The 52,374-nt window shown below is 67.4% G+C and carries 66 protein-coding genes and 2 pseudogenes (2 of these 68 cut by a window edge); 22 read left to right on the forward strand and 46 right to left on the reverse strand.

What is annotated here, in order from left to right:
• Positions 1-987 carry the 5' portion of a sensor histidine kinase gene (locus tag ACFVXC_RS05345; RefSeq protein ID WP_389901666.1) on the reverse strand. The gene continues 216 nt to the left of window position 1, outside the view, so 987 of the gene's 1,203 nt are visible here — the first part of the coding sequence; its start codon is at positions 985-987; its stop codon lies beyond the left edge, outside the window.
• A 161-nt stretch (positions 988-1,148) separates the two neighbouring features.
• On the opposite strand from ACFVXC_RS05345, the gene ACFVXC_RS05350 reads away from it, so the two are divergent.
• The gene (locus ACFVXC_RS05350) at positions 1,149-2,117 is read left to right on the forward strand and encodes an SAM-dependent methyltransferase (RefSeq protein ID WP_389902979.1); all 969 of its coding nucleotides are present in this window, start codon (positions 1,149-1,151) and stop codon (positions 2,115-2,117) included.
• Between the two features lie 4 nt (positions 2,118-2,121).
• Here ACFVXC_RS05350 and ACFVXC_RS05355 read toward each other — a convergent pair whose 3' ends face one another.
• On the reverse strand, positions 2,122-3,273 hold the full coding sequence (locus tag ACFVXC_RS05355; RefSeq protein ID WP_389901669.1) for an NADH-quinone oxidoreductase subunit D: 1,152 nt from the start codon (positions 3,271-3,273) through the stop codon (positions 2,122-2,124).
• A gap of 63 nt (positions 3,274-3,336) precedes the next feature.
• Between ACFVXC_RS05355 and ACFVXC_RS05360 the strand changes: the two genes are divergently transcribed.
• Positions 3,337-3,900, forward strand: a complete 564-nt coding sequence (locus ACFVXC_RS05360) for a PH domain-containing protein (RefSeq protein WP_389901670.1) — start codon at positions 3,337-3,339, stop codon at positions 3,898-3,900.
• Positions 3,897-5,240, forward strand: coding sequence for a PH domain-containing protein (locus tag ACFVXC_RS05365; RefSeq protein WP_389901672.1), 1,344 nt, complete (start codon positions 3,897-3,899; stop codon positions 5,238-5,240). Before ACFVXC_RS05360 ends, ACFVXC_RS05365 begins: the two co-directional genes overlap by 4 nt.
• 448 nt (positions 5,241-5,688) lie before the next feature.
• Here the strand turns inward: ACFVXC_RS05365 and ACFVXC_RS05370 are convergent, their stop codons facing one another.
• The 4 genes from ACFVXC_RS05370 to ACFVXC_RS05385 form a co-directional block, all read right to left on the reverse strand.
• Entirely contained in the window at positions 5,689-6,708 is a 1,020-nt protein-coding gene (locus ACFVXC_RS05370; protein ID WP_389901673.1) for a hypothetical protein, read from the reverse strand.
• 152 nt (positions 6,709-6,860) lie between these two features.
• On the reverse strand, positions 6,861-7,841 hold the full coding sequence (locus ACFVXC_RS05375; protein ID WP_389901674.1) for an ABC transporter substrate-binding protein: 981 nt from the start codon (positions 7,839-7,841) through the stop codon (positions 6,861-6,863).
• A 65-nt stretch (positions 7,842-7,906) separates the two neighbouring features.
• Positions 7,907-8,587, reverse strand: a complete 681-nt coding sequence (locus tag ACFVXC_RS05380; protein WP_389901676.1) for an ABC transporter permease — start codon at positions 8,585-8,587, stop codon at positions 7,907-7,909.
• Positions 8,584-9,312 (reverse strand): ABC transporter permease, encoded by a 729-nt coding sequence (locus ACFVXC_RS05385; protein ID WP_389901679.1) that lies wholly within the window; start codon positions 9,310-9,312, stop codon positions 8,584-8,586. The genes ACFVXC_RS05380 and ACFVXC_RS05385 overlap by 4 nt, the downstream gene beginning before the upstream one ends.
• Positions 9,313-9,444: 132 nt before the next feature.
• Between ACFVXC_RS05385 and ACFVXC_RS05390 the strand changes: the two genes are divergently transcribed.
• Positions 9,445-10,602 carry an ABC transporter ATP-binding protein gene (locus ACFVXC_RS05390; protein WP_389901681.1) on the forward strand — a complete coding sequence of 386 codons (1,158 nt, stop codon included), beginning with the start codon at positions 9,445-9,447 and terminating at the stop codon, positions 10,600-10,602.
• A 63-nt stretch (positions 10,603-10,665) separates the two neighbouring features.
• On the opposite strand, the gene ACFVXC_RS05395 is transcribed toward ACFVXC_RS05390, so the two are convergent.
• Positions 10,666-11,784 (reverse strand): alpha/beta hydrolase, encoded by a 1,119-nt coding sequence (locus tag ACFVXC_RS05395; protein WP_389901683.1) that lies wholly within the window; start codon positions 11,782-11,784, stop codon positions 10,666-10,668.
• Between the two features lie 187 nt (positions 11,785-11,971).
• Here ACFVXC_RS05395 and ACFVXC_RS05400 point away from each other — a divergent pair, with 187 nt between their 5' ends.
• The 4 genes and pseudogenes from ACFVXC_RS05400 (at position 11,972) to ACFVXC_RS05415 (ending at position 16,898) form a co-directional block, all read left to right on the forward strand.
• Positions 11,972-13,876, forward strand: a complete 1,905-nt coding sequence (locus ACFVXC_RS05400; RefSeq protein WP_389901686.1) for a phosphatidylglycerol lysyltransferase domain-containing protein — start codon at positions 11,972-11,974, stop codon at positions 13,874-13,876.
• A gap of 30 nt (positions 13,877-13,906) precedes the next feature.
• Positions 13,907-14,779 (forward strand): dihydropteroate synthase, encoded by an 873-nt coding sequence (gene folP, locus ACFVXC_RS05405; protein WP_389901687.1) that lies wholly within the window; start codon positions 13,907-13,909, stop codon positions 14,777-14,779.
• A pseudogene (locus ACFVXC_RS05410) lies at positions 14,776-15,069 on the forward strand (nuclear transport factor 2 family protein); the annotation flags it as partial. The gene folP and the pseudogene ACFVXC_RS05410, both read left to right, overlap by 4 nt.
• A gap of 110 nt (positions 15,070-15,179) precedes the next feature.
• Complete coding sequence (locus tag ACFVXC_RS05415; protein ID WP_389901689.1) at positions 15,180-16,898, forward strand: recombinase family protein; 1,719 nt, start codon at positions 15,180-15,182, stop codon at positions 16,896-16,898.
• A gap of 333 nt (positions 16,899-17,231) precedes the next feature.
• Here ACFVXC_RS05415 and ACFVXC_RS05420 read toward each other — a convergent pair whose 3' ends face one another.
• The 30 genes and pseudogenes from ACFVXC_RS05420 to ACFVXC_RS05565 all read right to left on the reverse strand — a co-directional run bounded on the left by ACFVXC_RS05420 (position 17,232) and on the right by ACFVXC_RS05565 (position 36,679).
• Positions 17,232-17,912 (reverse strand): hypothetical protein, encoded by a 681-nt coding sequence (locus ACFVXC_RS05420; RefSeq protein WP_389901692.1) that lies wholly within the window; start codon positions 17,910-17,912, stop codon positions 17,232-17,234.
• Entirely contained in the window at positions 17,912-18,346 is a 435-nt protein-coding gene (locus tag ACFVXC_RS05425; protein WP_389901693.1) for a hypothetical protein, read from the reverse strand. The genes ACFVXC_RS05420 and ACFVXC_RS05425 overlap by 1 nt, the downstream gene beginning before the upstream one ends.
• Before the next feature lie 759 nt (positions 18,347-19,105).
• Positions 19,106-19,453: pseudogene (locus ACFVXC_RS05430) on the reverse strand (Lsr2 family protein); the annotation flags it as partial.
• Between the two features lie 117 nt (positions 19,454-19,570).
• The gene (locus tag ACFVXC_RS05435; protein WP_389901695.1) at positions 19,571-20,293 is read right to left on the reverse strand and encodes an Lsr2 family protein; all 723 of its coding nucleotides are present in this window, start codon (positions 20,291-20,293) and stop codon (positions 19,571-19,573) included.
• Positions 20,294-20,675: 382 nt separating this feature from the next.
• Positions 20,676-21,575 carry a hypothetical protein gene (locus tag ACFVXC_RS05440; RefSeq protein ID WP_389901697.1) on the reverse strand — a complete coding sequence of 300 codons (900 nt, stop codon included), beginning with the start codon at positions 21,573-21,575 and terminating at the stop codon, positions 20,676-20,678.
• Position 21,576: 1 nt separating this feature from the next.
• Positions 21,577-21,873 (reverse strand): hypothetical protein, encoded by a 297-nt coding sequence (locus ACFVXC_RS05445; RefSeq protein WP_389901699.1) that lies wholly within the window; start codon positions 21,871-21,873, stop codon positions 21,577-21,579.
• Positions 21,874-22,163: 290 nt separating this feature from the next.
• Positions 22,164-22,889 carry a hypothetical protein gene (locus tag ACFVXC_RS05450; RefSeq protein ID WP_389901701.1) on the reverse strand — a complete coding sequence of 242 codons (726 nt, stop codon included), beginning with the start codon at positions 22,887-22,889 and terminating at the stop codon, positions 22,164-22,166.
• A 5-nt stretch (positions 22,890-22,894) separates the two neighbouring features.
• The gene (locus tag ACFVXC_RS05455) at positions 22,895-23,380 is read right to left on the reverse strand and encodes a hypothetical protein (protein ID WP_389901704.1); all 486 of its coding nucleotides are present in this window, start codon (positions 23,378-23,380) and stop codon (positions 22,895-22,897) included.
• A gap of 8 nt (positions 23,381-23,388) precedes the next feature.
• Positions 23,389-24,156: a hypothetical protein gene (locus ACFVXC_RS05460; RefSeq protein WP_389901706.1), complete on the reverse strand. Its 768-nt coding sequence runs from the start codon at positions 24,154-24,156 to the stop codon at positions 23,389-23,391.
• Complete coding sequence (locus tag ACFVXC_RS05465; RefSeq protein ID WP_389901708.1) at positions 24,153-24,479, reverse strand: hypothetical protein; 327 nt, start codon at positions 24,477-24,479, stop codon at positions 24,153-24,155. Before ACFVXC_RS05465 ends, ACFVXC_RS05460 begins: the two co-directional genes overlap by 4 nt.
• 27 nt (positions 24,480-24,506) lie before the next feature.
• Complete coding sequence (locus ACFVXC_RS05470; protein WP_389901711.1) at positions 24,507-24,953, reverse strand: hypothetical protein; 447 nt, start codon at positions 24,951-24,953, stop codon at positions 24,507-24,509.
• Positions 24,954-25,090: 137 nt separating this feature from the next.
• Positions 25,091-26,437 carry a hypothetical protein gene (locus ACFVXC_RS05475; RefSeq protein WP_389901714.1) on the reverse strand — a complete coding sequence of 449 codons (1,347 nt, stop codon included), beginning with the start codon at positions 26,435-26,437 and terminating at the stop codon, positions 25,091-25,093.
• Positions 26,438-26,470: 33 nt separating this feature from the next.
• Entirely contained in the window at positions 26,471-27,031 is a 561-nt protein-coding gene (locus ACFVXC_RS05480) for a hypothetical protein (protein WP_389901717.1), read from the reverse strand.
• 77 nt (positions 27,032-27,108) lie between these two features.
• Positions 27,109-27,537, reverse strand: coding sequence for a hypothetical protein (locus ACFVXC_RS05485; protein ID WP_389901719.1), 429 nt, complete (start codon positions 27,535-27,537; stop codon positions 27,109-27,111).
• Positions 27,534-27,833, reverse strand: a complete 300-nt coding sequence (locus ACFVXC_RS05490) for a hypothetical protein (protein ID WP_389901720.1) — start codon at positions 27,831-27,833, stop codon at positions 27,534-27,536. The genes ACFVXC_RS05485 and ACFVXC_RS05490 overlap by 4 nt, the downstream gene beginning before the upstream one ends.
• Positions 27,830-28,519 carry a hypothetical protein gene (locus ACFVXC_RS05495; protein WP_389901722.1) on the reverse strand — a complete coding sequence of 230 codons (690 nt, stop codon included), beginning with the start codon at positions 28,517-28,519 and terminating at the stop codon, positions 27,830-27,832. The genes ACFVXC_RS05490 and ACFVXC_RS05495 overlap by 4 nt, the downstream gene beginning before the upstream one ends.
• Before the next feature lie 10 nt (positions 28,520-28,529).
• On the reverse strand, positions 28,530-29,402 hold the full coding sequence (locus ACFVXC_RS05500; RefSeq protein ID WP_389901723.1) for a hypothetical protein: 873 nt from the start codon (positions 29,400-29,402) through the stop codon (positions 28,530-28,532).
• A gap of 257 nt (positions 29,403-29,659) precedes the next feature.
• Positions 29,660-30,286 carry a hypothetical protein gene (locus ACFVXC_RS05505; protein WP_389901725.1) on the reverse strand — a complete coding sequence of 209 codons (627 nt, stop codon included), beginning with the start codon at positions 30,284-30,286 and terminating at the stop codon, positions 29,660-29,662.
• A 40-nt stretch (positions 30,287-30,326) separates the two neighbouring features.
• A complete protein-coding gene (locus ACFVXC_RS05510) occupies positions 30,327-31,076 on the reverse strand; it encodes a hypothetical protein (protein WP_389901726.1) in 750 nt (249 codons plus the stop codon).
• Between the two features lie 130 nt (positions 31,077-31,206).
• Positions 31,207-31,899 carry a hypothetical protein gene (locus ACFVXC_RS05515; protein WP_389901729.1) on the reverse strand — a complete coding sequence of 231 codons (693 nt, stop codon included), beginning with the start codon at positions 31,897-31,899 and terminating at the stop codon, positions 31,207-31,209.
• Entirely contained in the window at positions 31,899-32,411 is a 513-nt protein-coding gene (locus ACFVXC_RS05520; RefSeq protein ID WP_389901730.1) for a hypothetical protein, read from the reverse strand. The genes ACFVXC_RS05515 and ACFVXC_RS05520 overlap by 1 nt, the downstream gene beginning before the upstream one ends.
• 62 nt (positions 32,412-32,473) lie before the next feature.
• Entirely contained in the window at positions 32,474-33,286 is an 813-nt protein-coding gene (locus ACFVXC_RS05525; protein ID WP_389901732.1) for a hypothetical protein, read from the reverse strand.
• On the reverse strand, positions 33,286-33,585 hold the full coding sequence (locus ACFVXC_RS05530) for a hypothetical protein (RefSeq protein ID WP_389901733.1): 300 nt from the start codon (positions 33,583-33,585) through the stop codon (positions 33,286-33,288). Before ACFVXC_RS05530 ends, ACFVXC_RS05525 begins: the two co-directional genes overlap by 1 nt.
• A 152-nt stretch (positions 33,586-33,737) precedes the next feature.
• Positions 33,738-34,247 carry a hypothetical protein gene (locus ACFVXC_RS05535; protein ID WP_389901735.1) on the reverse strand — a complete coding sequence of 170 codons (510 nt, stop codon included), beginning with the start codon at positions 34,245-34,247 and terminating at the stop codon, positions 33,738-33,740.
• Positions 34,248-34,335: 88 nt separating this feature from the next.
• Positions 34,336-34,596 carry a hypothetical protein gene (locus tag ACFVXC_RS05540; RefSeq protein WP_389901737.1) on the reverse strand — a complete coding sequence of 87 codons (261 nt, stop codon included), beginning with the start codon at positions 34,594-34,596 and terminating at the stop codon, positions 34,336-34,338.
• Positions 34,597-34,740: 144 nt separating this feature from the next.
• Positions 34,741-35,115, reverse strand: coding sequence for a hypothetical protein (locus tag ACFVXC_RS05545; protein WP_389901739.1), 375 nt, complete (start codon positions 35,113-35,115; stop codon positions 34,741-34,743).
• Positions 35,112-35,366, reverse strand: coding sequence for a hypothetical protein (locus tag ACFVXC_RS05550; protein WP_389901740.1), 255 nt, complete (start codon positions 35,364-35,366; stop codon positions 35,112-35,114). The genes ACFVXC_RS05545 and ACFVXC_RS05550 overlap by 4 nt, the downstream gene beginning before the upstream one ends.
• A 14-nt stretch (positions 35,367-35,380) precedes the next feature.
• Positions 35,381-35,635, reverse strand: coding sequence for a hypothetical protein (locus ACFVXC_RS05555; protein WP_389901742.1), 255 nt, complete (start codon positions 35,633-35,635; stop codon positions 35,381-35,383).
• 127 nt (positions 35,636-35,762) lie between these two features.
• Positions 35,763-36,263, reverse strand: a complete 501-nt coding sequence (locus tag ACFVXC_RS05560) for a hypothetical protein (protein ID WP_389901744.1) — start codon at positions 36,261-36,263, stop codon at positions 35,763-35,765.
• Entirely contained in the window at positions 36,260-36,679 is a 420-nt protein-coding gene (locus ACFVXC_RS05565) for a hypothetical protein (RefSeq protein WP_389901746.1), read from the reverse strand. The genes ACFVXC_RS05560 and ACFVXC_RS05565 overlap by 4 nt, the downstream gene beginning before the upstream one ends.
• A gap of 2,535 nt (positions 36,680-39,214) precedes the next feature.
• On the opposite strand from ACFVXC_RS05565, the gene ACFVXC_RS05570 reads away from it, so the two are divergent.
• Positions 39,215-39,535, forward strand: coding sequence for a hypothetical protein (locus ACFVXC_RS05570; protein ID WP_389901749.1), 321 nt, complete (start codon positions 39,215-39,217; stop codon positions 39,533-39,535).
• Between the two features lie 40 nt (positions 39,536-39,575).
• On the opposite strand, the gene ACFVXC_RS05575 is transcribed toward ACFVXC_RS05570, so the two are convergent.
• Positions 39,576-39,896 carry a hypothetical protein gene (locus ACFVXC_RS05575; protein WP_389901751.1) on the reverse strand — a complete coding sequence of 107 codons (321 nt, stop codon included), beginning with the start codon at positions 39,894-39,896 and terminating at the stop codon, positions 39,576-39,578.
• Positions 39,897-40,155: 259 nt separating this feature from the next.
• Here ACFVXC_RS05575 and ACFVXC_RS05580 point away from each other — a divergent pair, with 259 nt between their 5' ends.
• A complete protein-coding gene (locus ACFVXC_RS05580) occupies positions 40,156-40,368 on the forward strand; it encodes a hypothetical protein (protein WP_389901753.1) in 213 nt (70 codons plus the stop codon).
• Between the two features lie 67 nt (positions 40,369-40,435).
• On the opposite strand, the gene ACFVXC_RS05585 is transcribed toward ACFVXC_RS05580, so the two are convergent.
• From ACFVXC_RS05585 to ACFVXC_RS05605, 5 genes are all read right to left on the reverse strand, one after another.
• A complete protein-coding gene (locus ACFVXC_RS05585) occupies positions 40,436-40,810 on the reverse strand; it encodes a hypothetical protein (protein ID WP_389901756.1) in 375 nt (124 codons plus the stop codon).
• 897 nt (positions 40,811-41,707) lie between these two features.
• On the reverse strand, positions 41,708-42,445 hold the full coding sequence (locus ACFVXC_RS05590; RefSeq protein WP_389901758.1) for a hypothetical protein: 738 nt from the start codon (positions 42,443-42,445) through the stop codon (positions 41,708-41,710).
• A 161-nt stretch (positions 42,446-42,606) separates the two neighbouring features.
• Positions 42,607-43,608 (reverse strand): hypothetical protein, encoded by a 1,002-nt coding sequence (locus ACFVXC_RS05595; RefSeq protein WP_389901759.1) that lies wholly within the window; start codon positions 43,606-43,608, stop codon positions 42,607-42,609.
• Entirely contained in the window at positions 43,605-43,892 is a 288-nt protein-coding gene (locus ACFVXC_RS05600; protein ID WP_389901760.1) for a helix-turn-helix domain-containing protein, read from the reverse strand. Before ACFVXC_RS05600 ends, ACFVXC_RS05595 begins: the two co-directional genes overlap by 4 nt.
• A gap of 387 nt (positions 43,893-44,279) precedes the next feature.
• Positions 44,280-44,408, reverse strand: a complete 129-nt coding sequence (locus ACFVXC_RS05605) for a hypothetical protein (RefSeq protein ID WP_389901762.1) — start codon at positions 44,406-44,408, stop codon at positions 44,280-44,282.
• Positions 44,409-44,434: 26 nt separating this feature from the next.
• On the opposite strand from ACFVXC_RS05605, the gene ACFVXC_RS05610 reads away from it, so the two are divergent.
• The 5 genes from ACFVXC_RS05610 (at position 44,435) to ACFVXC_RS05630 (ending at position 47,475) form a co-directional block, all read left to right on the forward strand.
• Positions 44,435-44,758 (forward strand): hypothetical protein, encoded by a 324-nt coding sequence (locus ACFVXC_RS05610; protein ID WP_389901763.1) that lies wholly within the window; start codon positions 44,435-44,437, stop codon positions 44,756-44,758.
• Positions 44,759-44,883: 125 nt separating this feature from the next.
• Complete coding sequence (locus ACFVXC_RS05615) at positions 44,884-45,813, forward strand: fibronectin type III domain-containing protein (RefSeq protein WP_389901765.1); 930 nt, start codon at positions 44,884-44,886, stop codon at positions 45,811-45,813.
• A 609-nt stretch (positions 45,814-46,422) separates the two neighbouring features.
• Entirely contained in the window at positions 46,423-46,860 is a 438-nt protein-coding gene (locus ACFVXC_RS05620) for a hypothetical protein (protein WP_389901766.1), read from the forward strand.
• Complete coding sequence (locus ACFVXC_RS05625) at positions 46,857-47,129, forward strand: hypothetical protein (protein ID WP_389901768.1); 273 nt, start codon at positions 46,857-46,859, stop codon at positions 47,127-47,129. Before ACFVXC_RS05620 ends, ACFVXC_RS05625 begins: the two co-directional genes overlap by 4 nt.
• A gap of 13 nt (positions 47,130-47,142) precedes the next feature.
• Complete coding sequence (locus tag ACFVXC_RS05630; RefSeq protein ID WP_389901770.1) at positions 47,143-47,475, forward strand: hypothetical protein; 333 nt, start codon at positions 47,143-47,145, stop codon at positions 47,473-47,475.
• 247 nt (positions 47,476-47,722) lie between these two features.
• Here the strand turns inward: ACFVXC_RS05630 and ACFVXC_RS05635 are convergent, their stop codons facing one another.
• Complete coding sequence (locus tag ACFVXC_RS05635) at positions 47,723-48,025, reverse strand: hypothetical protein (RefSeq protein WP_389901773.1); 303 nt, start codon at positions 48,023-48,025, stop codon at positions 47,723-47,725.
• 81 nt (positions 48,026-48,106) lie between these two features.
• Here ACFVXC_RS05635 and ACFVXC_RS05640 point away from each other — a divergent pair, with 81 nt between their 5' ends.
• The 5 genes from ACFVXC_RS05640 (at position 48,107) to ACFVXC_RS05660 (ending at position 50,350) form a co-directional block, all read left to right on the forward strand.
• Positions 48,107-48,589 (forward strand): hypothetical protein, encoded by a 483-nt coding sequence (locus ACFVXC_RS05640; RefSeq protein ID WP_389901776.1) that lies wholly within the window; start codon positions 48,107-48,109, stop codon positions 48,587-48,589.
• Positions 48,590-48,763: 174 nt separating this feature from the next.
• Positions 48,764-49,006: a hypothetical protein gene (locus ACFVXC_RS05645; RefSeq protein ID WP_389901777.1), complete on the forward strand. Its 243-nt coding sequence runs from the start codon at positions 48,764-48,766 to the stop codon at positions 49,004-49,006.
• Positions 48,999-49,421 (forward strand): hypothetical protein, encoded by a 423-nt coding sequence (locus ACFVXC_RS05650; protein WP_389901780.1) that lies wholly within the window; start codon positions 48,999-49,001, stop codon positions 49,419-49,421. The genes ACFVXC_RS05645 and ACFVXC_RS05650 overlap by 8 nt, the downstream gene beginning before the upstream one ends.
• Before the next feature lie 162 nt (positions 49,422-49,583).
• A complete protein-coding gene (locus ACFVXC_RS05655) occupies positions 49,584-49,913 on the forward strand; it encodes a hypothetical protein (protein ID WP_389901783.1) in 330 nt (109 codons plus the stop codon).
• A 134-nt stretch (positions 49,914-50,047) separates the two neighbouring features.
• Entirely contained in the window at positions 50,048-50,350 is a 303-nt protein-coding gene (locus ACFVXC_RS05660) for a hypothetical protein (protein ID WP_389901785.1), read from the forward strand.
• Positions 50,351-50,507: 157 nt separating this feature from the next.
• Here the strand turns inward: ACFVXC_RS05660 and ACFVXC_RS05665 are convergent, their stop codons facing one another.
• Together ACFVXC_RS05665 and ACFVXC_RS05670 are read right to left on the reverse strand one after the other, a co-directional pair.
• Positions 50,508-50,771 carry a DUF397 domain-containing protein gene (locus tag ACFVXC_RS05665; RefSeq protein ID WP_389901788.1) on the reverse strand — a complete coding sequence of 88 codons (264 nt, stop codon included), beginning with the start codon at positions 50,769-50,771 and terminating at the stop codon, positions 50,508-50,510.
• Entirely contained in the window at positions 50,764-51,651 is an 888-nt protein-coding gene (locus ACFVXC_RS05670) for a helix-turn-helix domain-containing protein (protein ID WP_389901790.1), read from the reverse strand. The genes ACFVXC_RS05665 and ACFVXC_RS05670 overlap by 8 nt, the downstream gene beginning before the upstream one ends.
• Positions 51,652-51,859: 208 nt before the next feature.
• Here ACFVXC_RS05670 and ACFVXC_RS05675 point away from each other — a divergent pair, with 208 nt between their 5' ends.
• Positions 51,860-52,264 (forward strand): ATP-binding protein, encoded by a 405-nt coding sequence (locus ACFVXC_RS05675; protein WP_389901792.1) that lies wholly within the window; start codon positions 51,860-51,862, stop codon positions 52,262-52,264.
• Positions 52,261-52,374: the 5' end (the start) of a hypothetical protein gene (locus ACFVXC_RS05680; protein WP_389901794.1), read on the forward strand. It continues 396 nt past the right edge of the window; only the first 114 of its 510 coding nucleotides appear in the window; the start codon lies at positions 52,261-52,263; the stop codon falls past the right edge of the window. The genes ACFVXC_RS05675 and ACFVXC_RS05680 overlap by 4 nt, the downstream gene beginning before the upstream one ends.

Raw genomic sequence — 52,374 nt, forward strand, 5'->3', positions numbered from 1 at the left:
GAGGCGCACGCTCGCGCCGGTGTTCTCGCCGCCGTGCTTGCGGGTGTTGGTGAGCGCCTCCTGCACGATGCGGTACGCCGTGAGCTCCACGCCGCTCGGCAGCGGGCGCGGGGTGCCCTCGACCTTGAAGTCGACCGGGAGACCGGCCGTGCGCACCTGCTCGATGAGCTCGTCGAGCTGCTCGACGTCGGGCTGCGGAACGTACTCACCGCTCTCCTCGTGCTCGCCGGTGCGCAGCACGCCGAGCAGCCTGCGCATCTCGGCCAGCGCCTGGCGGCCGGTGCCCGAGATGGTCTCCAGGGCCTGCTTGGCCTGCTCGGGGGCCGCGTCGAGGACGTACGCGGCGCCGTCGGCCTGGACGACCATCACCGAGACGTTGTGCGCGACCACGTCGTGCAGCTCGCGGGCGATCCTGGCCCGCTCGGCCGCCACCGCGACCTTGGACTGCGCGGCCCGCTCCTTCTCCAGGCGGTCGGCGCGCTCCTCGAGCTGGGCGAAGTAGGCGCGACGGGTGCGGATGGAGTCGCCGAGCACCCAGGCGAGTGCGAAGGGCACCATCTGGAAGACCGTGAAGAGGATGTTGCCGAAGACGCTTATGCTCCCCTCCGGCCAGCGCATCGACGAAAGCGGAGCCGCGCACAGACCGCCGATCAGGGCGAACCGCGAGGCCCACTTCGCGCCGTCGGCAGACGCCGTATAGATGATCACCAGCATCGCGAAGTCGGCGGGCATCGTCTTGACGTCGAAGATCAGCTGGACGACACCGAGGACGACGGCGAGCACCAGCATCTTCTCGGTGTACTTGCGGCGCAGCGCCACCACGACGGACATGCCGACGGCGACCAGAGCGGCCACGACCACCGGGCCATGGCCTGCCCCCTCGCCATTGGAGACCAGACCGATGCCGGAGATCCCGAGCAGGACGACGGCCCAGAAGCCATCGACCCCGGTCGGGTGTCTGCGGAGGAAGTCATAGACGCGTTGCACGTCACCCAGCGTAGGCAGCGGTTCGGCCCTCCGGGGTCAACCGGAGGGCCGATCCGTATCGCTCGCATGTACTCCCCAAGGTGGAGGCCGCTTAGCCTTCTCGCGTGACGAACGAGGTCCGGGGCGAACGGAAAGACACGCGGCGCGGCTGGCAGGAGGCCATGGAGGCCGCCCTCTACGGGCCTGACGGCTTCTATCTGCGCCCCGAAGGACCCGCGGGGCACTTCCGTACGTCGGTGCACGCGTCGCCGCTCTTCGCGGGCGCGGTGGCCCGGCTGCTGTGCCGCGTGGACGAGGCGCTCGGCCACCCGGTCGAGTTGGCCTTCGTCGATCTCGGCGCGGGCCGAGGCGAGTTGACCGCGGGCGTCCTGGCCGCGCTGCCCGCCGAGGTGGCGACGCGCGCGCGTGCCTTCGCGGTCGAGCGGGCCGAACGCCCGGAGGGGCTCGATCCGCGCGTCGAGTGGTGCGGCCGGGCGCCGGACGGCGTCATGGGCCTGCTGTTCGCCAACGAGTGGCTGGACAACGTCCCTCTGGATGTCGCCGAGGTGGCGCCGGACGGTGTCGTCCGGCGTGTTCTCGTACGCGACGACGGCACCGAGTCGCTGGGCGGCCCCGTCGAAGGGCCGGACGCCCAGTGGCTCGCGCGCTGGTGGCCACTCGCCCCGGAGCCGGGCCTGCGCGCGGAGATCGGCCGCCCCAGGGACGAGGCGTGGGCGAGCGCTTCGGGGGCGCTGACGCGGGGCCTTGCGGTCGCGGTCGACTACGCGCACGACCGCGCCGGACGGCCGCCCTTCGGCACCCTGGCCGGCTTTTGCGCGGGCCGCGGGACGGCGCCCGTGCCGGACGGCACGTGCGACATCACGGCCCATGTGGCACTGGACGCGTGCGCGCTGCCCGGAGCGGCCCGGCTGACCCAGCGTGCGGCCCTGAACGCCCTGGGGGTGAGCGGTGGCCGCCCGCCCCTCTCCTTGGCCTCCAGCGATCCGGTGGCGTACGTACAGGCCCTCACGCGCGCGGGAGAGGCCGCCGAGCTGACCGCTCCGGGCGGGCTCGGCGACTTCGGATGGCTGATCCAGCCGGTGGGGCTGAGCGACCCGCTGCTTGTTGAGCGACCGCTACTTGCTGAGTGACCCGCTACTTGTCGATGTCGCCGACCACGAAGAACAGTGATCCCAGGATCGCCACCATGTCGGCGACGAGCTGGCCGGGCAGCAGTTCGGCGAGGGCCTGGATGTTGTTGTACGACGCCGAGCGGAGCTTGAGGCGGTAAGGGGTCTTCTCGCCCTTGGAGACCAGGTAGTAGCCGTTGATGCCGAGGGGATTCTCGGTCCACGCGTACGTGTGGCCCTCGGGGGCCTTGAGCACCTTCGGGAGGCGCTGGTTGATCGGCCCCTGCGGCAGTTCGGCGAGCCGCTCCAGGCAGGCGTCGGCGAGGTCGAGGGCGACGTGGGTCTGCTCCAGGAGGCACTCGAAGCGGGCCAGGCAGTCGCCCTCCTGCCGCGTGACGACCTTCAGGGTGTCCTGGAGCTCCCCGTACGCGAGGTAGGGCTCGTCGCGGCGCAGGTCGAAGTCGACTCCGGAGGCGCGGGCGATGGGACCGCTCACTCCGTAGGCGTGCACGGCCTCCGGGGACAGCACTCCGACGCCGCGCGTACGACCGCGGAAGATCTCGTTCCCGAGGACCAGCTTGTCGTAGACGTCCATCCGGGAGCGGACCGACGCGACAGCGCCGCGCGCGCGTGCGGTCCACCCGGCGGGCAGGTCCTCCTTAAGGCCGCCCACCCGGTTGAACATGTAGTGCATGCGGCCGCCGGAGATCTCCTCCATCACGTTCTGGAGCTCCTCGCGCTCCCGGAACGCGTGGAACACCGGGGTGATTCCGCCCAGTTCGAGCGGGTACGAACCGAGGAACATCAGGTGGTTGAGGACGCGGTTCAGCTCGGCGAGGAGCGTGCGCATCCAGACGGCGCGCTCGGGCACCTCCATGCCGAGCATCCGCTCCACGGCAAGGACGACACCGAGTTCGTTCGAGAACGCGGAAAGCCAGTCGTGCCGGTTGGCGAGCACCACGATCTGCCGGTAGTCACGCGCCTCGAAGAGCTTCTCCGCGCCGCGGTGCATATAGCCGATGACTGGCTCCGCCTGCTCGATCCGCTCGCCGTCGAGGACGAGCCGCAGGCGCAGCACTCCGTGCGTGGAGGGGTGCTGGGGTCCGATGTTGAGCACCATGTCGGTGCTCTCCGCGGCGCCGCCGATGCCGAGCGTGGTCTCCGTCGTGGGGCTCATGCGCGCATTCTCTCGTACGCGCGCTCCTACGCGACTGTCACCTCGGCTACGTACGCTTGAGGCATGGACACGGGGACGGCACGGCCGGCACAGCCCGCGGAGTCGGCACAGCCGGGACAGCCGGGACAGCCGGGACAGTCGGGACAGCCGGGACAGTCGGAGGCGGAGCCGGTGTGGACCGGGCTGCCACGAGGGCTGCTGCGCATGCGGCGACTGCTCCTCGTGGTGTGGTTCGTGCCGCTCGCGGTGGCCGTCGGAGTGCTCCTGGGGATCTTCGCCGGGCCCGTGTGGGCGGCCTTCGCGGCCCTTCCGCTGGCCTTCGTGGCCTGGGGCTGGCCGATGCTGGGGCGCAACTGGCGCTCCTGGCGGTACGCGGAACGGGCCGACGACCTCCTGATCAGCCGGGGCGTGCTCTGGCGCGAGGAGACGATCGTCCCGTACGGCCGCATGCAGCTCGTCGAGGTGACATCGGGTCCCGTGGAGCGGCACTTCGGCCTGGCCAGCGTGCAGCTGCACACGGCGGCCGCCGCCACGGACGCCCGGATCCCCGGCCTCATCCCCGAGGAGGCCGAGCGCCTGCGCGACCGGCTCACCGAGCTGGGCGAGGCCCGCTCGGCGGGGCTGTGAGCGGCGTACAGGAGGTGACGGGGGAAGAGACAGCCCCGGGTGCCGAGCACGTACGAGAACGGCGTCTGCACCCCGTCACGCCCCTGCGCAGGGCCTGGGCGCCGGTGGCGGTCCTCGTGGGCCTCGCGGTGCACGACCCGAGCGGCACACAGCGCCGGGTGTCCGAGCTCCCCGTGACCCAGATCCTCGCCGGGATCGCCGTCGTGCTCCTGGGCGGCGCCCTCTACGGCTTCATGAGCTGGTGGTTCACGCACTTCGCCGTCACCGACACCGAACTGCGCATCCGCACGGGGCTGATCTTCCGGCGCACCGCGCACATCCGGCTCGACCGGCTCCAGGCCGTGGACGTGACGCAGCCGCTCGCGGCCCGCATAGCGGGCGTCGCCAAGCTCAAGCTGGATGTCGTCGGGGCGGAGAAGAAGGACGAACTGGCCTATCTGGGCCAGGAAGAGGCCTCCGTCCTGCGGGCCGAACTCCTCGCGCGAGCGGCCGGTTTCGCGCCCGAGGCGGCCCGTGAGGTCGGTGAGGCGCCGGTCGACAACCTGGTGCACGTACAGCCGCGCATGCTCGCGATCTCCCTGCTCCTGACCGGCACGACGTGGGGCATGCTCGTCGCCGCGCTGATCGTGCCGCCCTTCCTGTGGTTCGCCACCCACAATCTGTGGACGGTCGTCGCGACCGGACTTCCCATGCTGGGCGGCGCGTTCGCCAGCAGCGTGGGGCGGTTCATCGCGGAGTACGACTGGAAGGTGGGCGAGTCCCCCGACGGCCTGCGCATCGACCACGGGCTGCTCGACAAGGCGCACGAGACGGTGCCTCCGGGACGGGTGCAGACGGTGCGCGTCGTGGAGCCGTGGCTGTGGCGGCGGCGCGGATGGGTGCGGGTCGAACTGGATGTGGCGGGCTCGTCCAACGGCGTCCTGGTCCCTGTCGCGCCGCGGGAGGTCGCGGAATCCGTGATCGCGCGCATCCTGCCGGGCGTCCGGGTACCGGCCGCGTCCGAGCTCATCCGCCCTCCCGCGCGGGCCGCGTGGTGCCTTCCCGTGTGGTGGAAGGGGTACGGCCTCGCGGTGACGGACACGGTGTTCGCGGCGCGGCACGGCCTGTTGCGGCGGCGCCTGTCCCTGGTGCCGCACGCGAAGGTGCAGAGCGTTCGGCTCACGCAGGGGCCTTGGGAGCGCTTCAAGGGGGTGGCGGACGTACAGGTGGACACCGGGGCGAACAAGACGGTGACGGCGCGGTTGCGTCCCGCCGGGGAGGGGGCCGCGCTGCTGTCCGCGCAGGCGGAGAGGTCCCGTACGGGGCGCAGGACGGCGCGGCCCGACCGGTGGATGGCGTGACGGGAGGGGCTGCAGATTTCAGCCCGGCCGGCGTTTGAGGCCATCTTGTACGGGGTCTGGGGCGGAGGTCTGGTCTCGGGGGTCTGGGGCGGAGCCCCGGTCTCATGGGTCTGGGGCGGAGCCCCGGTCTCAGGGGTCTGGGGCGGAGCCCCGGTCTCAGGGGTCTGGGGCGGAGCCCCGGTCTCAGGGGTCTGGGGCGGAGCCCCGGTCTCATGGGTCTGGGGCGGAGCCCCGGTCTCATGGGTCTGGGGCAGAGCCCCGGTCTCATGGGTCTGGGGCAGAGCCCCGGTCTCATGGGTCTGGGGCGGAGCCCCGGTCTCGGGGGTCTGGGGCGGAGCCCCGGTCTCGGGGGTCTGGGGCGGAGCCCCGGTCTCGGGAAGCGGCGGGATCGGGGAGAGCCCCGGTTTCGGGAAGGGGGCGGGATCGGGGAAAGCCCCGCAGGGCCCGCTTACGCCCGCAGAGCGGTCCGCAGCTCCGCCACATCGATCTGCTCGGTCTCGTCATGTGCCGTCAGGTCGATGACCTGACCCACGCCCCGCTCGGCATCGCCTTCGGGCGCCCTCTTGAACTCCGCCTCGGCCTCCGCCTTGTGCACGGCGAGTGCCTCCTCGCCCACCACGTCGGCGAGGTCCACGTTCTGTACGGACTCAAGCGCACCGGCGCTCGCCTCGCTCTTCGTACCGAAGAAGTCGAAGCCTCCCTGGACGGACGGACGAAGCCTCTGCGCGGGCGGCGCGACGGCGACCGCGCGCTCATGCCCGCCGTACCCCTCGGCCGCCCCGGACTTCCCCCGCGCTTCGTCCCCGTCCGCACCGCGGCGGGAAGCCGCACCGTCGCGGGAAGGTTTCGGTGTCATGCGGTCGAGCGCCGTGTTCGCCCGCTCGTACAACGACGGAGGCGCGATCGCCCCCGGGCGCACGACGGGAGCCGGTGCCTCGGCACGGGCCTGGGTCCGCGCTGGAACCGGTGTCTGCTCCCTGACCGGCGCCGGAGGCAACGCCCGCACCGGAGCGGACGCCTCGATGGCGAGGAGGCGCCGCCCCTCAAGGGCGCTCGCCCGCTCGGTCTCCGCGGTCGCGTACCGCCGCAGCAGCGCCGCGTGTTCGTTGCGCAGGGCGGCCAGCTCGGCCCGCTTGGACCGCAGCTTCGTCTCCAGGCGGCCCCGCAGCTCGCGGGACTCGTCGAGATCGGACTCGCACTCGGCTATGCGTTCCTCGTAACGCCACTCGTCGCTCTTGCGGCCGCGCTCGAGCTCGGCGACGCGTCTGCCCGCCGCCAGGTCCCAGCGGCGCATGACGACCGAGCCCACGACGGTCGCCGCCGCCGCGGCGGCGACCAGGCCGCGGAGCACAACGGGTTCCGCGAACAGCCAGGCGCCACCGGCGCAGACAAGAGAGAGGCTTGCGACCGTCGAGGGAGGAAGCAGCCTGTGCAAGGGTGGGGAATGGCGGTGACGTCCACGTGGCATGGCCAGAAACTTACCGCGCGTGGGCGAACTCTGGTGCCCCGCCCGCCAAAATGACAACGCCACAGTGCCGACTCCTCCCTCTTGTCGCTCCTCTTCGGCCACTCAACTCCATTTTCGGCCGAGCCACTTCGAGGATGCCGCCTTCGGCCGCGCTACTTCTTGATCAATCCCTTCGACTCCAGATACTCCTTGGCGACATCGGCTTCCTTCTGCCGCTCCACATCGACCTTCCGGTCGAGTTCCGCGAGATCTTCCGTCGTCAGCGTCTTGGTCAGCTTCCCGAGCGCGTCGGCTATCGCCTTGCCGCCCGCGTCCTTGGCGTTCACCACCGGAAGGATGTTGTCGGCGTTCTGCAGCTTCTTGTCGTCCTCAAGGGCCACAAGGCCGAAGCTGTCGAGCGTCGCGTCGGTGGTCGTGGTCAGCACCAGCTGGTCCGTGCCGTTCTTGACGGCCTGCTTGGACTGCGTGGTGCCGACGCCCTTGGGATCGATTCCCGAGACGTCGATGCCGTACTTCTTCTTCAGCCCCGGAGCGCAGAACGGCCGCGACTCGCATTCGTCACTCGCGGCGATCTTGACCTTCTCGCCGGACTTACCAAGATCGGAAAGCGTCTTGAGGTTGTGCTCCTTCGCGTATTTCCTGCTCACCGCGAACGCGTTCTGGTCGACCGCCTCACCGACCGGAAGGATCTTCAGGCCGAGCGGTTCGGCGAGCTTCTTCAGCTCGGTCACCGTGGCGTCCACATCATTCGAGGCGACCGGCTTCGCCTTCGGGCCGTTCTTGCCGAGGTTGAGGAACTCCGCGAGCGTCGCCGCGTATTCGGGAGCGACATCGATCGCACCCTTCTTCAGCTCGGGTTCGTAGACCTCGCGGTTCTGGACGGTCTTGACCTCGGCGTCGTACCCGGCGTTCTCCAGCACTCCCACGTAGAGCTCGGCGAGCACCTTCTGCTCGGTGAAACGGGCGGAGCCGACCACGATCTTGCCCTTGCCGCCCGAATCGCCCGCGCTGTCACCGCCCTTGCCGCCCTTCTCCAGGCTGTCACCGCCGCACGCGGTGAGCCCCGCGCTCAGCGCCACGACGGCCACGGCCGCCCCTGCCATCCGTCGCGCGCGACGCGTTGTGCTGTTCATCGGTGAACCACCATTTCGAAAGCCTTTGGAAACACTGGAAACTGCCGCTCGATGCCGCTCGAAGATCACTGCGCGACCCCCGAGCGCCCGCGCATGGGATTGAAGACCTTCCCCACCACGACAAGCACCACCTCCACGAAGAGCGCGAGCAGCGCCACAAGGAGCGCTCCCGCCACCACCTGGGGCGTGTTCTGCAAGTTGAACCCGGCTGTGATGATCCGCCCGAGGCCCCCCTCGCCCGCCATGGCGGCCAGCGTCGCCGTGGCGACGACCTGCACGCCGGCGGACCGGACTCCGGTCATGATCAGTGGGTACGCGAGGGGCAGCTCGACCCGCGCGAACAGCTGGCGGCCGCTCATGCCCATGCCACGCGCGGCCTCCACCACCGACCGGTCGACCTCGCTCATCCCGATGTAGGCGTTGGTCAGGAGCGGCGGCACCGCGAAGAGCACGAGCGCGATCAGCGTCGGTATGTCCCCGTGCTCGCCGAGCGGGGTGAGCGTGAGCAGCACGAGCACCGCGAGCGTCGGCACCGCACGGCCGATGTTCGAGATGTTCACCGCGACGGCGCCGCCCTTGCCGATGTGACCGAGGTACAGGGCGATGGGCAGCGCGATCACACACGCGACGGCGAGGCAGACACCGCTGAAGTAGAGGTGCTCGGCGAGCCGGTGCCACACCCCCTTCTCGCCCTGCCAGTTGGCGTCCGTGGTCAGCCAGTCGTACGCGCCGGATATCGCGTTCATGCAGGTTCAGCCACCTTGGCCGGGCGCTTCGCGCGGGCGGAACGCTTCGTACGTATGCGGTGGACGCGCGTCCAGGGCGTCAGCCACCGCTGAAGGGCGAGGAGGAGCAGGTCGGCGACGACGGCGAGCAGCACGCAGAGCGCGGAGGCGGTGAGCACCTGCGCCTTGAAGGTCGTGTCGAGGCCGTCGAGGATGAGCGAACCAAGGCCTCCGTAGTCGACGATCGCCCCCACGGTCGTCAGCGCCACCGTCGCGACCGTGGTGATGCGGACGCCGGCGAGCAGTGCGGGGAGCGCGAGCGGCAGCTCGACCTCCCACAGCAGCCGCAGCGGGCCGTACCCCATGCCCTTGGCCGCGTCCCGCGCCTCCTCCGGCACGGCCTGGAGCCCCGCCAGGATGTTCCGCACCAGGATCGTCAGGGAGTACAGCACGAGGCCCGTGACGACAAGCGAGGCCGAGAGCCCGAAGAAGGGCAGCAGGAGCGAGAACATCGCGAGCGAGGGAACCGTGTAAAGCACGGTCGTCAGGCCGAGGATCGGGCCCGCGAGGAAGCGCCAGCGCCGCGCGAGCAGCGCGAGCGGCAGCGAGACGGCGACGCCGATGGCCACCGAGGCGGCCGTGATGCCCACGTGCTGCACGGTGGCGTCGATCAATTCCTGGCTGCGTGAGCGCACGTACTCCCCGCAGATCCAGTCGTTCGTCACCAGACAGTTCTGCTCGCTCATCGCGCCCCACTCCCCCCGAGTCCCGATTTCTGAGGCCGTCTGGCGACCTTAACGCGCAGCACTGACAATCACCGAGACTCGTCGTACTGGCGCAACATGGGCTTTACATATCGCCCGCAACAATGGGGAATCATGATCCGGTTCGAGCACGTCACCAAGCGGTACGAGGACGGCACCACGGCCGTCGACGACCTGTCCTTCGAGGTCAACGAAGGCGAACTGGTCACGCTCGTCGGCCCGTCGGGCTGTGGCAAGACGACGACGATGAAGATGGTGAACCGTCTCATCGAGCCGAGCGAGGGCCGGATATTCGTCGAGGACGATGACATATCGACCATCGACCCGGTCCAACTCCGGCGCCGTATCGGCTATGTCATCCAGCAAGTCGGTCTCTTCCCGCACAAAACGGTCCTGGAGAACACGGCGACCGTCCCGCATCTCCTCGGCGTGAAGCGCGCCAAGGCCCGCGAGCGTGCCGCCGAACTCCTCGACCTGGTCGGCCTCGACCCCGCGACCTTCGGCGACCGCTACCCCGAGCAGCTCTCCGGGGGCCAGCGTCAGCGTGTCGGTGTGGCCCGCGCGCTCGCGGCCGATCCGCCCGTGCTCCTGATGGACGAGCCGTTCGGCGCCGTCGACCCCGTGGTGCGCGAGCACCTGCAGAACGAGTTCCTCCGCCTTCAGCAGGCCGTCCGCAAGACCGTGCTCTTCGTCACGCACGACATCGAGGAGGCGGTCCGCCTCGGCGACCGCATGGCCGTCTACGGAAACGGCCGCATCGAGCAGTTCGACACCCCGTCGACGATCCTTGGCGCACCGGCGAACGGCTACGTGGCGGACTTCGTCGGCGCGGACCGCGGCCTCAAGCGCCTCTCCGTGACGCCCATCGAGGAGGGCGACCTGGAGCAGCCGCCCGTCCTGCACCTGGACGACCCGCTGCCCGCGAAGCTCGAAGCCCGCTGGGCCGTGGTCCTCGACGGCGAGAACAACCTGCACGGCTGGATCTCCGCCGAGCACGCGCACGGCGGCCCGGGGACGGTCAGGGACCACGCGCGCCGCATGGAGGCGTGGCTGCCGGTGGGCGCGACCCTGAAGCAGGCGTTCGCGACGATGCTCCAGCACGACGCGGGCTGGATCGCGGTCATCGACAAGGACAGCGAGGGCCGCTTCCTCGGCATCCTGACCCCGGCCCGGCTGCACGAGGCGCTGCGCAGGTCGACGGCGGCGGACGCGCGCGACATCGCGCGCGGCGATGTCGAGTTGGAGACCATCACGGCCATCGGCAAGAGCTGAAGCCCGACAACCGGAAGCTGGCCATCCGATTGGCGTTCGGCCGCCTGCTCGGCGGCCCGCGGCCTACTTGACGTTCAGCCGCCCGCTGATCCACTCCAGCGTCGCGGGGATCTCACGGCGCCACGTGTTGAAGTTGTGCCCGCCGCTGTCGAGCGTGATGGACGAGACCCGGGTCGGCGACTTCACCTGGCCGATGAACGCCTTGGTGTCCTTGTAGTTGTCCTCTCCTTGTTTGCTGGTGGTGACAAGGAGAGACGTCTTGGGCGGCGGCATGTGGTCGAGGTACCACATGAGGTCGGCACGCCGCTCCAACTCCTTGTCGCCCTGGAAGAGGTCACCGGTGGTGACGTCGATCGGCGCCTTGTAGTACGCGGAGAGGCCCGCCCCCGCCGCGTACACGCCGGGGTGGTGCACAGCGAGCTTCAGGGCGCAGTAGCCACCCGTGGAGTCGCCGATGGCGCCCCAGCTGCCCGCGGTCCGGCCCGCCCTGTAGTGCGCGGAGATGGCGGCGGGCAGGTCCTTGGCGAAGAACGTCTCCGCCTGCGGACCACCGGGGACGTCCACGCACTCGGTGTCCCGCGGCGGCGCCACGGTGGGCCGCATCATCACCAGAATCATCGGCTGCATCCGGCCGCGCTTGGCGAGGAGATGGGCGGTCTGCGGGTAGTGCAGACCCTTGACCAGGGCCTCGGCGGTGCCGGGGTAGCCGGTCAGGACCACGGACACCGGGAACCTGCGGTCCTTGTACTGCGGCTGGAAGTACTCGGGCGGAAGGTAGACGTACGCGGGGCTCGCTATGTCCGACTCCTTCCCGCTGACGACGACCTTCTGGATCTGACCGGCGGTCGACGGCCTGTCGCCGCCGGGCACGTTCACGGGCCGGGTGCTGCGCACGTCGACGGGTGTCCCGCCCTTGGCGGGATCGTGGTCGACGACGACACCGGGGCTCGTCTCCTGGCCGAAGAGATCCGCCCACGTGGCGTAGAAGCCGAAGGCCTGGTTGGTGGCGAGACCGACCGAGGCGAAGATCGCCAGCTGCGTGGCGATGAGGAGTCCGATACGGCCGGTGACGGCCCGCCAGGACCGCCTGGCCAGGCGCGGCCAGAGCCATACCGTGCCGATGAACAGCACGACGGCGAGGAGAACCGCCAACGCGAGGACCGCTTTGCTCGTCAGACCCATGGGGTGTTCTGCCTACGCTTTCTGCCTGTTCCGTTGTTCTTTTTCTATGGTTTTCCGGTTGGGAGTGAACCCGATTCCCGGAAGGACCGTCCTAGAGGGCGCAATGTCGCCGGATGCCGTTTTGGTGCCGGATTAAAGCTCTCTCGCAGAACCACGGGATGCGATGTCTGTCAGGATAGATGCGGAAATGTCGGGCGGGGTTCCGGAGAGTGAGGGCAGCCGCCCCGAAGGTCGGCGCCGTACCGGCGGGCTCCGTGCCGGCAGACTCGGACGGCTGCTCCGCGGCCCCCGCCCCGAGGCCGTACCGACCATCGTCGCCCGCGCCTGCACGCTCGTGGGCCTGCTGAATGTCGCGGCCGGTGTCTTCCCGCGCTTCCGCAACAGCCGGATGCACGCTATCGCCGAGGTCCTGCCCGGCGCGCTCGGCCCCTTCGCCGCCGCGCTCGCGCTCAGCACGGGTGTGCTCCTGCTGCTGCTCGCGCACGGCCTGCGCCGCCGCAAACGGCGGGCCTGGCGGGCCGCCGTGGTGCTGCTCCCGGCAGGCGCCGTGGCCCAGTTCGCCTACCGGCACTCGGTCATCGGCGTACTGATCTCGCTCGCGCTCCTCGCGCTGCTGCTGCGCCACCCGCGTGAGTTCGCCGCGCTGCCCGACCCGCGCAGCCGCTGGCGGGCGCTCGCCAACTTCGTGCTCCTCGGGGCCGGTTCCATCGTCCTCGGCCTGGTGATCGTCAGCGTCCACCCGGGCAGGGTCGTCGGCGACCCGAGCATCACGGACCGCCTCGCGCACGTCCTGTACGGCCTGTTCGGCCTGGAGGGCCCGGTCGACTACTACGGACGGACGTCCTGGACCGTCGCCTACTCCCTGGGCGCCCTGGGCCTGCTCACCGCGATCACCACCATCTATCTGGCCTTCCGCCCCGAACACCCGGCCGCGCGCCTCACCGAGGACGACGAGACGAAGCTGCGTGCCCTGCTCGACAAGCACGGCGCACGCGACTCGCTCGGCCACTTCGCGCTCCGCCGCGACAAGGGGGCCGTCTTCTCCCCCAGCGGCAAGGCGGCGGTCACCTACCGCGTCGTCTCCGGAGTGATGCTCGCAAGCGGTGATCCGATCGGCGACGTGGAGGCCTGGCCCGGCGCGATCGAGCGCTTCATGGACGAGGCGAAGGCCCACTCCTGGACGCCCGCCGTCATGGGCTGCTCCGAGACGGGCGGCGAGGTCTGGACCCGGGAGACCGGCCTGGACGCCCTCGAACTGGGCGACGAGGCGGTGGTGGATGTCGCGGATTTCTCCCTGTCCGGGCGTGCGATGCGCAACGTACGCCAGATGGTCAAGCGGATCGAGCGCAATGGCTACGAGACGCGGGTACGGCGCGTGCGTGACCTGGGGGAGCGCGAACTGGAGCGGGTACAGCGCGCTGCCGACGACTGGCGCGGCACCGACACCGAACGCGGCTTCTCCATGGCACTGGGCCGCATCGGCGACCCCGACGACGGCGACTGTCTGATCGCGACCGCCCACAGAATCGAGGGGGCGGCGCGAAGCGACTCAGGCAGGGCGGTGCTGGGAGACGGGTGGGCGGACGACGAACCGGGTCCCTACGGAGACCTCAAGGCCGTCCTGCACTTCGTCCCCTGGGGCAAGGACGGTGTCTCCCTGGACCTCATGCGCCGCGACCGCTCGGCCGACCCCGGTATGAACGAGCTGCTCATCGTGGCCGCCCTCCAGGCCTCCCCCAAGCTCGGCATCGCCCGGGTCTCGCTCAACTTCGCGATGTTCCGCGCGGCACTCGCGCGCGGCGAGAAGATCGGCGCGGGCCCTGTACTCCGCGCCTGGCGCGGCCTGCTCGTCTTCCTGTCGCGCTGGTTCCAGATCGAGTCCCTGTACAAGTTCAACGCGAAGTTCCGCCCCCGCTGGGAGCCCCGCTTCGTCGTCTACCGCTCCTCCAAGGACCTCCCCCGCATCGGTTTCGCGGCCATGCAGGCCGAGGGCTTCGTCACCCTCGCGCTGCCCCGCTTCCTGCGCCGGGGGAGCGCACAGCGCCGCCCCTGCCCGCACGGAGCGGCAGAGCACGAGGTCCGGGCGGCATAGAGCCCGCCCGTACGGGCCTAGGCTGGAGGCATGAGTACGTTGCGCGGGCGGGGAACGGTCGAAGGGCTGCCGGAGTGGGGCCGCTGTGCGGTCATGGGGGTCGTGAACGTCACCCCCGACTCCTTCTCCGACGGGGGCCGCTGGTTCGACACCACGGCGGCCGTCAAGCACGGCATCGACCTGGTCGCCCAGGGTGCCGACCTGGTCGACGTGGGCGGTGAGTCGACCCGTCCCGGCGCCCCGCGCGTCGACGAGGACGAAGAGCTGCGGCGCGTGGTCCCCGTCGTGCGGGGCCTCGCGTCCGAGGGCGTGACGGTGTCCGTGGACACGATGCGCGCCACCGTCGCCGAACAGGCGCTCGCCGCGGGCGCCGTCCTGGTGAACGACGTCAGCGGAGGCCTCGCCGACGCGCGCATGGTCCCCGCGGTCGCCGCCGCGGGGGCGCCCTTCGTGGTGATGCACTGGCGCGGCTTCCTCACCGACATCCACGCCAAGCCCGTCTACGAAGACGTGGTCTCCGAAGTCGTCGACGAGCTCCACGCGCGCGTGCAGGCCGCCATCGAGGGCGGCATCGCCCCCGAGCGCATCGTCGTCGACCCGGGCCTCGGCTTCTCCAAGGACGTCGAGCACGACCTGGCGCTCCTGGCCCGCCTGGACCGCCTCCGTGAGCTCGGCCACCCGATCCTGGTCGCCGCGTCCCGCAAGCGCTTCCTCGGCCGCGTCCTCGCGGGCCCCGAGGGCGCTCCGCCGCCCGCCCGCGAGCGCGACGCGGCCACCGCCGCCGTCTCCGCCATCGCCGCCCACCAGGGCGCCTGGGCCGTCCGGGTGCACGAGGTGCGGGCCACCGCCGACGCCGTCCGCGTCGCACACGCCGTGGCCGGCGCGGCGGGCGGTTCTCGGTGACCCGGGCCAAGACCGACGCGGAACAGGTCGAAGCGGCCAACACGGCCTTCTACGAAGCACTGGAGCGCGGCGACTTCGACGAGCTCTCCGACCTCTGGCTGGACGCGGACACGGCACCGCGACCGGCGGGCCCCGCCGACGGCTCCGATCCGGACGACCTCGACGGCCGGGACGACGAGGACATCGCGGAGGACGGCGACGAAGCCGCGATCTCCTGCGTCCACCCCGGCTGGCCCGTCCTCACGGGCCGCGGCGAGGTCCTCAGGTCGTACGCGCTGATCATGGCGAACGCCAAGATGCGGTCATAGCGTACGTCTGGGCGGGTGGTTCCGACGCCTCCTCGGCGCGGCACGAACCCTCCTGCGACGACCAGGCGGACGCTGACCCCAGGAGGGAAGCCATGGTCACGGACGTCGCCAACAGGAACAAGATCAGCCGCAAGAACGAGATCAAGATCCGGGCCTGGAGCCGAGCACAGCTCGGAAAGGAAGCGCTGCGCGGCGTTATCTACGTCCGCGTGAGCATGGGGCGCCAGAAGATGGAAAGCCCCGAAATCCAGGTGAGCACCGGTAAGGCCGCCGCCCAGATTCGCGGCGTCGAGCTGGTGGGCCCAGAGGTCATCTACGACGTCGATGAGTCGGGCCGCAGCTTCCATGAGCGCAAGGTCATGGAAATCATCGAGATGATCCGGCGCGGCGAAATCAACTGCATCATCGTGCTGGAGACCAGCCGGTGGGGCCGAAACCTCGAAGAGTCACGGGCACACGTCCGCGAGCTGTACGGCGCCGGCGGTGTCCTCATTTCCGCCACCCAGCCGATCGACCCCACGACGGCCGACGGCCTCATGATCATGAACCACTTCATGAACATGGACGAGCACGCGAGCATGAAAATCGGGGAGGGCTGGGCTCGTGCGGCGGAGAACCGGCACGATCGGCATCGTCCCCACTTCGGCCGGCCGGTCCTGGGATATGGACGCTGCCCGGACTGCCGGCGGAGCGAGACGAACGAGCGCTCCTACGAACACTGCAAGACGTGCCTCGGAATCCACCAGCCCGACGAGAAGGTGGCCAAGCACTACGCGGAGGCGTACAAGCAGTATGTGAAGGGCGTGAACTTCCCGACATTGGCGAAGCAGCTCGCCGCGAAGGGCGTGCGGTCCATCTATGGCAACCGCATCTCGGCCACGAGCCTGAAGCAGTCGATGGACTCCGGATTCGCTGCGGGACTCATCCGCATCGACGCCTACGAGGCGGAGGGACGCGGCCCCTGGGATTGGATGTCCTGGAAGCGCGGGGCGCACAAACGCATCATCTCGCTCGGCACGTGGATGCGGTACGTCCAGCGCCGCCGGAAGCAGTCGAAGCCCGACACCCGCACGAGCACGCCGAAGTACTCCGTCTCCTCTCTCATGCGGTGCGGCAATTACCGCGAGAAGCCGCAGAAGGACGGGACCAAGAAGTTGACGCGCTGTCTCGCGTCGATGGGCGCCACGTTCTCCGGAAAACCTCCCGCTGTCACCTTCCGGTGCTCGTGCGAGAACCAGACGGGAGAGTGTGAGGGGGTCACCATCCGCCTCTCGATGGCCGAGAAGCAGATCGTCAAATGGGTCACGGCACGCGCCAAGGGCGAGGAGCAGGCGGCGCTGGCGATGCAGCGGCAGACCCGCGTGAACGTGGACGCCGAGGCACTCAAGGAAGCGGAGGCGCAGAAGAAGAAGCTGAAGGGTGAGCTGCTGACGCTGGCCGATGCCCTCCTCGACGGCGTGCTCTCCAGGGAGGCCGTGAAGAAGAGGACCGAGGAGAAGCAGGCAGATCTCCGGGTCGTGGAGCAGCGGCTGTTGATCTTGCGGGACTCGGTCTCCAGCAACAGCGTGCCGCCGAAGGAAGCCTTCCAGGGTTTCCTCAAGGTCTGGGACCGGATGACGCACGAGGAGCGGCGCCGGGCCCTGGGGGTCATCATCGACCACATCGTGATCGTGAAGACGCCGGGGAAGCAGCGCAACCGCCTGGAGATCGTTCCGAAGTGGGCGCCTGCGTCAGAGAAGCTCGTCCCGGGCCGGCGGGTCGACTGGGACCGCATCATCGACGAGCAGACCCCCGTCGTCGCTGCTGCGTGAGTCCTCGCACCAGATCCGGTACGCGGCTTCCCCGATGACCTCCCAGAAGTCGGCCCAGCATTCCGCCTCGGTGGGGTGCTGGGCTGTCGGGGTTCCGAGGGCACGTCCGATAGCTGCCATATCGGCAGATTAGGGGCGTGATTTTCCGAGTAAATATATAAATGGGCAGCGTCAACCAAATGGTCCTGCTTCACCCCTCGGATGGATGCGGCGGGAATTCCTCGGGAACTGTTGCCGCCTCACACGAACGGACCAGCACAGGCCCCGGACATGGGAAACCCCCGGCGGCGAGGTCAGGGCCGTCCGGGGGTCGCTTATGGAAGGGCAGAGGAGCTATGCGGCCTTGCGCGTTTCTGCTGCATCCTTCTCCTCCTGGCTGGCTGGCTGCCAGCTCTGGGACTTGGCGAGGTGGGCCCGCAGGCCGTCCTCACCGAGGAAGCCGTAGCCTCCGCTGTTGGCACACACGGCGTGCTCGGTGCAGAAGTGCGTGAACTCCCTGCCCTCTTGGAGTTCGAAGGCGACCTCCGGCCCTTCGTAGACCTCGCCGTTGTCCTTGACGTGGCTCTTGGCGTGGCCGGTCCGGTTGCGCAGCTCCACCCAGTACTTGCGGGGGTGGCCCTTGCGGTGCGGGAGCGGGCATCGAACCTGGACGACATCCTCCTTCCAGGCACCTGGCTTCGCCTGCTTCCGCGTACCGCTGGCCTTGGGCTCTGCATCGGCCGGCGGCTGCGATTCCTCGGAAGCCAGGGCGAGTTGCGCAGGAGCACGGCGCGTGGGCTTCGGGTTCGCTTCGCGCGCCGAACGGTAGAAGGCGTCGAGGACGTCGGCCTGGAGCATGGGAAGGATGTCGCTGCGGCGCAGGTAGAAGAGGTCGAAGAGCCACGAGCACGGGTCGCACAGGTCGACCTTCTTGTCCTGGCCCAGGAGACGTTCCTCGCTCGCCTGCACAGCGGGCGCCCCAGGGAGTGCCGCATGCCAGTCGCAGGTCGTGACATCAATGATCGACTTGGCCATCAGGCAGCGCCCCGGGCTTTCCCGGACTTGCCACTCTTACTGCTGGGCTGCCGGAGTTCGATGGGTGCGGTGAGGATGCGGCCGTACACGTTGTTGATGCGCATCTCGCGGCGGACGCTGACACCGGTCTCGGATACGCCGTGGGGGCTGGTGATGAGCGGGTTGCGCTCGCTGTAGGTGAACGTGGTGCAGTCGATGGGGCGACCCTGGTTGGCGGTGATGGTGAAGTGGCGCTTCAGTCCGCACTGCTTGCAGCGTTCGGTGACGTCGAGGGCGACAGCGTTGCGGGGGTTCTTGACGGCGCGTCCGTTGGCGTTCCAGCCGTGCCAGTCGTGCGGCTTGAAGTCATGCTTGGCGGCAGCGCACTCCGCTAGCGCGGCGGGGATGTTGTCCATGTACGCGTAGACCTCTGCGTCGGTGACATGCTCTTCCACCGGTCACTCCTTGTGGCGGTCCAAATTCGTTCTGGACAAACTAGCGTTCAAAACGAGCCGTCAGGAACGTGATTGTGAGAAATGTTTAGGCGCCACTCGAACGGGTGAATCCTGTGCGCACATAGGCGTAGCCCGCAGTCGGCTGACAACGGGCTTCACTGAGCGTTCACACTTTGCGCTTGTATTGGCCACGGTTCAAGCCCTCTGCGAGCTACGCACCTCGTATGCGTAGCGGCCGAACCGTGTGAGCTGCCAACCGTCGCGAGTACCCGGATCGTGCTGGATAAACTCCAGGTTCTGAAGCCGCCCTGCGCTCGTCTTGAGCCCGGAGATGGCGCCCTGCTTGTTGCGGGTGTCGGTGACGAGGTCGTGCAGCACGCGGACGTTGAAGTCGTTCAGCGCCTCGATGCGCTCGACGAGCGACCACTGCTCGACCTTGTCGGTGCGCGAGTTGCCGCTGGCGGTCCGGTTCTTCCAGGCGGCGGTCTTCGCCAACTCGCCGGTGATGCTGTCGTGTTGGGTGATCTGCTCGTAGTGCTCCTGAGCTGCGGCCTCAGCCGCGTCCGTCGGCGGTGCATCGGCGGGCTCACCGGCGATGTCGGAGTCCTCGGTGCGCGCGGCGCTCAGCGGGCGTCGCGGGGCACTCGCGGCCTTTTCCTTGGCCGCCTGGAGCGCAGTCTGCACGGCGGCGGTGTCGTACTGCGGAGCGGTGAACTCGGGCTCTCTAGCGGCCTCTTCGTCCTGGCGCGGGATCGACCGGCGGTTGTACATGTCGATGACTTGCTTGCTGAGCCGTCCGCGCTTGCCCGGCGCGATGAGACGCTGGGCCTCGGCCCAGCTTCGGATGGCGGCGGTGTCGCCGGCGCCCTTCGCGGTGCTGCGGGCCACGGCGGGTGCAGTGCTGCGCTTGGTCGCGGTGGAGGTCTTCCCGGTGCGCCGGCCGGCCTGGACGAACGGCTTGAGGAGGGCGCGCAGTTCGTCAGCGTTCTTGGCGCTGAGGTCGATCGCGTAGGCCATGCCGTCGAGGGCGAAGGACACGGTCTCGTCGGCTGCGGTCTCGCCGGTGGGGTCGAGGTCGTCGACGAGGGTGATGAGGACTTTCTGCATGGTGGGCTCCTGTTTCTGGGCATGAGAAAGACCCCGCCATGGGGCGGGGTCGCAGGCTTTCGGTCGAGGGCGTGCGGGGCCTGCTTCCGAGAAGGGAGATGCAGGCCCCGTCGTGCGTTAGGCAGAGAGAGCGGTCTGGTGCAGACGCACCCAGGTACGGCCGACATCGGTCACTTGGAAGGTGTCCTCCGATTCTTCGTCCATGAAGCCGCGCCGCACGAGAGCTTTGTAGCTGCTGCGCTCAGCCGCGTCCTCGGGAGTTCTCGTGCTGTCGCCCTCACAGGCTTCTCTTAGGAGTTTCTCCTGCGGTGGCGAGAGCTTGCCGACGGCGCGAGCACGGCGTTCAAGCTGTGCCTCGACCGTGTGCTTGCTCTGGTCGATGGACACGACCTTGTTCGTAATTGCTGGGGGCATATTTGTATCGACGCCCGCCTTCTCCAGCAGCGCGTCCAGCAGGGAACGATCGTTGCGCTGAGTGTGCTGCTCCCACGCTCTGCGCGTATTGGTCGGGATACGGCCGAGTTTATTGACCGGCAGATGGTGCTTTTCACACCACTCCCGGATGGACGCGGCTTCCTCCCGTTGCTGGGCCTGGGTCAGGGTCTGCGGAACGGGGGCACTCTTCGCCGGCGCGGCAGGAGCACCCTTCGCCGCGATGTTGTCCGCCCTGGCGGGACGGCTCGCGTCCATGTACGGCTGCATGAACCGCCTGAACTTCACCGCGTTTTCGTGAGACAGTTCGATTTCTCTGGGTTTCCCCTCGAACGAGAAGGTGACGGTCTCATGCGCCTCACCACCGTCCAGATCATCGACCAGCCGAACCCGGACTGTCTGCGCCATGTCTCTTCCTCCAAGGCGAACGACCTTATGCCTGGGCCCGAACTGTAGCGGGCAACACCCAGCAGACCCTTGTCTTGAACTGTTTCTTGGCGAATTCATGCCCGAGCGTGTAAAAGGCAGAACCATGGGGCGCTGAACCCGCATATGCCGCGCACCCGCGCACGCTCCGCAGCACAGTGTGGCGCATTTTCCGGAGGCCACCTCGACAAGTGCAGCACAAACCGGCATGTCCGTCACCCATTCGGATGACCTTGCCACCATTCCCCAACTCGCCTGTACGGGCTAGGTCGTTACCACTTCCGTGCCATGGCCAAGGGAATGTGCTGAGGGCGTTTGCGTGGTCGGGAGGAATGGTGGACGTTCCGAGGCGGAGCAGGCAGCGTCAGTCTTCGTCGTGGCGGCCGGCCAGGCGCTGGGCCGTCCTCTGGCCGTCCTCGAAGTACTGCACGGCGGTGTGAACCTCTTCGTAGCCGATGACCTTGCCGTGCACGCCCTTGGGCATGACCTCCACCGAGTCGAGCAGCTCGCCGTCGGGGCTGGTGGGCAGCTTCACGGCGGGGTCCTCGGACTCCCACCAGACGATGGCGCCGGCGCCGTTGGTGGGCTGGTTGCTCCAGGCGAGAATCCAGCCCTGCGCGACGAAGTGGGCCAGCTTCTCGAAGACCCAGTCCTCCACCTCAGCCGCCTCGTCGTCTTCGTCGAACGACAGGCCCAGGTCGGCTGCGTAGGTCCGGGCCTCGGCGCGAATGTTGAGCACGTCCACGAGCCGCTCGGTGTACTCCTCGCAGACCTCGCTCTCCCCGCCCGGCCAGACCAGCACCAGCTTGTCGACGCTCACCTGGAGGTGCGGGACAGCATGGCCGTGCAGGAGGTGCGCGGTCAGGGTCTGCCCGCCCAGGATCGCGGCGTGCAGGTACTCCTCCTCAGCGTCGCCCACGGCTCGCCGAATGGAGTGATGCGTGTGCCCTCGGTGGCCTACCACCTCGCCGGGACGCTCCTCCGCCAGCAGATCGCTCTCGATCGCGCCGAGGAACCGGCCCGTGTCCAGGAGACGGAAGCCCGCGTCTCCCGTGACGACCTCCTCGTCCCGGTCGGGCAGACTCAGCGTGAAGGAGATGTCCCAGTCGGTGCCGTCCGCGTTGTCCTTCACCGACCAGCCTTCGGCCACGAGCCGGCACGAGGCGAAGTAGGTCAGGCGGCTCTCGATGTACGCCTTGCGGTGCTCGGAGGGGTACGGCTCGCGGTTGCGGGCCATTTCCTGCTCGTGCTCGTCGTCGGACATTTCATTCCTTCTCATTCCGCGCAGCTTGGCGCTTATTCCAGTTATCGAGAACAATCCGACCGAATGCGGTGAGGCCGGTGATAATCCACCCGCCTTCGCGGGCGTCGTCATTGGGCTCCACCCATTCGACGTCCCAAAGGCCGGTGTCCTCCATTTTCCGGACGTCTTGCACCGCCCAGACCCGATTACCGGGAGTCTGAAGCCGTCCGACCGGGGCGTGCTCCTTCACAAAAGCCAGGCGGCTGGCACCACTGGCATAAAGGGAGCGTTCCGTCCCGTTTTCATCGAAATACTTCATACTGTCTCGGCCTCGGGGCATTTTCTACCTTTCTCAGGGACCAACTGATGACCCGGCCCGGCGTGTGGCACCGGGGGTACTTTCGGCTGCATCCCACTCCAGCCCACCAGAAGGGCTGATGGGCTGGCGAAGAGCGCAGACGACCGTCACCCAGCAGACCGTGCCGAGCACCGCGTCGATGATGTCACCGACACCCACTCGCACGTTGCTGTTGTGTCCAGGCAACGAAGACGGCCCAGCCCTCGGCTCTGGGAGAAGCCGGGGACCGGGCCGAGCGTGGAAGGCGGGCGCTACGGAGCCGCCGCGTCGGTGCTCTTGCGCCGGATGACGACGCCGCCCCTCGGGACCGCCGGCGTGGCCGGCGACGCTCCCGGAACCGGTTCGACCACAGGCGCGACAGGCGGGTGCGGCTGACGCTCGCGGGGGTCGTCCGTGGTGGCCAGCTCCGCGCGGACGGGGTCGAAGTTCAGGCGCCAGCTCACACCCAGCAGGTCGTCGGTGCACACGTCCACCAGCCCCGCCGTGCCGGTGTGCTGCGGCGGCGCGAGCAGCCCCATGGCCTCTCGGAAACTGGGCGCCCTGACCGTCCCGGAGATCCGGGCGACGAACGTCACCGTGTACTCGAACTCCCCTGCCGCGTCGGCCTGTTCGGGGTCGCTCTCCAACGGGGCCTGGTTCAGCGGCTGTACCTGCGGAGCGGGCTGGAAGTCCTTGAGCGCGTCACGCCACTCGATCAGGGCCGCCGCGTACGCACGCACGCGCCGCTGCTGGTCCGCGTTCGCCATCATGCCGACGGTGATCCACTCGTCGAGGTCGGCCGCCTTGTACACCGCGTCGGGCGGAGCCTCCTCGGCCTTGGCCTGCTTGCACACGCTCTCGATGAAGAAGTCGCTGAGGTCGCCGCTGGTGGCGTGGAAGGCCCACACGTACGGGTGCTCGTGCCACTGGGAGGGGCGCTCGGGCTGGGACATGGTGCCGCCCTCCGGCGTATTGAGGAGGGGCTTCTCAGTGCTCATCACAGTCATCGGGTGCCTTCCGCAGCGGTACCGGCAGTGGTGTTGAGGGCGGTCTCCGGGGAGGGGAAGAGCTGCGTGGTCAGCTCCATCAGCAGCGACTCGAAGCGGTCGGGCATCCCGTACTCGTAGTCGCCGCGCCCGTGGTCCCACTTGCCCTGATCGGTGATCTGGCCCTCGGCGTCCTCCAGGCTCGCGGCGAAGGCGCACCACTCGCGCTCGTAGACCAGGGCGGCGGCGAGGGCCGGCCGCATCGGCGTGCCCGGAGTCCGCTCGAAGCGGGTGGCGCTCACCGGGTATTCGAGGAACTCCCCCTGGTCGGGACGGAAGAGGTAGGCGGTGCCGTCCTCGACCTTGACCAGGAGTCCGGTGTTGGAGCGGAGGTTGCAGAAGACGGACAGCGTCGCGCCGACCAGGCTTTTCAGCTCCTTGTCGTCCAGGTCGGTCAGCCAGCCGCCCTCGGGCACGGCATCGGTTGTCTTCAGCTCGGTCATGTTCAGTCCTATGCAGCGGAGGGGCAGGGGCCGGTGGCCGCCTGGTGCTGGCGGCGGAGTTCGGAGAGCGGCAGAGGGCGGGTGATGCCCTGGCGGGTCTGGCGCAACATGGAGACGGGCTTGCCGAGCAGGTCGCGGATGGCTTGCTCCTGGCCCTCGGCGTACGCGAACTTCTCGGGCTGGACGTCGAGGGTGAGCTTCCACTGCTTCTGACCTGCGCGGACGCACAGGCCGGCGCAGTTGTTGTGCTCGTAGCCGAGCGCGTACAGCCGGGGCGGCTCGATGCCGTACCAGCGGGAGAGGTCCATGAGGCGGGCCTTGGACGCCTCCTTGCTCAGCTCCGGCTCCCAGCGGTTGCAGAGCGGGAACTGCACGCGCCACGGCCGCCAGTTCCGGGCGATGGCGGGTATGCGGGCGCGGTCGCGCTTGGTCTTCTCGATGCCGATGTAGACGATCGAGTCACCGATGGGCGCGTGCTCCTTCATCCACGCACGGCACGGCTTCTGCTTCAGCCAGGTCGTGCAGGGGGTGATGCGGTCGTTGCCGAGGAAGCGCTGGTCGCGGAACACCTGCCACGGGTCACGGCCGTCGGCGACCTTCGTCAGCGGCACACCGAGCAGCCGGCTGACGTCGTCGGCGAACCGCCACAGGTCTTCGTCCTCGGCCTTGGTGTCCGCGATCAGCAGCGTCATGCTGCTGGTGCCGTGCTTCTCCGCGACGCGCAGGGCGGCGCCGAAGGAGCCGAGTCCGCCGCTGAACTGGATGACGTGTTTCATGCCAGCACGTCCTCGGGGCGGATCTCCGTGCCGTCCTCGAAGATGTAGGCGTTGAGGGGCTGCATCGTGGCGCCCAGGCGCTTCTCCAGCTTGAGGATGAGCACGGTGAGGGCCTTGTCGAACTCGACGCCCTCGACCTTCTTCTCGCACTTCTTGCAGACGATCTCGATGTCCTCCTGGGACAGGCCGTCCAGCTCGATGGTGTGGTCCTCGGCTTCGCCGGACAGGTCGATGGTGAGCATGACCGAGGTCTGTACCTCGAAGTCCTCGTTGCCGCAGTCGGTTGGGGTGTCGCCGGACAGGTCGATGTGCGTGCACTGCATGGGAATCCTCCGGTGAGAGTCGGGAGTTCAGCTCAGGACGGTGAAGAAGGCGTCCTCGTCGATCACGGCCGGGGAGCCCTGGAGGACTGCGCACAGCCTCAGGAAGGCGTCGGTCTCGTTCAGCCCGAACCAGAAGTCGCGCTCGATCCGCGTCTCGAATAGGGCATCGACGCTGGTGCCGAAGTGCGCCTGGAGCTTGTCGGAGGCCGCCTCGATGGCCTCGTCCTTCGTGGTGGCCTTGACGGTGATGATCACCGGCAGCATGTCCGGGGAGATGGTGCAGCCCTCGTCGTCCGACACGGTCTCCCAGTCGGCCACCAGCGTGATCAGGCCGTCGTCGAAACCGCAGGTGCAGTCCTGGATCTGGCAGTCGGCGCAACGCTTGTTCGCGTAGCCGTTCTCGTCCTCGGTCACGTCCTCGTCGGGCTCGATCACTCGCCAGTTGCAGCCCGCGCACTTCAGCAGTTCAGACATCACATGCTCCTTCTCAAACACGAAGGGCCCGTTCTCGTCTTGGTCAACGAGCGGGCCCAGGGTTGGTGTAGTCACCCGTTTGGGTGACGCGATAACAGTTCTTATTTCTCAGTGAAGAACTCGCCCGCACGCCGCTGTCATGCCGCGTCGGTGTAGAGGTACTGGCGGTGGACCTGCGGATATTGCTCCGCCAGGTAGCGGAGAAGGCGAGGCACCCACTCAATGCGCAGCAAGATTCCCCAGACGGCTGCGGCCACGAGCGGGGAGAAAATGTCGCCGAGCTGCTGGCACTGCGACGTACGCGAACCCACCACCGGAAAGTCGGAGGGCAGGCCGACGAGCAGGCACACTTCTTCGATCGTGAAGCGGTGCTCCGAGTCGTCCGCGTCGTACCAGCCACGGATCTTCGACGTAATCCCCGGGATGGTGCGGCCCAGCTTGAACTCGTTCCCGCCGGCCGTCTTGCGGACCCCCCGAGTGTTGATCCACGTCTCGGGGTCCCAGCCGATCGCGTCCGACGCCCACGTGGTGATGCCGGGCGCCTCCACGGCGTCCAGCCGCTGGTCCCGCGAGGCCATCATGATCGCCCTGCGCCTGGTCGACGGACTGCCGAAATCGCCCGCGTCGAGGATGTCCCAGCGCACCCCGTCCCAGCCCGCGACGATGTACTCCATCCCGATCGCGGACTTCACGTCCTCGGGCAGCGTCCACGCCTGCTCGATGATCACGGACTGAAGCGGTGCTCCCGCCGCGAGCAGTCCCATACCGATCAGGACCGGCGCCAGCATGAGTCCTGCCGTCTTGGCGTTCATGCCGTCCACCCACGACCACATCTCCGCCACCGTGACGTGTTCCCACGGCGTGCCGAACACCGCAGTGGAGACGTCCCCGTCATGGCCGCCAAAGCGCCAGACGTTGCCGTACGCCTCGGCCACATCGGTGATCGCGTCGGTGAGAATCTTGATGTTCTCCGGCAGATGACCGAGCCGTTTGCCCGCGATGCTCCAGTCTGGGCACGGCATGGTGAACACCGCGTACGCCGTCCACCGGAGTGCGGGGTGGCGGGGGTCGACCTCGCGCACGTCCATGCACAGCGCGTTGCACCCGGCGGCCCGAGCGGTTGTGGTGGCGTCCTTGGAGGTGTCGACGCAGATCAGATCCAGCTCGAACCCGAGCACCAGGCGCAGACCGGCGCAGCCCCCACCGCAGCCGCCGCACACGTTCAGCCCGCGCTGCGGCTCCCCCTCCTGCCACGGGTACAGCCATCGGACCGGCCACGGACCGGCCACCTCCTGGCGCTGCTCGTCGGTCAGGCTGTCCAGGTAGGCCACGAGGGCTTCCCCGTCCAGCTCCAGGCCCTGCGGCTCCCGCTCATCGTCCTCGGGGCGCCAACACTCACAGGGCCCGCAGCACTCCTCGCACCACTCCCTCTCATTCGCCGACAGCGACGCCGGCACGGTGTTCTGCTCGATTACTCCAGCCATGCCGGCCACCCCCTCGGCGGTACGTGAACTGCCCTACAGAGCGCGGGACTTCTCCAGAAGCTCAGCGATCTCCATGCACACCGCCGGGTCATCCCAGCCGCCGACCTCGCCAGTGCCCTCCTGGAGCCGCACCTTCAGCAGCAGCTCGCCAAGGCGGGTGTAAGGGTGCGCGGCCACAGCGGGGTTGGAGGCGTCCCACGCCTTCCGCGCGTCCGCGCGGAGCTTCTCGTCCTCGATCGCGGTCCCCGCGCCGCTGTAGACCCCGGCGAGCATCTGCGGGGCCCGGGAGGTCACCTTGACGAAGTCCTGCCAGCCGCCGGGAACGCTCATCTGGTGCGTGACGACGTAGAGCGACGCGTCCACGATGGGCCGGGCATCGGGCAGCAGCTCGACCACAGTGCGCCGTTCCCCCAGTGACACCGGGCGGCTCTCGCGCGGCGGGGTAGTGGTGCCGAAACGGGCGAACTCGCCCTCCCCGTCGCGGAAGACGTGCCGCAGCCCCTGGCGGCCGACGTAGGTCAGCCTGTACCCGGGGGCCGGTTCGAACGCGCCGCCCTGCGGGATCAGCCGACCGTCGTTCTCGATGTGTGCCATGAGGTCCCTCCTGAATTCGGGCATGAAAAAAGCGGCCCTGACGAGGCCGCCCTGAATTGCTGCTGTGTCCGTGGCTCCTACTGGTGCCCGAGTTCCTCTCGCACCATCGTCAGGAACTTGACGCTGAACCCGATGGAGACGATGCCGACGATCTTGTTGCGGTGCCGGTCGTGGATCACCTCGCACTGCGGAAACGTCTGGGACGTCGTCATGTAGAACCGCTCGCCCTTGTGCTCCGCCCAGGCACAGTTCTCACCCGGGTACGGCTCGCAGTTGCAGAGGGGAATCACGTCCTGGAGGACGACGTTCTCCGGCACGGAGTAGCCGATCGGCAGGTGCCGGATGGCGAGCATCCGACGCAGCAGGCCGTGAAGCTGCTCCTTGTCACCGGGCCGGGTCATGTCGTTGTCGTCGACGATGCAGACCTCGGTGTGGGACTTCTCGATGCCCTTCTGCTCCCAGGTGACGCGGTAGCTGGTGAGCAGTTCGGTAGCCGTAGCACTCATGCGGATTCCTCCTCGATCGCCTTGAGAGATTCAGGGCTCTGGTGGGATTCGTTGGGGTCGTCGTCGTTGCCGTCCCAGCGCACGTGCACGGGCCAGGGGCACGCGGATGCGGCGCGCGGGTAGCCGCACCGGGCGTGACCGCACTCACGGCCGGGCCCGCCGTCACCGACCTGCTGCTGCCAGGTGTGCCGCTTGCACAGACACACCACGACCGTGCCGGTCCACGTGCTGAAGATCGGATCGGGGTCGTTGAGCGTGACCCGAGTGCCGGGGCCGAGCCGGAGCGCGGTCTTCACTGCTGGGCCTTGAGCGTGACGTCGTAGGTGGTGGAGTCGGCCTTGAACTCCTCGTGGCCGTCCACGAGGGCTTCCACGGCCTGGTCGACAGCCTCGCGTACCGCCTCGACGGTCTCCCCTCGGAAGGTGATGGTGCCGTTCACCCACGCGTCCTGGACCGGGTAGTGATTGAAGCCCTTGATGATCTTGTCGTAGATCTTGGTGCGGGTGTGGAGCTTGAGGCACGCCCACATCCCGGTCTCCGGGGTGTCCGCCGATCCGACCGAGTTGTGCCCCACGCGTACGTCGAACCGGCCGTCGTCGCGCTGCTGGAGGTAGCCGATCCCGCTCCCCACGCCCCGCGTGTTCAGGTCCACGAGGAAGTCGCCGTCGTTGATCGGAACGAGGGAGATCAGCACACCGTGCTTCGGCAGCAGCTCGGGGTTGAGCGGGCGCGGCCGGTCCTTGGGGTTGGTGCGCTCCGACTGCTCGGGCGCCTTGAACCAGTACATGAACTCGGCGGCCAGGTGCTCGGTCTTGAAGCCGTGCACCGCGCCCTGCGTGCCGGTGAGGCCGGCGTGCTCGGCGACCCAGCCGGCCCCCTTCGTCAGGTACGTGATGCCGAGGGCCTCCCCGGTGTCCTTCAGGCTCACCCGCAGCCGGTTGTCGTTGTCGGGGTCGACCTGCTCGAAGTTGAACTTGGGCATTGTGGTGCTCCTACTCGTAGATGCGGTCCTTGAGGAGGACGTCGCTGATAGGGCCGAAGGCGTCGCAGATCGCGGCGGTGGTCTCGGGAAACGTGTGCAGCCCCGGGATGCGCAGGACTTCGCTGATCCGGCCCTCGGGGCTGTAGAGAATGACCAGCTCGCGGGCGGTGACGTCCGCGTGGCTCGGCGTCCAGGTGGCGAAGAACGACGAGCCGGAGTCGGTGATCCGGTCGTGGAAGTAGAAGACCACCTGCTTGTAGGTGTCATCGAGTTCGCGGTTGCCGATCTTCGGCTCGGGACGCCCCCGGTTGGGCAGCTTCTCGGCGCCGAACCGTCCGGCGGGCAGGTCGTGCCGCAGCCCGTACTCACGGTCGCGGAACGTGAAGAACGCGCTGTAGTGCGGGTCGTCGGTGACCACGCGCCAGTCCCCGACGGGAACGCCGACGAACTCGACCGCGTAGGACCACCACACACGCGCGGACATCGCAGCCCGCACGCTCTCCTCGGCCTGGAGCATGTTGCGCGAATGGCGCATCACCTCGATGGACTCCGGCCGGGCCGGGCAGCCGTTCGTCTGGAACCTGAACCAGTTGAGCCTGTTGCGGGTGCCGCAGTCGAAGCAGCGGGCTTCGGACTCCGCGTCCTCGATCAGCCGATGCCCTTCGATGATCTCCAGGAACTCGGGGAGCCACTGGTGGACGTGCAGGGGGACCAGGCGGGCCTTGAGTGCGGGGCGCCGGGTGTAGGACTCGCCGCACGGCTTGCACACCGGCTCCAGGGCCTTGTCAGGCCCCAGCTCGTCGGTGAGCAGCATGTGGGTGGCGCTGCCCGTGCACGGGTCGTCGCCGGGGACGGTGGTGGACTGGATCGTGGAACAGCTCATGGCGCTCCTATGGGGAAAAGCCGTGGACGACACGGGAGTTGTGGCTGTGTCCTCGACGGATGCTTCGGTGTCGTGTGCCTCTGCGCAGAGTTCGCAGACGTAGCCACCGGGCACGCGGTACTTCCGCGTATTGGGAACGGGTCCGTGGCCGTTGCCGAACGAGCTGGGGCATTCGTCGTTGGCGCAGTAGAAATGGCTCTGTGCCTCGGGTTCGGGCCCGCCGTCGGGCCATGCGGGGCCGACGTAGACGCTGTGGGTCATGACACGTCCGCCACGAGCCAGTAGGTGTTGTAGCCGTACTCGAACCGGATCGGGCCCTTCGCCTGGCTGGCCAGCTCGACGGCCTCGTGCCGGTCGAGGGTCACCCCCCGGGTCAGGTGCGCCATGGCGCCCAGCTCGGTGCGGCGAAGATGCTGAAGCAGTTCGTACTTCGCCTCGTGGAACGGCAGGTGGATGGTGTGGCTGCCGATCGGCACGGAAGGGCCCGGGTCCGACCGGTACCAGCCGGCCGACAGCTTGGGGGCACCCGGAACCTCGGGTCCGGCCAGGTGCCGGTCGATGGCTTCACCCACGCGTTGCTCGAAGACGCGGTCCCACACGAACGTGTCGTAGGACATCTCGACGTACGCCTTCAGCGCGCGGTCCGCGTTGTCGGTGGACTGGGTGGACTGGAAGCGCTTGGAGTAGGCCCACTCCCCGTCCCGAAATCCGTCGTCCGGGCTCTTACCGTCGAAAAGGCGGCCGACGATCCACTCCGTCGCGTCGGGGGTGAGGGTGCCTGTCTTGCGGGTGCCGAGGAACTGGCCGTAGTAGCGGTCGTCGTAATGCTTCTGTCGGGCCTGGTGGACGAGCGTCCAGCCCTCGGCCCCGACGGTTGTGCTCATGTTGCACCTCTCTTTGCTGACCGTCTGGTCAGTCGGTCGATCAGTTGTAGAGGCCCTTGTTCGGGTACTTGCGGCCGTGGGCGCGGATCGCGTCGTCGCGGTCACAGCCGTACTCCCAGACGTCGTCGCCGAACTCGTCGATGGACCGGCAGCCCCACAGGGCGCGGCCGAGCGCGGTGGGCGACATGACGACCTGGTCGGCGTACTCGCCCGCGTAGACGAGGAACCCTCCGCCCTCACGCTTGCGGAACGACTCACCGATCCCACCCCGGTTACGGCCCTCGATCGGGACGCGCGGTCCGGTCTCCTTGGACACACAGGTCACCAGCAGGTGGCGAGGCCCTGTGCCCTCGATGGCGTCGAGCTGCTGGACAATGACCGTGCCCAGGCCGGCGCCCTCGTCGTCCTTGGGGATCTCCAGCACCTCGAAGAGCCGGCCGGCCCCATCGGGGCGGCAGTTCCGCAGCACGACGTGCTGCCCGACCTCCAGGTCAGCCGCGCCGGTCAGTTCGTCCTTCGCGGCCCTGATGATTTCCTCGGCGAAGAACGGGATGTCGAACGGAGCCTTGTAGACGCCCGCGATCCCCGGCTTCGAGATGTGGTTCAGGGAGTTACCGAGAACGTGGACCGTACCGTCTTCATCGGTGCGGATGATCTCGACCGTGTACCGCTCCAACTCCCCGGCGCGAATTGCTGCTGCATCCTCGGGCAGGAAGTCGTCGATCGGGTACCAGTCCGGGTTCTTCTCCGCCGGGTCCGGGTCGGTCTGCTGAACAAGTCGAATCTGCATCGCTCTCTCGCGACTCCTTCCATTGTTCGGGTGAATGAGTTGAGTGCCCGGGGCGGGAATCGAACCCACCGAGTGCCGCATAGGGGAGGACGGCATTCGCTACTCGTCGACCGGGCGTACCCGAGGCGCGCTACGGCGCTACGACCATCGGGAGCTTGCGTTGACCCTTGATCGGGATCTCATGCCGGTGTCGATCGGTTGCCGGAATGTCGATCCCGCACGTGCCGCAGGTGAACGTGTGCTCCTCCCACGGCTTCTCGCAGTGCAGACACGTGTCCCCGTCCGCCTGCGGCGTGGGGAACATGACGACCTGTTGCGGATTCCCCCGGAACTCCGTCATCACGAAGTCGTGCGGGTACATCGCGGCGGCCTGGCGGGCGTTCTCCTCCTTGATGAACTCCGGGTGGGAGAGCCCCCACTTGCGCAGTTCGGTGGCGATCTGCTTGGCCAGGGCGTGCGGCAGCTCGTAGGAGTCGCGCACGTACCGGGTCAGCGCGGGCTCGCTCGGCGACTTCTCACCAAGGACCAGCCACTTCCCACAGTTGTCGCACCGCTCGTCGGAGATCTCGCCCCGCTCGTCGTTCGGCAGCTCGGTCAGTTCCGTCTTGGCCTGCTGCGTGGTGATCGTCTTGGGGAAGTCACCCGAGTCGTAGGAGGACTCGTCGCTGAAGTCGACGCCCTGGCGCTCGGCCGCCCGGCGGATCGCGTCCTCGTGCCCCATGCCCCTGGCGACCTTGATGCCGTTCGCCCGCATCCGGCCGATCGTGCACGACGGGCACAGGTTATCGACCGCGTACTGGTATCCGACCACTCCACCGATCATCAGTAGGCCCCCATTTTCCTGATCTTGTTGGTGCACTTCGGGCACAGCAGGTCGCCGTCCCCGTCTTGGTCCAGGTCGTAGAGCCGGATCTTCGGCCCGCGCGGGCCGACGCCCTCGACGTAGAACTGCCAGCGGTAGGTGTCCTCGGTCTCGTACGCGTGGCCCGCGTCGCACTCGATCCACGCGGAGCTGAACGCCAGGAAGTCCTCCGGCTCGGCGGCCGTGATCTTGAAGAACTCGGGGTGCGCGACTGTGCGGGCCTCGCTCGTCGCGACGTAGTGCGCGTCGCCGAGCTTGAACACCGTGTAGTGGAAGTCCTCGTCCAGCCACGTGGTCTCGTTCTGGGTGTTCGCGGTTTTCAGGTCGCCCCAGTGCGGGGGCTGAACGGGAACACCGCGCCGCTCCAGCCAGGAGAGGAACTGCATCGGCCCGTACGGGAACTTTCCGTGGACCTCGTACCACTTCTCGAAAAGTTCATCGAGTCGCACGCACGGTTCGGTCTTTTCGTCCATCCATGCGTCTCTCCCGCCGATCACGGCTTCCGAGTCGACAAAGGCCAGTTCAATTCCCACGGTTACGCCCCCTCGAATTCCGTGATGCCGTCCTTGCCGCAGCATCCGGCGCACTCGCATTCGTGCACCTTGTGCAGCTCCGACACCTTGAATGCGCCTGTACTGGTCCACGGGGCGTCCTCGGTCTCCCACGTGTACTTGACGAGCACCATGTCTCCGCAGCTCACGCGGACCACACGGGCCTCGTAGCACCACGGAGAGCGCACCGTCCGCAGGCTGGACCGGCCGTCCGGCACCTTGAAGTGCGGCCGGACGCGGACCAGTTCGCCACGCTCGGCCAGAGTTTCTGCTGAGTCCTCGGCGTGCGTGATCGGCTCTCCGACCGGGCGCACCTCACTGTGGAAGGCCGACCGCTTGACGTAGGTCTCGGCCCGCGCAGGCTCTTCCTTCGGCTCGGCCGGCGCGGGCTCGGCCTCCTCCGGCTCGTCCTCCTCCAGCTCTGGTTCGGGCAGCACCTCGACCGTGACGGACACCCACTTGAGCCCACCCGCCGTGAAGTCCTCGGTCTCACCGACCTTCATCTCGTCCACGCGCTTCTCGACCCACTCACGCACCGAGTTGATGTGGTGCGTGCGGCAGTCCCTGCGGTGCCGGGTGTTGGCGCAGTTGTGGCCCTCGGCCAGGACGCACTCACCCTCGCCGAAGTCCTCCATGCCGGAGAACGTGAGCTTGGGGTGTGCCTCCAGCAGCGACACGAGGGAACTCGCGACCGAGTCCGGCCAATCGAGTTCCTCGGTCTCCGACTCCAACAGTTTGTGGCTCGTCTTGCCGCGCACTGTGCGCTGCTGACGCCATTCGGTCGTTACCCGGATCATTACTCCCCCTGCAAATCCCGGCAGTACTCGCACGACTCATGGTGCTGGTCACCGCATTCGTCGTCCTCCGCGTGCGCCTCGATCAGGCCCTCAATGTCCTCCTCGTCGATGCCGAATTCCCGGCCCAAATCCGCTACTGCCTCGACCTCCTCGCACGTCAAGTAGCAGTCGTAGTGCGCTGGCAGAGACCACAGCACCTCCGAACACTGCTTCATGAACTTCCTGGCGGCGTTCAGCTTTCGCTGATTCCGCCCAGCCTTTTGCCGACGCCGCAGCGTCTTGACCTTCCGTGTGCTCATCACGCACACCCCTCCCTGGACTGCGCCATTCGATTGACGGCATAACAGTTCTCAATTTGGGCAGCGAAAAGGGAGCCAACCAGTGCAACACGCGCGCACCAAGGCTCCCTATTCACTCGCCTGATTCAGTTGTCGTACCGGCGGACTCGCGGCTACTTGGTGCGCCAGTCCTGGCGCAGCTTGTGCCGCATGTCGGCCTCGTACTCGTCCGCCTTGCGCCCGTGGACCTTCTCGTACGCGTCCAGGTCGATCACGGGGGATACGGAGTGGCTGAACTCGGGCACCGATCTGTGCATCAGCCGCATGTACAGGCACGCGGCGGCGGAGGTCATGGGCGCGACCAAACTCGTCTTGGAGAGGACGGTGATCATCTCCGCATCCGTGCCCAGCCGGGTGTCCTGGCCCTTGGCCACGCGCTCCAGCAGCTCATGGCAGTGCGCACGGAAGAGCGGCTCACGGCAAAGGCCCTCGTTGTGGGCCGCCTTAAGCAGGCTGAAGCTGTTCCAAATCGGCCCGGTCCCGCGCTTACCCTCGGGCCGAGTCTCACCGTGCCGGGCCATCGCCTTCTCGATCTCTGCCTCGGCCCATTCCATCGTCTCGAAGATCGACTCCAGGTAACCCAGTTCCGGGAGTATTGACGTAATGCCGTCCATCACGCTCATGGAAAATCCCACCCCTCGTTTTCTGTTTTCAGGCATACAAAAGGGCCCCTGCGTGAATTACGCAGAGGCCCTTTAGCGGAATGCGGAACTACATGTTGGCGCGGAAATCTGCCCCGTCCTCGGCGGCCCACGCCTCGACCTGTTCCCGGACGTACGCCTCCGGGTCACCGCTGGGGCCGTCGAGCGAGGTGTTGATCACGTGCACGGCGCCGTCGAGATTTCCGCTGATAGCGGCGTTCTTCGCGACGTCCTCGTCCGTGAAAACGTTGATGTACTCGCGCCCATGCCACACGCCGTACCAGTCGCCATGCGACTGAACGTGCACCAGAACAGGCTTGCCGACTGCCACGGACGTACCTCCTGAAGTTGCGGCTGCATCCCTGCCGACCCCATGCCGGCCGATCCCTCAGCCCGACTGAAACGCTACCCGTGATCGCGCACAGCCACGGCCGGCCTCGGGACGGACCCCCGCACCGAGACCGGCCGAAGCCATCTACGCGACCTCCGGCCGCTCGCTGTCGATCAGCTCCTGCACCTGGTCGAGCGAGAACAGGAGATGCCGCGCAGTGCGGTCGAGCGCGCCCGGAGCCCGGTGGTCGGCAAGCTCCCCGACCTCCCGCCGGATCGTCCGCCCCCACTGCTCCAGCTCCTCGGCCAGGGCGAGCAGCTTGCTGCTCATCTCCAGCCGGTCAATGGATTCGCGGAGAGTGTCGAGGACATCGACGTCGATGGCTCCTCCCCGCAGGGTGAAGGCTTCGGCGAGATTCTCGACCTCACGCCCCACGATCGCGATCTCGCGGCCGACCGGACCGTCCAGCCGGTTGGCGACCTGGTGCTCGGCCTGGAACGGAATGACGGTGCTGCTCACGCGAATACCTCTTCCTTCTCGATCTTGGCGGGGAGTACAGGACTGGCGGTGTCGGCCCACCCGCCGCGCCACCATCCGGGGTGCAGCAGGTTGGGCCGCATGATCGTGGCGTCGACCCGGTCCTCCCGCGCGAACATCACCGGCTCCGAAACGGCCCGGGTGCAGTGGACGACCAACGGACCGTGGACCACGGAGTAGCCGTTCCAGCGGTCCTCGACGTGCTGCGGGGTGTCCCCGATTTCGACGTGCACCAGCGGCAGGATTGTCATCGGACGTACCACGGCTCCCACAGGTAGCGGACGGAGTGCCGGTTGTCGGGTTCGAACGCCCGGTAGCGGCACATCTGCCTCTCGACTCGGCCGCGCGCAGGAGAGCGGCGCGGCTTGCGCTCACCGCGCGTCTCCAGCCAGAGCCCCATCACGGTGCGCCGGAAAGGGCGCCGCATAGGGCCGCCATGGATGCGGTCGTGAATGCGCAGCGCGTTGGTGGCAGCCGCGCGCTTCAAATTGGTACGGGCCATCGGCGGAACTCCGATCTGTTGCGGTGGCGTCCCCTGGTCGGCGACGCGTTTTCGGGCATGACAAAGGGCCGCAACCCGAGACGATTTCTCGCCCGGATTGCGGCCCTTCTGTGTGGCTAGCGTGCCGCTAGGCGGCGGTGGAGTAGCGGACCGACGCGCCGTGCAGGCGCGCGTACACCCGCGCTCCGTCGTCTCCGTCGAGGTAGCCGACGGGGTACCACTCGGAGGACAGATCACCGCGATCCTTGTGGATCTTGCAGACGTCCCGCGTGCCCTTCGGGACGTCCGCCGCCTTGATCGAGGTGTGCACGCGCGGGGCGGGCTCGGCCTTGACCGACTCGGTCACCGGGGCGGGCTCACCCGTCGCGGCCTGCCACAGGGTCTTGGGTGTCGGCACGGGGTCCGTGCGGGGCGGGACCGGCCGCGCGTCCAGCGTGGCGCGCGTCGCGGCGAACGTGGTCGCCACGGCCGTGCGTGTGCGTGCGGCATTGTCCGCGCCGAGAGCGCGGATTCCGGCGCGGGCGGTGCGCTGAATGTCCTTCAGCGTGTTGGAGATCTCCCGGTCCTGCTGACGCTGCTTCGCGAAGCGGCGCGCGGCCTGCCTACGGGGGGTGCTGTGACGGCTCATTTCTGGCCCTTCCTTTCCATGGTCCGAATCGCGGTGCGGTAACCCTTTGCGTCACTCCGCGCGTACCGCGCGGCGACGAGATTCCCGCGCGCTTCAGCGGCACGCGCTCGGGTGAGTGCGTGATCCCGCGCGGCGCGCAGTCCGTCAAGGGTGGTGAGATCAAATTCCGGCGCGAGTTCCTGGGGGGTGTCGGGCAACGCGTAGCCGCTGTTATCCGAGTGCCCCATGCCGCGCGCGAATGCCCCGGGGGAGTACGTGGGGGAGTTACCGAAACCGGCAGGCTTGCCCGACACGACATAGCGCTTAGGCGCACGCAGGTTTTTGCCCGTGTGCCGCTTGTGCGGCGCGTTCTGCCGTGTCTTGACGCTGTCACGGTCACCGCGCAGGTTAATGCGCCCCTGGTAATCCGTGCCCATAGATGACATTTCCGCTTTGTAGCTCCGCGTACGGCTATCGGCCGTCCACGTGCTAGCGGGACCCTGTACCTGTCGCTTTGCTGCCATGGTTGCCCCCTTCCTGGGGTGAGTGCGAATGGATGAGCACGCGCGGCAGGAATCGAACCTGCCCGGTACGTGTGGAGTCTTTCTCTCCCGCGTCCGGTCCAACTTTCGCGCGTCGCCAAATCTCGGGTTTTCAGCCGCCGACTAAAGCGGCCTACGCGTGTTCGCTTTGGCTTGCCCCCGCACCACATCCATGGTTTTTCGAGGGCAGAAATTCCCGGCACCTGTTATCGACTTTCGCCCGGCGCTTGATTCGGTCCGCTGTGCAGCACACTCCGCCAAAAGGACCCCTGACTAAATCGCTGGTATACCCGCAATGGATAGAGGCGAGATTGCCACTCCGCCAATCGGCGAGAGTCTTGACGTGCTGCACCGTGATCACTAGACGCACTTGTTCCTTGGTATGTCGAAGCGGCATCTTTCCGGACCTACCTGTAAGACGACAAAGGTCGTTGACCTCACAGGGGTATCCGGTCGGCGTCCGCAACGCACAATCTCAGTCAGCGTTGCTAGCTCACACGCGGTAGGAATTCGTCGCAATCGTCACTGCCAATTCTCCCGAAGTCATGGGCGCGATAAATCGCGCGATGATGGAGAAAGAGCGGACAGATTACATCCCACACGCTATTCCGCCTAAGCGTCTCGATTGCCCGTCGCGCCGCAAGCCAGGGGGCACGTTCCGCGTATTTGAAAGCTGCGGACTGCGCTACCTCCCCGGAGCACAGTGATTCACGCGAGAGCCCTTGCGGGAATGCCCGTGAAAGACCGTTGCCCGGCCACAACAAACGCCCAAGACAGGCTTTGTTGTCTCACGTCCGGTCATGCCGCGCCGAGAAATAGCCGCGTGCACGCCGGGGATAGGCGCGTTACTCGCGCCCCTGTTGCCTCTCACCTCCCTTTCGCGTCCCCCGCCCGCCGGTTTGGCGGGCTGCGGTGGGAACAACCAAGACGTTAGGGGGTCACAGAGGCTTTGTGACCCCCTGTTTTGTAGTCAGTCACCACCAGAGCGTGATAGTGCGAGGTCAAAGGGGTGATCGGCGCCAAAAAATCAGCTAAAGAATCTTGGAAATCTCAGAATGCGGACGATCAAGGTGTCCAAAATGCTCGGGAAAAAGGGCACATCACATGTGATGCCGCCTAGTTCCTTACTAGATATGCCACGCCTGCACGAAAAGGGGCAAAGAAGGCGTGTTTTTCACAAGCGCGCACGATTATCACGGGAAGACCAAAAAGGGCCTCTGACCTGCGACGATGCCTATTTTCTGACTGGGCGTCAGGTATGCCGACGGGACCCCCGCGCGACTGCCTAAATCACGCACCGTGACGAAATTCGCCGAAATTCGGGGGAAGAATGACGCTACGTGTCCGCGCCCCTGTACGCCCGTCTGCGGCCCTCCCCTTCCCCCGGGGTCCGTCGCTCCGGCCGTTCCCCCGGGGCGCTCACGCGTCCGGCCACGGGCCCGCGCGGCATCGCTCCGGCCGTAGCGTCCGGCCGTGCCGGGCCCGTGCGCGCCCCTACGCGCGCGCGTGAGAGCCTGTCCGGGCACGCGCGCCCGACGGTCCCCCGTGGCCGGTCGGCACGGCAGAACGGCGCTCAGCGACCCGCCCCCACAAAGAGGGCATGACGGACACGCCCTAGAAAATGCCAGGGCGCGAAAATTCGGGGGTTCTAAGGCATCTGCCCTTGATGCCACATAGAGGACACATGGGAGGTACAGGAGGATGCGCACGGTTGCCCGGCAATGCGGCTCATGCGTGGCTTATGCCTGTGTGCGGCCAACACCCCGGTATGGTGCACCCTGTGCGGGTAACTCCCCTACGCGTGAGATATGACTAATGCCAGGGGTGCCGGGTAAGTGCTGGTAAACACCAATTAGGCAGTACCTCATGCTTGCACCGCTAAGGGCGCACGTATCACATTCACGCGCAATGCGCATTATGCCGGTATTTGCTGCGCAAACCGGAACCGTTGCTCCGGTAATGTAGCTGTACGCGCTGGTAGCGTCACCGTGCGCCTACAATTACTTGGCGTAAGGATTCTTACGCCAAGTAACTTCGGGCATAGGGTGAGTTACCTGGCGTACGCCCCCCTATGGGGCCTTTGGGGCATACCCGGGGGTACAGCATATCTGCGACTAACACCCCAAGCCTGGCAAGGCTCGCGTACGCCGCATTGGGGTCGAATCCCCTTAAATGAGGACCCCCCACCATTAAACGCGCAAAGCGGACAATTGGGTGCCTGGGCCTTCTCGCGCATATCGACCCTAGACCACGAGGCAGTGTCCCCGCCGCCGGCAGTGGCCGGAAGCCAATATTCCGTTTAATTGCCGACGGCCGTGGGCCCGGGGCGGGGGTGTGACGCAGGCCACAGAGGCATTTCCAAGATTTATTGACGTTCTCGGTCTCTGCCGGGCCTGAGAGGTGACGGTTCCACTCACCTTGGAGGACTCGATGCGCTGCTCTGCGGAGACGACCCTGACGCCCGACGAGATGCGCCGGCTGGAGGCTTTGCCCTGCGCCACCGACTTCGGCCTCCAGGCCCCGTACGCGTGCGACTTGGAGGAACACGGGCCCGAGACACGGCACAGCACGCTGGCGCAGATGCAGCACTACGAGCCGGGGGGCCTGGTCTATTGGTGGCTGCTGTGGGACGACGCCGGCCACCAGGAGGTCCGGCTCTGGCCCGGGTGCGACCGGCTCGTGGTCGACGAGACGTGCCTTCTCATCAAGGACCACCCCGGGGTCTGCGACCAGGAGATCGGCTGGCCGTAGGCCGGCCGCTCGGTTATGCCCTGGCATAACCGCCGGCGCGTCAGGCCGGGGCGCTCTGGCGGAGCTTCGCGACCACCAGCTCGTGTGCGGCTTCGGCCTCGATGACGGTGCAGGGGTGGTGGCCTTCCCAGGCGTCCTGCCAGCGGCCGTCGCGTCGGACGCCGGTGTGGAACATGCAGCCGGCCCACATCACCTCGACGTCGTGGCCCTCCCACATCGTGCGTACGAGGACGCCGTCGACCTCGGTCTCCGCCACGGTGCGGTACTCGTCGTCCTCGTAGAGCCGGGCCCACTCCATCAGGCCCAGGGGCCGGCCTTCCTTGCTCCAGCGGCGGACGGGGCTGTCGGCCGGCTGCTCCATGTCAGCTCCAAGCATCGTTACGGTTCCGTGATTATTCGGCTGCGGGGGCATTTTCCGCTCGCGCGAGCCTCCGGCCGGGGCCGTGGCTCGACCCCAGCATGCCCGAGGCCGGCCGAGCGATGTTTTGAAGCCGAGAAATCGCTGTTCGGGCGTCCTCAGCCCTCTTCAGCACTGCTTTGACCTGCGCCTTTGGGTCCGTACGCTGGTGCCATCGGGTTGGCCAACCCTCCTTGCAGGCAAGCGAGTTGAGGAGCCCGTTGTGGCGAAGAAGAAGTTCGAAGGCGAGATCGTCGTCCGGTTCAAGGTCAAGCAGACCGACGGGCCGGCACCCGAGCACCTCGAAGACCTCCACCGGTGGATCGAGGAGGAGTGGGACGGCACGGAGGTGTACTTCCAGGGCGACGAGGAGAAGGAGGACGAGACCGTCGTGGAGCTGGAGGTTGTCGGCTTCGAAGACCTCTCGGCGAAGTAGCGCGCATGAGCCGGCCCCGCTCCCTTTCCGGAGCAGGAGCGGGGCCAGCCGCAGGGGCTTCTCGCAGCTACGCGGGCACGTGTGGCAGGCGGCCTTTGCGGAGGCGGCGCTGGTGCCGGCGCGCTTCACGTCGCTGGTTCTTCTGGTTCGCGCCCACGGTCCAGTCCCGGTGGTAGTGCCACGGCTGGCGGACGTTCTCGCACTCGCCCGAGGCGTAGTAGCGCGGCCCGTCGGGGCTCTTCCTGGGCCGCCGTGCATGGCAGAGGCAGCAGATGACGACGTTGGCGGCGTCGAGTTCCGCGTGAACCTTGGCGTAGAAGCGGGCGTTGTAGTCCCGCCAGTACAGCGCCTCTTCCTCGGGCGTCCACTGGGGCAGGGAGGCGCGGTACGCCTCGCCCCACTTCGTCAGCAACTCGTCGATGCTTGGGGCCTGTTGAGTCATGTCCGGCATGCTAGCTGCGTACGCAGTTACGTACGCACTGGAGGCGGATTTTTGCGCCGCGTCGCCTGCGGGGGCAGGCTCCGCCGGCTCGTTCTGTGCGAACTGCCTCCGCGCTGTCAGTCGTGCGTGCCATAGTGGTTGGGCCGCCGGGTAGTTGGGCGGTGGTCCCCGCGCAAGCGGGGGTGTTCCGCTTCTGTGCTTCGGTGCAGATTCGACCCTGCGCAAGCGGGGATGGCCCGATTTCTAAGGGCGTACAGCACTGCTCCCCGCCAACGCGGGGGTGGTCCGAGCCTTAGGGATGCACGGCAGTGCTCCCCGTGCATGCGGGGATGGCTCCGCGTAAGCGGAGGTGGATCGAAACGGTGTCTCGAAAGAGATCGCCAGCGGTCTCGAAAGTTGCTCCGCACACGCGGAGGTGCGTGGAGGGCTCGTCTCTGGGGAGGCGGGCCCTTCTTTTTGCCCGGAGATGCTGGCGGAGGGCCAGGACGTAGCCAGTCCTGACCCTCCTGGGAGGTTACTCGTTCCTAAAACGAGCCCTTTGCAGGGTTGTCCACCCTTCAGCTCACGCCGGCACATTTAAGGCTCCGAGTCGTATTGAAATCGCCGCGCCCTGCCATTGGACCATCCCGGCATGGAGCGCCAGGAGAGGGATTCGAACCCTCATCTCGATGATATTGCTCGGGCCGGTCGATCCGGCGCTTGGTGGCGTGCTTGAAACTGGAGCGAGAAATTGAGTTTTCGGGGCTGGCCTGCCTCTACCAGTTGGGCTACTCCGGCGTGGGTGCCGGACGAAGGACTCGAACCTCCAACAGGGCCTGCCCGTTTCCAAATTTCAGGCGTTGAGTTTCAGTTTGCGCTCCTGCGCACCCGCCGCACGCCGGCGACGGGGGTCTGGGGTTACGCCGCGAACAGGTAGTTCAGCAGCGTGGCGCCGGGTCGCTGATTGTGGACCTCGGCGGAGTTGGCCTCTTCGCGGGCGTACTTGACCGCGTCGCGGACGAGCTGGAGGCGGCCTAGGAGTTCCTGGCGGCGGGTGGCCGGCATGGCTCCGGAGAACTTCACCGTGGTCCAGGTCCCGACAGGTACGTCCTCGAAGTACACCTCGACCTGGGCGGGGTGCCTGTCGGTGGCGGGTGCCTTGACGTGGTTGCGGGGCACCTTCTTGGAGCGGACGGTCTCGTAGGCGGACGTCCGCCAGACGCCGGCCTGCTCGTCCCACTGCCACTGCTCGGAGGGGTCGAGGACGGGGAGCTTCTCGACGAAGGTGTGGAGGCTGTTGAGCTGCTTTTCCAGGAAGAGCAGGTAGGTCACAGGGACCTGGGTGAGGAGTACCTGGTCGCCGATGCGGATGTCTGCGCGGGCCTCGCAGTTCGCCCAGTCCTTGGTGGCGGTCACGTCGTAGAACGGCATGAGGCCGGTGAGGGCCTGGTTGATCGCGTCGTCGGCTCGGAGCTGAACCCGGGTGGATTCGGCGGGGAGCAGTTCGCCCTCTTCGTCGCGGGGTCGGTAGGTGCGGGAAATGCCGGCCAGCAGCGGGGATTTCTGGACCTGGTGGTGGGCGGCAGTAAGAGCGCTGTACGCCTCAGTTTTCCGGGTCTTCTCCACTGCGACGATCTGGCTCAGTCGCGTCGTCATGCCGAGGACGTTAGGCATTGGTTATCCGTGGTGGCAATTTTGATGTAGCCCGTTCGAGTGAGTGGGGAACAGTTTTCTTTTCTTTTTGCTGGTGGGGACGTTGAAGCCCTCCTGGGCTGTGCTCCAGGAGGGCTTCGTCAGTTCTGTGGGGTCCGGCGCTTTCAGACCGGTACGGGCCGGCCGTGGCCGCCTGTGGGGTTGGGGACCTCGGTGTGCTCGTGTCCGCCGCCGCCGTTGCGGCAGTAGGGGCACCAGGGCTGGTAGGTGCGGTGGAAGCGGTTCACCAGTGTGATGCCCGCGAAGACGACCATGATGCCGATGGAGTTGGCGATGGACGGGGCTGTGTGGCGCTCGAAGAGGTGGCCGGCGATCAGGGAGAGCACCGCGAGCACCAGGTAGGTCCGACGGCCTCGGTGGTCGATGGTGAAGAGCCAGCGGCGCTTGTCGGCGTACTGCGGTGCGTCGACCCGGAATTCGCTCACGCAGGTCTCGCACAGGCTGCTGCTGTGGCGGATGTCGCCGATGATCGCGGCGACGACGAGGAAGGTGGAGATGGTCCGGGCGCTGTTCCAGACGCCGGCGTCGGGGGCGAAGACGAGGGCGGTGGCGGCGGACGCGGCGATGAGTACGAGCCAGTGGCTGCGGTGCGCGAGTCGGCGGCCGTACTCGGTGAGGGTCGTGCTGTGGCGGCTGGGCTTCGGCTCGGGCAGGGCGTCCTTGTTGCGGGCCGCGAACAGGTTGACGGCGATCACTGCGAGGCCGCCCCAGTAGAGGGCCAGCAGCGAGATGGTGGTCCGAAGGGTGATCGCGGTGGCCTTGTGGTCCGGGTCGCTGAAGTAGGACCCCACGATCGTGTAGACGACGATTGCGGCGATGGCGAGCCAGGTGAGGCCGGCGAGGCGCACGGCGAGGCGATGCCTGAGCGCCGTCGGGTCGAACGGCTTGTGGCGCGGGCACCATTCGGTGCTGGTGTGGGTGGCGATGTGGAGCACCAGCAGGAGCAGCAGGATGACGTTGGCTGTCCATGCGCCGGCGAGGTACGCCCAGTGCTTTGAGGTGAGTTGGTTGAGGGCCACGGCGCCGGGCGTCAGGAGTGCCAGCAGTTTCAGCGCGTGGTGGACCGCTCGCTGGAAGCGTGGGCCGATGTTGATGGTGAGGTTCACTGCTGCTCCGGCTTTTCGAGTTTCACGACGAGGTTGGCGCCCATGGCGTTGGCGATGCGCAGGAGAGTGCCGAGGTTGGGGAGTTTGTTGGCGCTTTCGAGTCGGGAGATGTGCGACTGCTTCATCCCGACCTTTTCGCCCAACTCCCTTTGGGACCAGCCGAGTTCGTTGCGTCGGTCGGCTACGGCCTGGGCGACGATGTAGGCGAGGTCCCGTTCGGTGAGGGGCTCGAAGGGGGTCTGGGTGGGCGGCGGTGAGGTGGCGCGCTGCTGAAGGTCGTCCATACCACGAGAGGTATGACATACCACGAGAGGTATGTCAAAGCTCGCAGGTGAGGAGGTTGATCATCTGGCGATCCCTCAAGTTCGCATGTCACACGTTCAGTTGCGTACGCACTTACGTACGCATGGCGCGGCACCCTCTGCTCATGGCCGGCCAGCCGTCGGCATATGCCAATCCGTCGAGGTGCGTACGCAGTTACGTGCGCAACGACTACCGTCGTGATTCACGCCACACCGGCACGGAGGACGCTTCCGGCCGGCCGGTGCGTGGTGCTCGGCGCGGGGACGGTCCGGCGGATTGCGGCGGGCCGTGATGTTCGGCAGGAGGTGCCTGATGGGTGCGGTAGGCCGGTTCCAGAAGCTGCTCGGTGAGGTCAACCGTATGGAGGGTTACGACCCGACGGCTCCGAAGCTGCCGGTGGTGGTGCCGTTCTGCAAGCGGCACCGGATGTCGTACGTGCCGGAGCCGACGATGGAAGGGCTGCTGATCTGTCCCGGCTGCCTGACCGAGTCGGACACGCAAAGGGCGAGAAGGGCTGTACAGGATGAGCGAGACGGGGGCGCCGGGCATGACCTGGGAGGAAGCTCGGACGCTGCTCAAGACGAAGCCGGGCGCGCGGGTGTCGAGCCTCTCGTGGGAGCAGGCGGGCAAGTTCATCTTCCGCGCCAGGGCGTGGGTCCAGGTCCCGGGGCGTGAGCCGCTGCCGGCCGAGAAGGAAGCCGGCCTGAGCCCGGACGTCGAGACCCTCCCGGCCCTGTGGTTCAGCAACCGCGAGGGACTCATCTCCGCCTACAAGGGATCGTCCGAGGGCGAGGAGCGGGACGACTGGATCGAGGGCCCTTCCCCGGGCAAGCCGGACGCGGCGTAATGTCGCGCCTGTAGACCGGCCCCGCAGGACAAGCTGTACCCCCGTCAGCGAACTCCTGCGGGGCCTTTTCGTGTCATTTTTCGCGGTGGGACGATTGTGGACAAACGCCTCGTGAGGGAGTCCGCATGGCCGCGAAGAGTTCAGCGAAGACCGCTACGACATTGGCGGCCGTGCCGGAGGCGGGGGTGCTGGCGGTCGAGGCGCCGGCCGGCCCTTCGGCGGAGGTTCTCTCCGACACGAGCGTGAGCCTGTCGTGGTCGAGCGCGGATGATCCGCTGACGTTCCTGGTGGCGTGGGCGCCAGCCGGCGTCGAGGCGTGGTCGACGGCCTCGGTTCCCGGGGACGTACGGAGTTACGTCGTGGACGGCTTGCGGCCGGGGACGAGCTACACCTTCCAGGTGCAGACGCAGTCGGCCTGGAGCGCCCCGGTGGAGGCCGCGACGACGGGCATGGCACTGGAGGCTCCGGTGCTGACGGTGTCCGACATCCTCGACCGCAACGCCAACATCACCGTACTGACGCCGTCGCTGGCGGGCCGGGCCCGGCTGGTGGAGCCGCAGGTTCGGGACACGCGCCAGGACAGCCCCTGGTACGCGATCACGGAGGTTCCGTGGAACGTGTCGGCAATGGGCCCGTACGAGGCGGGGTTCGGCCTGCGGGGTCTGTCGACGGGGGCGACGTACGCGGTGCGGGCGCGGGTGACGGCGGACGGCATGACGTCGGACTGGAGCCAGGAGCTGCGCTTCACCACGACGGGCACCAAGGGCGGGAAGCCGAGCGTTTCCGTGGTGCCGGACTCGGCGACGTACAGCTCGGTGAAGCTGGCGTGGGGGACGTCGGTCAAGTCGATCGCGAGGATCTTCCGGTGGACCAGGGCGACGTCGCCGGGGTGGCCGTTTCTTCCGCAGCAGGTCATGTATTCCACGGAGCTGTCGGGGACGTTCACGGATACCGGGCTGGCTTCGGGTACCGACTACTGGTACACGGTCGAGTGGATGCGGGATGTCCGCACCTACAGCGTTTCGAACCCGGTCGCCGTTCGGACGCGGGGGTAACGCGGCACCAGCGGCCACTTTTCGGCACCCCTGCTTGCCGGGTTGGCACCTCCTCCACACTGTGGCGGCTTGAGCACCCGGAGGGTGCACGGAAGGCACTTCTGGAGCACCGGCTTCCACCTTTCGAGCAGGTCGGTAATTCGCGTAGAACATGTGGTGCATTCGTGAAGAGCCGCATTCGACAACAGTTCTTTGGCGCGCGCCGGAAGTGCTCTGGAGTGACGGGTGAGAGACCTGAGAGTGCGCTCAAAGCATCACGCAACGTAGCCGTACGCACCGGTAGACCCTGCCACTCAGGGGGAAAAGCAGGGAGATATCAGACGTATCGACCGCCGGTCATATGCGTTCCGAGTAGTCACGAAACCGCAAGACCGTCGTCACCCATTAGAGTGACAGGCTCACAATTTTTCATTTCAGCCGTGACTCGCGACGGCGCTTGTGGGTTGATGGTTGCGCGGTGCACGGGACGGGTAACCGAGCCTCTTCCACGCCTCTCGGTAACCCTTCATCCGCGCACCAAGTCCGGTCCGGCACAGAGGCCGCGCAGCAATCCCCCCTGCCTGCGCCCGCCTCTGTGCCGGGCCCTTCCGCTTGAAGGGAGAATTCGTCGTGTCAGTCAGCGAGTTGGCCTCCTCTCCGGTTGAGTCTCCGGGGCTTCCCTTCGCGTACGGCGTGGACGGCCGTCCTGTTTCCCGCCAGGAAGCGAAAGAGCTTCTGGCCGACGTCGAGTTGAGGACGGTGCACAAGACCGACCTCAAGCTCGCGACCGGCGACTGGGCCACCGTGCGCACCCTCGCCCTGGTCTTCGATCCCGACGCGTGGTCCGGACTGGTCTCCCCGCACTACCGACCTCACCTGTGGGGCACGGCCCTGTACACGCCGGCCCCGGAGAACGCCCTCCTGGAGGTGCTGTGCACCTACGACGACCGGGACCTGGCCGTGGAGGAGCACAAGCTGGCCCTCGCCATGGTGGCGGTCGGGACCAATAGCGAGGAGAGCGAGCCACGTTGGGCCTCCGAGCTGTCCTGGACGGGGCCGGAACGATGAGCGTTCCCACCTTGTTCGTCCCGCCGGTCCTCGACGGCGACCAGGGCCTGGTGCTCCGCATCAACGGGGTTGCCCCCGAGCCCTGCGGGCGCCGCTGGTACGTGCTGACGATGGACGGTGTCGCCTACGGCCTGCCCCAGGCATTGTGGCCGTGGGCCATGGAGCTGGACGCGCAGACCCGGCGACGGGAACGGCGGATGCCGGCGGCCTTCGCCTTCCGCCGCGTCGGCCGCACGCTGTTCGCCGAGCCCGTCATCGCCTGCCTGTAGAGGAGACCCAGGAGTGCAAACGCCTTTCACCGGCGCCAACCTGTCGCGGCTGCTCGCCGAGGTGCGCAGCCTGCGGGAGTTCCGGATCGACGAGGGGTACACGCGCCGAAGAACGGAGCTGAAGGCGGTGTACGCCGACGAGGCGAGCGGCCTGGCCTGGATCGAGACCAGAAACGGCGTCTGGCGCCTTCCCCGGGACTTCCTCCCCTGGGCACTGGAGGTCGACGCGCGTGCCTACGCGGCCCTCGGCCATACCGAGGTGTTTCCGTGCAGCGCGGTGTTCGAGCGAATACGCGACGGTTCGTGGGAAGTGGAGATTTTCCCGGATGTTCCCGAAGCAGCGTGACGCACGAATGCCGCACCCCAGGCTTCTGGAGTGCGGCATTCTCATGCGCGGCTTTCCTCGGCCGAGCACGGCCGCAGGAGAAGCGCTTCGACGTCGACCACCTGGTTGCTCCAGCGCCACAGGGCCCCGTCCCACACGACGACCTGTCCGTGGAACGGGCAGACGCAGCATTGCCCCGGCCTGGTTGCGGGGTCCACGGCGGACGCCGCGAGGGCCTGGACGATGCACCGGCACGCCACCGGCCCGCTCATGCCGGCGGCACCTCGTCACAGGTGGCCTGCGCCCAGTGCCAGTACCCGCAGGGGCACAGCCTCATCCCGTGGTTGGCGTCCTCCAGGTGGTACACGCAGGGCACGCTTTCGCCGGCCGCCCACGGCGCCGGGTGGTACACGGCCCAGGCGCGCAGCGCCGCACCGCAGCAGCGCATCCACCCGCCGCCCATGATCTGCGGTGGCGTGAACGCGTCCGGGTCGGCATTGAAATCTGCCTGGGCGGCGTAGAAGTCGTGGCACTGCCCGCAGTAGCCGTACGCCATTTGGGTGGGACTCATTTCGTTTTGGCACTCGGGACATACGGTCCTGGCCTCGCGCCGTGAATTCATAAGGGGACAGTAGTGGCTACGATGCGGAACATGCCGGAAGCAGCGAGTGTCGGGACCGACTGGCGTCTCCTCGGATGCGCCTATGTGCGGTTCTTCATCACCAACGACAAGGTCAATCAGCGGCTACTCGAATCCCACCCCTTCGACCTTTCCGCGAGTGTCGGACGGTTGGCCTTCACCGTCATCGAGGAAGTCCTCTTCCCGGAAGTGTTCGGCGTGGAGACGAACAGTTCCTACCGGGAGGTCGACTCCCTGCGCCGCCGCGATGCGGAATTCGGTGCGGCATGGCTGCGCAGGGTGCGCTACCGCCGCCAGGGGCTGGGGCTCACTCTGCGGCCTATCCGCAGGTCACGGCACGTGGCGGCCGACATCGCCCGCATGCTGTGTGCCTCTTGGGCGCATCAGCACAGCCCCCACCACCCCACGGTGAAGGTCTGCGACATAGTGCCGGTGATGCTCGACGACCTTCGCTCCGGACTCTGCTGTTCGAGTGAGTACCCCACAGATCCGTAACCAATTGAGAGGAGCCGCGTTTATGGCTCTGTACGGTGTCTGCTCAGGCGGTCGACCTCACCTCGTCGGTCGGCCTCCCCCTTAGCGAACTGTGCACGGGAGCCCCCTGATGCCTAATTCCAGGGGGCTCCTTTCCATTTCACGTCCTGTAGCCGCACGAGCCAGCGAGGTGTCATGACTGAGAAAATGCGAGTGCTTCACGCTCTGTCCGTCCACGGAGAGCGCGATCTCTGCCAGATCGCGGGCATCACCGGCATCCCCGCCGGCCGCGTCTTCGCCGCTCTCCAGACCCACATGCGCCAGCGAAGCACGGTAAGAGTCCAGCGCGACGGCCGCACTCAGTACGCGGTCACGGACGCCGGCCTGTCCCAGGTCGCCTCCTGGGGCTCCGAGGAGAGGGAGCTGGACGGTGTCTGACGAACTCGACCTCGACCTGGGGACCGCCCAGGCCGTCAAGCTGCTCCAGGCCCTCATGGAGGTGCTCTACCTCTCCACCGCGTGTGCGTCCGGTCAGCACCACCAGTGTCGGGGCGTCGACAAGTTCCGGTCCCTGGTCTGCTGCTGCACCGGCTGCGGCCACACCTCGCTCCTCGGACCGCCACCGGATACCGCCGGCATCCCGCTGCTGCACCTCGCCGAGCAGTACGACCAGCGCGACACGCACCACGTCTACGAGCCCAACGGAACGCTCGGTGTCCGCGCCGACCTCGTCCGGGCCCTGGAGAAGACCCTGGACGAGCAGCTCCCCGGCCTCGGCGAGGAGTCCCGCCGCGCCCTGGCCGTGCAGCTCGGCATCACCTCTTGCCTGACCTTCGCCCCCAGGAGCTTGTGATGCCCAGGAGACACGTGCCGCCATTCGAGCGAGACAGATACAGATCTCCGCTCTCCTAGATTCCCCGGGAAATGCGCTTCGGGACGGTTGCGGGAGCATTTCACTCGCTCGGCCGTCCGTGTCGCAGAGAACAGTTCCCTCCCGCTCATGACCATGGGCGTCATGCACAGTGAGCTGGAATCCGGACTGACCATCTACCGCGAACGCGCATTTCTCCTGGGCGGGTACGTCGCAATGTTCGGCGGGGTGTTCTCCCACACCGACCTCCAGGCGCCCGATTACCCAGTGCTCTACATCGAGACGCCCAAGGGCCAGACCTCGTGGCACATCCACCCCGACGACAAGGACTGCTTCGAGGGCCTGAACATCCCCACCGTCGAGGGCTATCCGTGGGACGGTCACTCCACCGAGGAGAAGTACCTGCGCATCGAGGCGCTCAATCTGCTCATCCCGAAAATGACGTACGCGAAACCGGAGTACGGAAACCCGTAATCCCCCGAGCCGAGGCCCGCGCCCTGCGACTTCCCCGAGCCAGGACGCGGGCCTCACCCCTGTCCACGATTACCACGCAGAATTTTCCGGCGGCCACCGTGGATTACGTCCACACCCGAAACGAGGTGACCGTCATGCCCCTGGTCCGGAGACCGAACCCGAGCTGGCAGGCGTACCAGGAGGTGCTCCCCGGCACCCCCACCGGCGGCCCTCGCAGCTCGCTCGCGGCCGGCTGGCCCACCGAGCTGCCCGACCCCCGGGCCGGCGCCACCCCCGCCCTCGAAGCGGCGTCCTTGCCGCGCCTGACCGCGCAGCCGGGCACCACGCCGTCGCGCGGCCGGCCTACGCGCCCGCAGCTCGGCCTCGGCACTGCCCCCACCGGGGCACCCTCGACCACCAACGGGCGCTCCAGCATCTTCAGTTCGCCCACCTACTGACCCCGGAGGCCCCATGTCCGCCGTTCTCGATGTCCTCGTATCCGTCAGCGTCCACGTTGGCGCGTTCCTCGGCCTGTAGGCCGACATGACGAAGGCCCGCTCTCCCTTACCTGAATGGGGAGAGCGGGCCTTCGCTGTCTTGGAAGCGGGGGGCCTGTCAGAGGCCGGGCACCAGGCCCGGCTGTCCAGCCTGCACGCCAGCCACATAGGCGACGTACTCGGTTTCGGTCAGGGGGATCTTGAGGTCTGTCAAGATGGAGTGACGCAGAAGGTACCCCTTCCCTGGAACTTCAGTGACCTCCAGGCAGTCACCAGACCCACCGCCTGAGAACGACGACTTCGTCCACTCCGCGTCCGTCAGGTCATGGTCCATGATCGCCTGAAGGGTCTCAATCTTGGCCCGGCGAGTTTCTTCAGTCACGCGAAATCTCTTTCCTGATCGTCCTAATCAATTCCACCGAGTCCATCGGTGAGAGCGAAATGTCCCGCAGAGATTCCACGTTGCCTCGCAGCCCCCGAACCTCTTTGGGGTCCTTCCTGAAACTCATGCCCGTCATCGCATCAAATGCGGCAACAGGCTTTTCATTTTCCCCACCGAACTCGAACAGGTGGAACATGTACGTGAGCGTCGCTGCCGCACTGAACGGGATCACGTGGAAGGTCACGCCCCGTTGCGTCGCGTCGCCCACGAGCGAATCGAGCTGTTCCAGCATGACGGCGGCTCCGCCGATCCGCTGCCGGAGAGCGGCCTCACCGATGATCGCCTCAACGGCCGGCGGGTTCGCCTTGTCGAAGACCCTGCGCCGGTTGGTGCGCATCTCGACGGAGCGCTCGATCAACTGCGGCGTCATTGTGGACTTGTTCAGGTAGCTGGTGAGGTTGCGCCCGTAGTCGGGAGTCTGGAGCAGCCCGGGAATGACGTTGGCGGCACAGGTCGTGATCTTGGGTGCGCTGTCCTCGTAGGCAACGAAGGTGATGAGGGACTCGGGGAACTCCTCGTCGAACTCCGTCCACCAGGCTTCGGCGATGGACATGCCCTCGCGGCGCATCGTCTCCAGCTCGACCCGCGACTCCACGTCCAGGCGGAGGCACTTCACGATCGCCTTCCACTCGGCGTCGGTTGGCCAGCTTTCGCCGCGCTCAATCCGGGAGTACCGGTCGTAGCGCTTGAGGCCCATGGCCTGCGCCACCTGGATCTGCTTGATCTTCGCGCCGTTCGCGTCGCGCGCAGCCAGCCGAGCCTGTTGGAGCTTCGCGCCGAACCGCTCCCGCGCGAACATCGCAGCCGTGTTGATTGCCATGACCATCCTCCCCTCTCCAGCAGCCGTTGGTCTCCTGCGCAGAGTAGCGCGTGGGGTCACACGGGCGGCACTTCCGGGGGGATTTTCGACGATGGGGTTGCGTACGCAGTTGCGTACGCACCACACTCGTCATCACGCACCGGACGATCCACGTCGCGTTGCGTGACCGAGTTGCGCGGCTGGCCGCAGTCGCGCGCTGGAGGCTGCCATGCGCACGACCAAGTATCTGCCAGGCAACACCTCAGCGGCTAGAACCTTCGGCCGTGAGGCCAACTCCGTCCCCACAGCGCGGAGTTGGGCCACACGTACCTACAGTGACTTCGGCGCGGCCGAAGAGCTGGTGGGGGTGTGCGAACTCCTGGTGAGTGAAGTTGTCACCAATGCCGTCGAGCACGGCAAGGGGGACGAGTACACCGTAGTGGTGTGCCGCGATTTCTGGATTGAAGTCTGGGATGAATCACCGGAGTTACCCCAGCAGCGGGAGCACGCGCTGGACTCGGAGGGCGGGCGCGGGCTGGACCTGCTGAAGATGCTGGCTCCGGGCTACCAAGTCCTTGAGGACTCGACTCGCGGCGGCAAGTGCGTGCGCTTCCAGCCGAAGGGGTGGGCATGAGTTTTCGCCTCTCCCCCCTGGAAGAGCGCGCCCTGGCCGAGGACGCACTACCTGACCTTCCCGTCCAACTCCGCGTGCGGGGCCGGTATTTCGTGCCGGTCGACGGCGTT

This window comes from Streptomyces sp. NPDC058257, from assembly GCF_042881845.1.
In the GTDB taxonomy this organism is placed as follows: Bacteria; Actinomycetota; Actinomycetes; order Streptomycetales; family Streptomycetaceae; genus Streptomyces.

Bases quoted from the DNA above. Each gene is read 5' to 3' on its own strand.
- ACFVXC_RS05350 (WP_389902979.1), top strand. From the start codon at position 1,149: ATGGAGGCCGCCCTCTACGGGCCTGACGGCTTCTATCTGCGCCCCGAA.
- ACFVXC_RS05355 (WP_389901669.1), bottom strand. From the start codon at position 3,273: ATGAGCCCCACGACGGAGACCACGCTCGGCATCGGCGGCGCCGCGGAG.
- ACFVXC_RS05360 (WP_389901670.1), top strand. From the start codon at position 3,337: ATGGACACGGGGACGGCACGGCCGGCACAGCCCGCGGAGTCGGCACAG.
- ACFVXC_RS05370 (WP_389901673.1), bottom strand. From the start codon at position 6,708: ATGCCACGTGGACGTCACCGCCATTCCCCACCCTTGCACAGGCTGCTT.
- ACFVXC_RS05375 (WP_389901674.1), bottom strand. From the start codon at position 7,841: ATGAACAGCACAACGCGTCGCGCGCGACGGATGGCAGGGGCGGCCGTG.
- ACFVXC_RS05380 (WP_389901676.1), bottom strand. From the start codon at position 8,587: ATGAACGCGATATCCGGCGCGTACGACTGGCTGACCACGGACGCCAAC.
- ACFVXC_RS05385 (WP_389901679.1), bottom strand. From the start codon at position 9,312: ATGAGCGAGCAGAACTGTCTGGTGACGAACGACTGGATCTGCGGGGAG.
- ACFVXC_RS05390 (WP_389901681.1), top strand. From the start codon at position 9,445: ATGATCCGGTTCGAGCACGTCACCAAGCGGTACGAGGACGGCACCACG.
- ACFVXC_RS05395 (WP_389901683.1), bottom strand. From the start codon at position 11,784: ATGGGTCTGACGAGCAAAGCGGTCCTCGCGTTGGCGGTTCTCCTCGCC.
- ACFVXC_RS05400 (WP_389901686.1), top strand. From the start codon at position 11,972: ATGTCGGGCGGGGTTCCGGAGAGTGAGGGCAGCCGCCCCGAAGGTCGG.
- folP (WP_389901687.1), top strand. From the start codon at position 13,907: ATGAGTACGTTGCGCGGGCGGGGAACGGTCGAAGGGCTGCCGGAGTGG.
- ACFVXC_RS05415 (WP_389901689.1), top strand. From the start codon at position 15,180: ATGGTCACGGACGTCGCCAACAGGAACAAGATCAGCCGCAAGAACGAG.
- ACFVXC_RS05420 (WP_389901692.1), bottom strand. From the start codon at position 17,912: ATGGCCAAGTCGATCATTGATGTCACGACCTGCGACTGGCATGCGGCA.
- ACFVXC_RS05435 (WP_389901695.1), bottom strand. From the start codon at position 20,293: ATGGCGCAGACAGTCCGGGTTCGGCTGGTCGATGATCTGGACGGTGGT.
- ACFVXC_RS05440 (WP_389901697.1), bottom strand. From the start codon at position 21,575: ATGTCCGACGACGAGCACGAGCAGGAAATGGCCCGCAACCGCGAGCCG.
- ACFVXC_RS05445 (WP_389901699.1), bottom strand. From the start codon at position 21,873: ATGAAGTATTTCGATGAAAACGGGACGGAACGCTCCCTTTATGCCAGT.
- ACFVXC_RS05450 (WP_389901701.1), bottom strand. From the start codon at position 22,889: ATGAGCACTGAGAAGCCCCTCCTCAATACGCCGGAGGGCGGCACCATG.
- ACFVXC_RS05455 (WP_389901704.1), bottom strand. From the start codon at position 23,380: ATGACCGAGCTGAAGACAACCGATGCCGTGCCCGAGGGCGGCTGGCTG.
- ACFVXC_RS05460 (WP_389901706.1), bottom strand. From the start codon at position 24,156: ATGAAACACGTCATCCAGTTCAGCGGCGGACTCGGCTCCTTCGGCGCC.
- ACFVXC_RS05465 (WP_389901708.1), bottom strand. From the start codon at position 24,479: ATGCAGTGCACGCACATCGACCTGTCCGGCGACACCCCAACCGACTGC.
- ACFVXC_RS05470 (WP_389901711.1), bottom strand. From the start codon at position 24,953: ATGTCTGAACTGCTGAAGTGCGCGGGCTGCAACTGGCGAGTGATCGAG.
- ACFVXC_RS05475 (WP_389901714.1), bottom strand. From the start codon at position 26,437: ATGGCTGGAGTAATCGAGCAGAACACCGTGCCGGCGTCGCTGTCGGCG.
- ACFVXC_RS05480 (WP_389901717.1), bottom strand. From the start codon at position 27,031: ATGGCACACATCGAGAACGACGGTCGGCTGATCCCGCAGGGCGGCGCG.
- ACFVXC_RS05485 (WP_389901719.1), bottom strand. From the start codon at position 27,537: ATGAGTGCTACGGCTACCGAACTGCTCACCAGCTACCGCGTCACCTGG.
- ACFVXC_RS05495 (WP_389901722.1), bottom strand. From the start codon at position 28,519: ATGCCCAAGTTCAACTTCGAGCAGGTCGACCCCGACAACGACAACCGG.
- ACFVXC_RS05500 (WP_389901723.1), bottom strand. From the start codon at position 29,402: ATGAGCTGTTCCACGATCCAGTCCACCACCGTCCCCGGCGACGACCCG.
- ACFVXC_RS05505 (WP_389901725.1), bottom strand. From the start codon at position 30,286: ATGAGCACAACCGTCGGGGCCGAGGGCTGGACGCTCGTCCACCAGGCC.
- ACFVXC_RS05510 (WP_389901726.1), bottom strand. From the start codon at position 31,076: ATGCAGATTCGACTTGTTCAGCAGACCGACCCGGACCCGGCGGAGAAG.
- ACFVXC_RS05515 (WP_389901729.1), bottom strand. From the start codon at position 31,899: ATGATCGGTGGAGTGGTCGGATACCAGTACGCGGTCGATAACCTGTGC.
- ACFVXC_RS05520 (WP_389901730.1), bottom strand. From the start codon at position 32,411: ATGGACGAAAAGACCGAACCGTGCGTGCGACTCGATGAACTTTTCGAG.
- ACFVXC_RS05525 (WP_389901732.1), bottom strand. From the start codon at position 33,286: ATGATCCGGGTAACGACCGAATGGCGTCAGCAGCGCACAGTGCGCGGC.
- ACFVXC_RS05530 (WP_389901733.1), bottom strand. From the start codon at position 33,585: ATGAGCACACGGAAGGTCAAGACGCTGCGGCGTCGGCAAAAGGCTGGG.
- ACFVXC_RS05535 (WP_389901735.1), bottom strand. From the start codon at position 34,247: ATGAGCGTGATGGACGGCATTACGTCAATACTCCCGGAACTGGGTTAC.
- ACFVXC_RS05555 (WP_389901742.1), bottom strand. From the start codon at position 35,635: ATGGCCCGTACCAATTTGAAGCGCGCGGCTGCCACCAACGCGCTGCGC.
- ACFVXC_RS05560 (WP_389901744.1), bottom strand. From the start codon at position 36,263: ATGAGCCGTCACAGCACCCCCCGTAGGCAGGCCGCGCGCCGCTTCGCG.
- ACFVXC_RS05565 (WP_389901746.1), bottom strand. From the start codon at position 36,679: ATGGGCACGGATTACCAGGGGCGCATTAACCTGCGCGGTGACCGTGAC.
- ACFVXC_RS05570 (WP_389901749.1), top strand. From the start codon at position 39,215: ATGCGCTGCTCTGCGGAGACGACCCTGACGCCCGACGAGATGCGCCGG.
- ACFVXC_RS05575 (WP_389901751.1), bottom strand. From the start codon at position 39,896: ATGGAGCAGCCGGCCGACAGCCCCGTCCGCCGCTGGAGCAAGGAAGGC.
- ACFVXC_RS05585 (WP_389901756.1), bottom strand. From the start codon at position 40,810: ATGACTCAACAGGCCCCAAGCATCGACGAGTTGCTGACGAAGTGGGGC.
- ACFVXC_RS05590 (WP_389901758.1), bottom strand. From the start codon at position 42,445: ATGACGACGCGACTGAGCCAGATCGTCGCAGTGGAGAAGACCCGGAAA.
- ACFVXC_RS05600 (WP_389901760.1), bottom strand. From the start codon at position 43,892: ATGGACGACCTTCAGCAGCGCGCCACCTCACCGCCGCCCACCCAGACC.
- ACFVXC_RS05610 (WP_389901763.1), top strand. From the start codon at position 44,435: ATGAGCGAGACGGGGGCGCCGGGCATGACCTGGGAGGAAGCTCGGACG.
- ACFVXC_RS05615 (WP_389901765.1), top strand. From the start codon at position 44,884: ATGGCCGCGAAGAGTTCAGCGAAGACCGCTACGACATTGGCGGCCGTG.
- ACFVXC_RS05625 (WP_389901768.1), top strand. From the start codon at position 46,857: ATGAGCGTTCCCACCTTGTTCGTCCCGCCGGTCCTCGACGGCGACCAG.
- ACFVXC_RS05635 (WP_389901773.1), bottom strand. From the start codon at position 48,025: ATGAGTCCCACCCAAATGGCGTACGGCTACTGCGGGCAGTGCCACGAC.
- ACFVXC_RS05640 (WP_389901776.1), top strand. From the start codon at position 48,107: ATGCCGGAAGCAGCGAGTGTCGGGACCGACTGGCGTCTCCTCGGATGC.
- ACFVXC_RS05645 (WP_389901777.1), top strand. From the start codon at position 48,764: ATGACTGAGAAAATGCGAGTGCTTCACGCTCTGTCCGTCCACGGAGAG.
- ACFVXC_RS05655 (WP_389901783.1), top strand. From the start codon at position 49,584: ATGCACAGTGAGCTGGAATCCGGACTGACCATCTACCGCGAACGCGCA.
- ACFVXC_RS05660 (WP_389901785.1), top strand. From the start codon at position 50,048: ATGCCCCTGGTCCGGAGACCGAACCCGAGCTGGCAGGCGTACCAGGAG.
- ACFVXC_RS05670 (WP_389901790.1), bottom strand. From the start codon at position 51,651: ATGGCAATCAACACGGCTGCGATGTTCGCGCGGGAGCGGTTCGGCGCG.
- ACFVXC_RS05675 (WP_389901792.1), top strand. From the start codon at position 51,860: ATGCGCACGACCAAGTATCTGCCAGGCAACACCTCAGCGGCTAGAACC.